A 45,786-nucleotide genomic window follows, 5' to 3' on the forward strand; every position below is an offset into this window, starting at 1 on the left:
AGCCACCGCCCTGCTCGCGCAGCGAAACCCCAGCTCACAGTACGAAACCGGGTTTCCGAGCGGGACACCATCCGGCTCCAGTTCCTCACCCAATCGCTCCTGCTGTCCACACCCTGGCCCGGTGTCAACGGCGAAGGACGAGAGGCGCGAATTGGAGGAGATCAGCCCCCGGACGAACGGGACCCGCGTGCGGTGCCATGCGTCAGCGACATGATCGACCCTTGGCAATGCCGGGGCGAACGTAGCCGCTCTAAGGAACCTTTAAAGCCAGCTGAAACCACACCAGAGGCGGCGATGTTTGGGTCGTCCTCACGGCGCCGGCTCTCGTCCGGCGCGCTCCATGGACGAAAGGCATCACCATGATGAACCGCACACGGCTGGTCGTGGGCACGGCAACGCTCGCCGTGCTGGCCGCGACCGGTCCGGCGGCTGCGTCCGGCTCGACTCCGACACCCGGCCCCGTGAGGTCCGAATCCGCGACGGTCAAGGTGGACGGGAAGTCCAAGGCGGACGATGGCTTGGCCGCGGTCGCCGCGAAGCTTGGGGTGACGACCGACCGGCTCGCCGCCGCGCTGGCCGCCGTCAAAAGGTCGCTGGCCGGCTCGGCCGACGTCACGACGGACACCATCGTCGCGGCGGTGGCGGCCAACCTGGAGCTGCCGGTCCCGCAGGTCCAGGACGCCCTGGCGCCGATGCTCGCCGAGTCGGAAATGGCTAGCGATGACCAGGGCAGACTGGACAAGAAGCGCATGGACGGCCAGCAGAGCTCGCTGGATGAGAAATCCAAGGTGGACGGGAAGTCCAAGGCGGACGATGGCTTGGCCGCGGTCGCCGCGAAGCTTGGGGTGACGACCGACCGGCTCGCCGCCGCGCTGGTCGCCGTCAAAAGGTCGCTGGCCGACTCGGCCGACGTCACGACGGACACCATCGTCGCGGCGGTGGCGGCCAACCTGGAGCTGCCGGTCCCGCAGGTCCAGGACGCCCTGGGATCGCTGATCGGCCAGCCAGGACCGACCAGCGACAACAACGCCAAGAAAGACAGCAAGGATCATGAGGGCGTGGACCGATCGCGGAACTCACCGTTCAGCACCGAGGCCGCTGCGGCGTCTGTGGCCGCCGCGCTCGGCGTCGATCAGGCCAAGGCCAAGGAGGCTCTGGACACTGTGATGGCGTTGGGCGTGATCGATCCGAGCTCCAAAGCCTTCGGCGACATCGCCGCCTCGCTCGGGGTCAGCTCCGACCGGCTCGCCATCGCTCTGCGCATATTGAAGCAGCCGGCGAAGACCAAGGGCTGACACCCGCCGTATCTCACAGCAGACTTCGGGCTCGACGGCGAGGATGGCGAGCATGCGGATACTTGTGGTGGACGACGACCCCGCCGTGCGGCGGTCTCTGGAACATGCGTTGCGCCGGGACGGCTACGACGTGTCCTCCGCCCCTGACGGGACGTCCGCCCTCACCGAGCACGGCGTGTTCCGCCCGGACGCGGTGGTTCTCGACGTCCTCATGCCTGAGCCGAACGGGCTGGAGGTGTGCCGGACACTGCGTTCGGGCGGGCACGACACGCCGATCCTGATGCTCACGGCCCGCGACCTGGTCACCGACCGGGTCGCCGGGCTCGACGCGGGGGCCGACGACTACCTGGCCAAGCCATTCGCCCTGGACGAGCTGCGAGCCCGGCTCAGGGCCCTGCTCCGGCGCAGCGGGGCCAGAACCGAGGTGCTGCGTTTCACCGACGTCGACCTGGACCTGAGCGGCTGCCGGGCCGAGCGCGCCGGTCGGCGCCTGGACCTGACCAAGACGGAGCTGTCCCTGCTGGAGCTGTTCCTGCGCAATCCCCACCGGGTGCTGAGCCGGACCCAGATCTTCGAGTCCGTCTGGGGTTACGACTTCGGCCCGGAGTCGAACGCCTTATGGGTCTACATCAGCTACCTGCGAAGCAAGCTCGAGGCGGACGGCGGCACCAGGCTGATCCAGACGGTGCGCGGCCTGGGATACGTCCTGCGCGAGGAGCCATGAACCTGCGCACCAGGCTGGCCATCGCCGGCGGTTCCGTGGTCGCCGGCGCCCTGGTGCTCGTATCGATGGTCTTGTATCCGGCCGTGGAGGCCAACCTCCGCAGCCAGATGGACAGCACCCTGCTGGTGGCCGCCGACCAGGCCCCTACCGTGGCCGCGGCCATCAAGACCAAGTACACCGAGGCCAAGTACGCCGAGCCCAACGAGGAGCCGGACTTCCCGGCCGTTCCGCTGGGTATCGGCAACACCCAACTGCAGATCGTGCCGGGCCCGGTCCGGATCGGGCCCTCGACGAAGTTCGTCGACCTCACCGTCCGCGACGTCGCCGTCGCGGAAGGCGTCGTCGGCCCCTACTTCCGTGACGCGGCCTACAACGGCATCGCCTACCGCGTCTACACCGCCCAACTGCCCGGATCACGGGGAGCGCTCGTGCGTACGGCCATCCCGCAATCCGATCCCGCACCCACGCTGGGCGGACTCGCCTGGCTGCTCGCCGGCTCGACGGTGGCCGCCGGACTCCTGGCGGCACTGGCCTCACGCTTGGCGGCCCGCCGCGTCCTACGCCCGGTACATCAGCTCACCGAGACCGTCGAACTGATCCGCAGGACCGGCGACCTGGCCATCCCGATCTCCGCCGACAGCCGGGACGAGATCGGCCGGCTCGGCTCGGCGTTCGCCGCGATGACCACTGCCCTGGACGAATCGGTCGGCGCCCAGCGCCGCCTGGTGGCCGACGCCTCGCACGAACTGCGCACACCGCTGACGAGCTTGACGGTGAACCTCGAACTGCTGGCGGAGAACCCGGCCGACGCACAGGCCCCACTGCTCGCCGCCGAAGCGCTCGGCCAGGCCGGCGAACTCAGGACATTGGTCAACGACCTGGTCGACCTGGCCCGTTACGGCGAGGCCGCGTTCCACACCGAGGACGTCCGCCTCGACCTCGTCGCCGAGCGCGTCGCGGCCCGCGCGTCGCGCCGGGCACCACAGATCGAGTTCGAGCTGACGTGCGCCCCCACCCTCGTCCACGGAGATCCCGACGCCCTGGAACGCGCTGTCACAAACCTCGTCGACAACGCCGTGAAATGGTGCCCACCGGACGGCCGGATCCGGATCAGCGTCAAGGGGGGCGCGCTCGACGTCGAGGACACCGGCCCGGGCATCCCCGACAGCGACCTCGCATTCATCTTCGACCGCTTCTACCGATCACCCGCGGCCCGCGCGCACCCTGGCTCAGGTCTGGGCCTGGCCATCGTCCGGCAGGTCGCCGAGGCTCATGGCGGGACGGCCGAAGCCGTGCCAGGCCAAGGCGGCGCGCTCCTGCGGCTGGTACTGCCGACGTGCACCGACCACGCGGGCCCCTAGCTTGGAGGCCCTTGTGCCGCTCGAAACACCAGATGGCCGAGGCCGGGCAGTTCACCCCGGATCCGCCGGTGCCCCCATCGGGGATTCTCCTGGGCCAACCGGACCACCAGGTCCCGCAGTTCGTCCGGGACCGGCGGACGCCCGACCGTATCCGGGTAAGTCCAGCGGTTGGTGACCAGCCGGCGATGCCAGGTCAACAAGGTGCCTGGTGTCACGATTCGGTGGAGCCGGAGCCGCTTGGGCAGCAACCGTGCCAGCGCGGCCGGCAGCGCCCGGTCGGCCCAGTCCGGTCTCGGCCGGGCGACCTGACGGCGCAGCACGGCGACCTCGTGTCGCAGCACCAGGATCTCCAGCTCCTTGGATGCGTCGCTTCGCGTGAGGAGCGTCAGCCAGCCGAACAACCGGACCATCAGCAGATACAGCAGGCATAGAAACACGAGCGCTGAGCATAGGAGTTCATCGTGCCCACCGTTACGCCGGGCGGACACCTGTACCGCCTTACCCGAAGAGAAGCCACTTCCCCATGACCTCGACCGGCCTCAACAGGGTCGGGTTCGTAGCTCACAGCACTCCTCGCGAGGGCCGGCGGCCCCCGGTCGTCACCGGCCAGGTCAGCACCGGGTTCCGCAGGCCGGAAGACCGTGCGGCGATCTCGTGGCGGTCGGGCTCGGCGAGCGTCAGCAGGCCGAACCGCAGGGTCAGGAGGCCGCTTTGGACCTGCGGGAAGTTGGTGTCCCAGTAGTTGTTGGCGATCCAGCTGAGGAGCAGCGGATCACCGGTGCGCTCGATCTCGTCCGGTGGCGGCCCGAAGCCGAAGCCGCCGAACTGGACGAGCGGAGCGTCGGGGGTGAGGAGCGCGACCGTGCGGGTCCGATCCCACATCACCGCGGTGGATTCGGCCGTCACCCAGCCGCGGGACGCCCCCGGCAACTGGTCGCGGTCCAGCGTCACCCACGCGCCCGCCGTGTCGAAGGAGGCGTTCCAGCCCTCGTCCATCGCCAGCGGGAGAGCGAGGTAGATGCCCGTCGGTGACGCGTCGCCGTCGAGGTCGATGTCGATGTCCACGGCGATGACGGGGTCGAGGGCGTCGAAGGTGATCCGCTGGGTGAGGCGCCTGGTCCCCGGTGCGGCGAAGGAGCGTTCCAGGACGACGCGTCCCGGCTGCTCCTGGACCTCGCAGGACAGGACCCGCTCGGCGGGCTCCCTGATCGGCGTCCACGGCTGCCAGCAGGACTCGTCCACCATCTCCCGGTCCAGATCGCGCTGGTAGAAGGCCCTGCGGGAGGCGTCCACAAGCGGATCGGGGCGCTCCCGTACGAACGACATCAGGTCCATGCCCGGGCGGGGGCGCAGCACCTCCTGGCCGGTCCGGCGGTCGGTCAGCGTGAGGATCCGTCCGGAGGACGGGTCATAGGTAAGGACGTGGAAGGGCGACTCGATCCGTCCGAGCGCCGCGACCCGGTCGACGGCCGCCGCGAAGTTGAGCTCCCGCGCCGAGTTCTCCCGCCTGACGAGCTCGTGTGTCGGCCGCACCGGGAACTCCCCCGCGGGCAGATCGCCGGCATCGAGGATGCGCCAGGAGCCGGGAGCCAGATCGATCGCCCCGAGCCGCCGTCGGCGCTCCCCCGGTGCGGGCACCCGCCACGGGCGGTTGCCGTAGGACATCCGGCTGGGACGGTAGGTCCGCTCCGTCGCCGGGGACGGAGCGGCGAACCAGTCCTCCGGCACATCGACGGCCACAGTGCGCGCGTAGGGAGTCGGATTGCAGATCAGCACGCCCGCGATCCCCTTGTCCGCGACCGGGTTCCCGGCCAGCCCCTCCATGGCGTCCATCACGGCGAACGCCGCGAGTTCGTTGCCCGCGAACGCGTCCGCCTCCTTCATCGCCTCGATCGCCTGCGCCTGCGGGTGCCCCGGGTCGCTGTCGAAGTAGCTGAAGGTGTGCTCGTCGAACATGTCGGCGTGCTCGGCCGCGGCGGCGAGCGTCTGCGGGGTGGCGCCCAGGACCTCCCCCGTCGCCAGCAGCGCCTTGGTCCGCTGGTTGACGGCGGTGGCGATCGGCGTGCTGCCGACGCCGAAGCTCCAGTAGTCGGTCCAGTCGCCCCGCTGGACCGGGATCTCCCCGTCGGGAATGCGGCCGATCCGCTCCCTCAGGTCGTCGAAGGTGGCGTACCGGATGCGGGGGCCGCGCTGCTGCTCGTTCCAGCGGCGGATCAGATCCGGCAGATAGGGGTTCGGCGGCGCGTTGTCCCACATGATCGGGGAGCAGGTGGAGGTGAGGTACACGAACGGCAGCCGGTAACCGGTGCACGTCAGCTGCTCGTGGAAGGAGTCCCAGCCCTTGGCCATCTGCTCGACCGAGTCGTCCCAGGCGTTGAGGAGCTGGTCGAACATCGTGTAGTGGCTTCCGTTGAAGACGCGAAGCCGCCGTCCGGACGGGGCCTCCCAGGCGAACAGCCCCGGCCGGGGCTCCACCGGCCGTCCCAGATGCCGGTTGATCGCCATGACGAACAGGTCGACGCCGGCGTCCAGCAATTCGTCGGCGATCGGCCACGGGACACCGTTGACGTCGTGCTGGCAGGCGACCGGGATCTCGCGGCCGAACGCCTCCTCCAGCTCTCGCTTGCCGGCCAGCAGCCGCCGGATGCCGGGCCGGTCGATCGTGGCGCTGACGTGCCAGCGCAGCGCGGACAGCCCGATCCTGCCCTGGTCGGCGAGGCCACGGAACCGGCCGATCCGCTCCGCGGAGGCACCCGCGAGCCAGCGCCGCACCGGCTCGGTCGCCTCGCAGGTCCACTTCGGCCGGTGGTCCTCGGGCAGATCGGCGGTCCGCTCCAGCCACTCGACGGCCTGGTCGATGTACTCGGCCTGGAGCCGCCACTGGACCGGCTGGGAATGGGTGTAGCCGACGTCCAGATGGCTGTGGTGCAGAACGAGGATCTCCTCGATCTCTACAGGCGCGTCGGTCACTTCGTGGCTCCCGTCGTGAGGCCCGCTATGAACTGCTTCTGCAGGGCGAGGTATCCGGCGACCGGGATGACCGCGGCCAGGAACATCACGCCGAACAGCTGGGCGTAGTTGGTGGAGTACTGGCCGAGCGAGACGTACAGGCCGGTGGTGATCGTCTGGCCGTGCAGCGGGCCGAGGATGAACTGCGGATTCATGAAGTCGTTCCAGATCCACAGCGACAGGAAGATCGCCACGGTGGCGGTGGCGGGCCGCAGCAGCGGCATCAAGATCGTCCACCAGATCCGCAGGAGCCCCGCGCCGTCGATGCCCGCCGCCTCGATGATCTCTGAGGGGATGGCCCGGAGGAAACCGGAGTAGACGAAGACCGCGAAGGACAGGTAGCCGCCGCCGACGTTCGCGAGGATCAGGCCCTGATAGGTGTGGTCCAGATGCAGGAACGTGAGGATGCGGATCGTCGGGAGCAGCACGACCGCCGGCGGGATCATGAGTCCGGCGGAGAAGAAGGCGAGGACGGTCCGCCGGAACCGAGCCGGGCGCCTGGTCAGCCAGAAGCTGAGCGCCGCGCCGATCGGGATGATGAGCAGTACCGAGACGACGACCGTGACCGCGGAGTTCGTCAGGCCGATCTGAATGATCTTGTCGGAGCGGCCCAGCGCGTCGGTGATGTTCCGCATGGTCGGCGGCGCGGGAGGCGCGGCCGGGTTGTCCAGAATCTGTGCCTGAGACTTGAAGGCGTTGACGATCGTCAGGTAGATCGGGGAGACGAAGGCCAGGGTCAGCAGGCCGGCGGCCACCAGGTGGCCGCGTCCTCCCCAGGTCCGGCGGCTGCTCCTGCGGCGCGGCGCCCGCGCGGGAGGCACCGGGACGGGACGCGAGGTCTTCGCGCTGGTCACAGATCCTGTGGTCACAGGTCGACCTCCCGGCGGCGCAGCAGGCCGGTCACCGACAGCGCGATGAGGGCCGAGACGAACAGCAGCAGCATCGCCACGGATGAGGCGTAGCCGAACCGGTCACCGGTGAAGGCGAGCTTGATGATGTACAGCGCGGTCGACTGGGTGGAATCGGCCGGGCCACCCGAGGTGAGGGCGGCGATGATGTCGTAGAGCTTGAGCATCGTGATGAGGGAGATCGTGACGCTGATCGTGGTGCCGGGCGCCACCATCGGGAACGTGATCCGCCGGAACCGCTGCCAGGCTCCGGCGCCGTCGACGCGCGCCGCCTGGTAGAGCTCGACCGGGATCGACTGCAGCGCGGCCAGGTGCACGACCGTCGTGAAGCCCGACAGCACCCACGCCGACACCAGGCCCACGGAGAACATCGCCAGGTGCGGGCTGCCCAGCCAGGTGATCGGCTCGTCGACGATCCCGGCGCCGGTCAGCAGCCCGTTGAGGATGCCGTCCTGCGCGAGGAGGTAGCGCCAGACGAAGCCGACGATGACCCCCGACAGGACCTGCGGCAGGAACGCGACCGTCCGCATCATCCGGAAGCTCAGCGAGGTCCTGTTCAGCAGTAGTGCGAACCCGATGCCGATCGCGTTCGCGACGACCGTCACCCCGGCCGTCAGCAGGAGCGTGAAGCCAAGACTCGCCTTGAGGGCGTGGTCATGGACCATTTCGAGGTAGTTGTCGAGGCCGATGAAGTTCGAACGGGCCAGAAGCGGGTTCTCATCGGTCAGGCTCGTCCACGCACTCATGATCACCGGGACGGTGATGAAGAGGACGTAGAGGCCGATCGCGAGCAGGGCGATCGCGGTCAGGAGCGGATCGCCACGGCGGAAGCGGGCGCGGGAGGTCATGGCGTTTCCTTGGCGGAGGTCGGGGTGGGCAGAGCCCGGGCCGCTGCGGGCTGGGCTCCGGAGCCGGACGTCTGGTCGCTACTTGGTCGCCGCGTCCCAGGCGTCGTCCAGCTTCTTCATCTGACCGGCGATGTCGTCGGAGTTGTACAGCGCCTGGCTCGCCGTGTAGAAGGCGTCGTTCAGGCCCGACGGCATGGAGTCGTCGTTGGTGGCCCAGCCGAACGACGAGACCTTGGCGTTCTTGTCCAGGACATAGGCGTAGGAGTCCTTGAAGACCTGGGTGACGTCGACGTGGTAGTCGTCCAGCGTCTTGCCCTTGAGCATCGGGAAGGCGCCATCGCCCTCGATCAGGGCCTTGTAGTTGTCCGGGTCGAGCGACCAGGCCTGCGCGAACGCGGTCGCCTTCTCCGGCGAGGCGGTCTTGGCGCTGATGGCCATCGAGCCGCCGACCGCGAAGGGCACCACGAGCGAACCGTCGTCGGCCGGGGTCAGGAACGCGCCGAAGTCGTCGGCGTGGTCCTTCGGCACCGAGCCGAGGAACCAGCTGCCCATCATGTACATCGCGGTCTTGCCGGAGGTGAAGTTCTTGATCGAGTCGGCGTACTTGACGCCGAGCGCGCCGTCCTCGAAGTAACCGTTCTTGGCGAGGGTCCGGTACTTGGCCACGGCCGTCTTGATGTTCTCGTCGGAGAACTTGACCTTGCCGGCGTAGCGGTCCTGGAGCCAGCCCGGGTTCTTGCCCAGGATGTCGGCGGACAGGATCCCGACCAGTGGCATGGACGCGGCGAACGGGTCGCCGCCGCCGAGCTCGATCGGGGTGATGCCGGCGGCCTTGAGCTTCGCGCACACCGCCACGAACTCCGGCCAGGTCTTCGGCGGGCCGGCGATCTTCGCCTTGGCGAAGAGGGTCTTGTTGAAGAAGACCATCGGGATGATCTGGGAGTTGGTCGGCGGGATGTACACCTGGCTCTTGTAGGCGTTGCCCTGCGGCAGGAGGAAGTTGGCGTCGACCCAGGCCTGGTCGTAGGGCTTGAGGAGGCCGGCCCGCACGAAGGTCGACGGGGTGATCGACTGCAGCAGGTCGGGGAACTGCCCGGACGCCTGGAGCTGCTTGGCGTAGGCGTCACGGTCGGTGCTCGGGGCGGTGAGCTTCTTGATCGTTAGGTCGGGCACCTGCTTCTGCGCGTTGGCGATCGAGGTGTCCCAGAACGTCGAGGTCAGGCTAGGGGTCTCGAACGTCAGGTAGGTGAGGGTGGATCCGCCCTTCGCTCCGTCGGGCGAGGCCGCGGAGCAGCCGGCGAGTAAGGTGAGCCCTGCGGCGAGGCAAGCCGCGAGCAAACGAGGGTGCCGCATGGATGTTTCTCCTGGGGATGTTGTGAACCCGATCGGATGGCATGTCTCGACGCGAGCCAGTCGGCGGGATAACGTTATCCCGAGAATGCGCATGTTGCAGGGACGTGTCAAGACCTGCTCCGATAACTTCCGCTGGATCGGGTCGGGGCCGGAGTCGTTGAGGAGTGTGCGCGGATGAGCCCAGCCAGGGGCGCGGGCCGGCCCAAGCGGCCGACCATGAACGATGTCGCGCGTGAGGCCGGGGTGGCCCTGCGCACCGTGTCGCGCGTGGTCAACAACGATCCGACCGTCGGGCCGGAGTATGGGGCGAAGGTCCGGGCCGCTATCAAGGCGCTGAACTTCCGCCCGGATGAGCGGGCCCGTCAGCTGCGCACGGGCGTGACCGGCACGATCGGCGCCGCGGTCCGGCGCATCGCCGAGATCAACCCCGAGCTGGCCGCGATCGAGCAGAAGGCCCGCGAGTCGGGGCTGACCCTGATGGCGTCCTCCACCGACTTCGACGAGGCCAGGGAGCGCGACATCCTGGTGTCGATGTGCCGGCAGCGGCTCGACGGGATCATCGTCGAGCCGATCGGCGAGAGCCACAGCTACTTGGAGCCCGAGCTGCAGGCGGGGATGCCCCTGGTCTCGATGGACCGCCCGATGAGCGGGATCTCGGTGGACTGCGTGATGTCCGACAACGCGCAGGGCATCGGGATGGCCTTCCACCACCTCCACCAGCACGGACACCGGCGGATCGCCTACATCGGCGACAGCGAGCGCGTCTTCTCCGGACGGGAGCGGGCGGCCGCCTTCCGCGCCGCCCTGGTCGCGCACGGGCTGCCCGTCGCGGGCCTGGTCCACCCGGGCGAGCTCACCGCCGACCGGGTGGCCGCGGCCCTCGACTCCGCGCTGAACAACTCCGAGCCCGCGACGGCGCTGGTCACCGGCAACATGGACACGACGATCGCGGTCCTGCGCGCCCTGGGGCCGCAGATCGCCTCGCGCATCGCGATCGTCGGCTTCGACGAGGTCCCGCTGTCGGATCTGCTTCAACCCCCGCTGACGGTCGTCGCCCAGGACACCATGACGATCGGCCGGACGGCCGTTGACCTGCTGCGATCCCGGATCGCCGATCCGGGCCGCCCGGTGCGGACCGTCGTCGTGCCCGTCTCCCTGAGGACACGCGGCTCCGGGGAGGTCCCGGCGCCTTCGCCGGCGACGGCTCCATAGCGGGCTCTTGACACACGGCCCCGGCCCCCTCACCCTTCCGGATAACGTTATCGGCGGTGCCCTTCCACCGCCGGTTCCTCTCGGCACTCCATCCCTTGCTGCGACTTGAGAGGTCCGGATTCATGAGCATTTCGGGACGGCTCGTACGGGCTGTGAGCGTCGCCACCGTCGTGGCGATCGCCTGCACCATGGTGACGACGGCCCTGGCCCGGCCGGCGATCGCCGACTCGGTCACCGCCGATCAGGCCTGGCGCGTCGCCCAGCGGTACAGCGGCACCTGGACCAGCCCGCCGACCACGCTGAGCGGCGGCGGAGCAGTCGACGCACCGCTCCTGGGCAACGGCGACCTCGGTGTCGCGATCGGCGGGACGATCTCCAACCAGACCCTGTACATCGGCAAGAACGACTTCTTCTCAGGCTCCAGCCACGTGATCAAGCCGCTGGGCCGGATCGTGCTCAGCGCCGCCGGGCTCAGCGGGTCGTCCTACAACGTGGTGCAGGACATCGGCCACGCCGAGGTCCGCGGGACCTACACCCTCGGCGGCCAGACCCTCACCACGACCACCTGGGTGGACGCCAACCGGGGCATGGTCGCCACCTCGTTCGCCCTGACCGGCGGCAGCGCCCAGAACATCGGGATCACACTGCAGAACGGCGCGGGCGGCACCCCTTCGGTGTCGTCCTCCGGCGGCACTCTGGACGCCGACGTCGCCGCGGACACCGGGACGGGCTCCGATCCCCGTGCCCGTATCGCGGCCCGGACCATCGGGCAGAGCCAGTCGATCTCCGGCAACAAGATCACCCTGACACTGCAGCCCGGCGGCACGTCCACCCTGGTCGCGGGGATCGTCTCGAGCATCGACAGCGGCGGCTGGCAGCCGGCCGCCGACACGGTCGTGGGCGGCCTCACCCAGCAGGGTGTCGCCGACCGCAACGCCTCGCACCGGTCCTGGTGGCAGCGCTTCTGGTCCAAGTCCTACGTCGAGATCCCCGACAAGTCGGTCGAGAAGGGCTGGTACGGATCGCTGTACCTGCTCGGCTGCGTGGCACGCGCGGGCAAGTACGCTCCCGGCCTCTGGGGCAACTGGATCACCGGTCCGATGAACTGGAACGGCGACTACCACACGAACTACAACTACCAGGCGCCGTTCTACGCCGGCCTGTCGTCCAACCACATCGAGCAGCTCGCCCCCTATGACCAGCCCGTCCTGGACTGGCTGTCGGCCGGCCAGGCACTCGCCTCGCAGAACGGCTTCAGCGGCGTCCTCTACCCGGTGGGCCTGTCGCCCAAGGGCACCAGCGCCGACATGAACCTGCACAACCAGAAGTCGAACGCCGCCAACCTCGCGAGCGTCATGGTCATGCGGTTCCAGCACACCCGCGACACCTCCTACGCGGCCACCGTGTACCCGTGGCTCAAGCAGGCGGGGCTCTTCTGGCAGAACTACCTGACCTGGGACGCGGCGAACAACCGGTACGTCATCACCAACGACGCCCCGCACGAGGGCCAGAGCTACCCGCAGACCAACAGCGGCATGTCCCTCGGCCTGGTGAACCTGCTCTTCCGCGGGCTGATCGACATGAGCACCGCGCTCGGCCAGGACCCGGGCCCGCGCGCCACCTGGCAGAACATCGTCTCCCACCTCAGCGCCCTGCCGACGATGACGCTGAACGGCCAGACGGTCCTGCGCGAGACCGAGGTCGGCAGCGACTTCATCAACGACGGCAACGACATCGTCGCCCAGCCGATCTACCCGGGGAACCTCGTCGGCCTGGACAGCGACCCGGCCCTGCTGCAGGCGGGCCGCAACACCATCGGCGCGCTGACCAACGCCTGGCACGGCGGCAACGCGCCGGCGACGTTCTACGTGGCCGCGGCCCGGGTCGGCTACAACCCCTCGACGATCCTCGCGGGCCTGCACGAGGAGGCCACCGGGCAGAGCTACCCGAACATGGCCGTCCACCACAACGGCGGCGGCATAGAGAACGTCAACGTGATCACCTCGGGCCTCAACGAGATGCTGATGCAGTCGTTCCAGAACGATGTCAAGGTGTTCCCGGCCTGGCCGACGGGCACGAACGCGAAGTTCGGCGACCTGCTCGCCCACGGCGGCTTCCTGATCTCCAGCAGCCGCGTCTCGGGGAGCGTCCAGTACATCCGGTCCGTCAGCCAGAGCGGCGGCGGCTTCACCTTCACCAACCCCTGGGCCGGGAGTGTCCAGGTGTACCGCAACGGCGCGAACACGGGCACCGTCTCCGGATCGAAGATCACGATCGCGACGTCGGCGGGCGACACCCTGCTCCTCGCCCCCTCCGGGACGTCGCTGTCGACGATCCAGGCACAGCTCACCCAGCCCCTGTCGAGCGGCCCCAGTAGCTCCTTCGGCACCGGTTTCGAGTCCTCGGACCAGGCGCCGACCTGGAGCGACACCGTCGATTCCGCCGGCGGCGGCCTGTCGGGCGTCACCGGGATCTGCTGCGGGCTCACCTCTCCCGAAGCGGGCCTCCGCACCGGCGAGACGGCGCGCGCCGGGAGCGGCTCCCTCATGTACTCCGGATCCGGGCAGGGCGGGAGCGACGTCCACGCCTATCTGAAGGTCTACGATCTCAGCGGCGGCCCGCTCGCGATCGGGACCGACAAGACCCTCAGCTACTGGATCTACCCGCAGAGCAACGCCACCAGCAGCTGGGTGCCCGCGGGCTCCACGAACAGCACCTGCGTCGCCATCGATCTGATCTTCACCGACGGGAGCAGCCTGCGGGACTCGGGCGCCGTCGACCAAACGGGCGACGGCGCCCACCCGGCCCGGCAGTGCGGCCACCTGACGCTCGACAGCTGGAACCACATCACCGTCGACCTGGACGCGCGCAGCGCCGGCAAGCAGATCAGCCGGATCCTGGTCGGCTACGACCATCCCGGCACGTCCGGCGGCTACCGCGGCTACATCGACGACCTGGCCATCAGCTGACCGGCCGGATACCAGGGCGGAGGAACGCACCATGGACGAGGTCACGGTCAGCGCCGGGCTGGAGATGAAGACGCACGGCGACCGGTTCCGCCGCCCCAGACCTGGCTCATGGACACCACGTCGGCCTCTGATTGCTCCGTGGTTGCTCGTACGATTCGATCTGCAGTGGAGCTTTAGCCTCTTCGCTAAGTTTGGGCCCTACACAGCCTGCTCAGACGGGGACAAATACGTACAATGCCGATGGTCAGGAACGCGTGGTTGCTCGGTGGTTGCTCGCGTGTATGCAATACAGCGCGGCACTCATAGGCACAGCCTGACACGACAGCGTGGAGAATACCTGCCGCAACGGCACAGATCGACACTCGGCGGCACTGGGCGGCATTGATCGAACCGACTCATAATCCGTGGGTCGTGGGTTCAAGTCCCACCCGCCCTACTCACCAACACCGCGTTCGACCTGGGGTTTCTCGGTTTCCGCCAGCCTCTGATCTCGTTGTTGATCATGGTTGGTTGCTCGGTGGTTGCTCTTGTGTACGGACCGTGTATCGCGGTAGATCATTTAGACCGCCACCGTCAGCTCAGACCCCAGAGACGACCATCCGAAGATCAAGCCCGAAGACCGGCACAGCGTTGCTGGTCAGTGATGGCCTGATGGCTGGTCAAGTCTTGTCCAAGTGGGCTCGTTTCTCCGACAAGGCCGTTTGTGACCAGCAGATAAATGATCCGCTGCTCTCGTAGGGATCCTCTCGGCCCGCCTCCAGCGCAGGCTGGAGGTCGATCGGCTGCGCTATCTGTGCGACAAACCTTGAGGACAAACAGGCAGGCCCGCCGAAAGGATCGGCGGGCCTGCTGGGTTCGGTGGTTCAGGTGGTGGTGTCTTAGGTGTGGTTCGGCAGGGTGATCAGCCGGGCGGTCTGAGCGCCTGCAGCTGCGGTGTTGACGAGAGCTGCGGTGGATTCTGCGGCGGCGCGGGCCACCTCGGGGTAGACGCTGGTGTAGGTGTCGCGGGTGAAGGTGGAGGAAACGTGGCCGAGTGTCTCCTGCACGACTTTCAAATCGACCCCGGCAGCCAGCATCAGCGAGGCGGCCCCATGGCGGAGGTCGTGCAGCCGTACCGGCGGCAGCCCCACCTGGAAGGCCAGCTGGTAGAAGTGGTCGCTGACCTGCTGCGGATGCAGCGGCCCGCCGATCTCGTCGGTGAAGACGAACCCGCTGTTGGTCCAGGCCTCGCCTGCGGCCAGCCGTTCGGCAGCCTGCCGCTTGCGGTGCCCGCGCAGCGCGCTGACGGTGTCTTCGTCGAGGGCGACGGTGCGGTCGCTGGCTTCAGTCTTCGGTCTGCCCTGCACCGGCTCCCAACCCAACTGGGTGATCTGCCAATGCACCCCAGCCGTCCCGGCGGCCAGGTCGACGTCCTTCCAGCGCAGCCCGACCGCCTCGCCCCGGCGCAGCCCACGTAGAGCGATCAGCCGATAGAGAGCCGACAGCCGGTGGGTGGCCGCCTGGGCGAGGAAGGTGTAGGTGTGCGAGGGCGTCCAGACCATCACCGGCGACGGTCGCGGCACGGACGCGTACACGTTGATCATGCTGGCGCGGCTCAGCCGGGCCCCGCGCCGCTGCTGCTCGACATCGAGCCGATCCTGCAGGTCGCGGTTCCAGTCGGCGACCCGCTCATCGGTCCACACCAACGCCTTGGGGCGGTCAGCGTCGGGAAGTTCGACCACCGCCGCCGGGTTGAAGTCGATCAACCGGTCCTGCTTGATCGCGATGTTCAGCGCGTGCCGGAGGGTGGCGCGGATGCGGTGCATGGTGGCCGGGCCGACCGGCCGCCGGTAGCGGACCGATGCCACGCGGGTCGGGTCGCCGCTGCCGCGTTCGGTGACGATGACGTCGTTGAACTCCTCGATCGCATCGAACATCCCCCGACATCCGACACCCGAAGTCGGTCCAACCGGATATCGCCCAGGTAGGGGGTGAAGTACAGGCGGATGTGCGCCTCATACGAGCGGCGGGTGGTGGCATCGATCTTCCGCTTACGCCGCAGGAACTCCTGCATCCACTCGGCGACCGTGACGGTGGGGTTGAGGTCCTGGCGGGTGCGGACCTTGCGCCGCACCTCCTCCACCGGCGGCAGCGCCTTGGCATCCTTGAGCACGGACAGCATCAGCTCGGCGATCTTCCGCTGGATGTGCGGGTCCTCATCCAGCGCCAGCAGGGCGCGGGCGTGCACCAGTTCGGCCTCCACCTCCTCCAGCGTGTCGAAGCCCCGGCGACGCAGCGGGTTACGCCGCCGCCCGTCCGCGTGCGCAGGCAGCTCGAGCTGGTAGGCCCACCGGCCATGAGTACTGCTCCACCACTCCCCGCCACCCGGGCGGCGCAGCTTCGGACATGCCTTGCCCAATTTCTTGCCGGTCGCCTCATCCCGGCAGGAACACGTCTTGAAGGTGGTTCCGTTCATCGTCGCTGTCGCGCCTTTCCCTTGTTCGCTGACCTCGCGTCGCCGGTTTGCTCGACGTCGCGCTTCCTGCGGCGCTCCCCCATCCCCGCACCCCGCCGAGCCCTGTCGGCACTGGTATGACCGGCGCCGGACGCCACCGGCGGCATCGCGTACCCGGCCCATCACCGCGCACACCGCCGCCCAGCGGCCCGGAATGGGGATTGCCGTGCCCCGGGCCGAAGGGCGGCCCCCAACGGCCCGTACAGGCCCGTCATGGGCCGCAGCGGGGACGTTCGGGCCACCGGCTGGTCCGGGGCGGTCGGTATCGACGCCCACCTTCACCACCCATGTCAAGCGATATCCGCTGGTCACATGCCCCCGGCGAACCTTCCGGCCGAGCCCTGGGCATCCGGTTGCACGCCTCGGCCGGAGAACGCCGGCCTCACGAGAGGGCCCCGCGCTGATCGCATGGCGGTGGCCTCAGCTGGCGTGCACGGCACAGCATGAAGATTCGGCGAAGTGGCTGGACTGTACGGTCACCATCAGACGGCCCGATCTGGCGAGCGAATCATCCCTGTCACTTATTGAAATACCGGCCAGAAAGGCCGAGTTAGGACAGCGCGATAGGTCAATCTTTAGTCAAACCCAGCAGCACCTGCACCGAGCAACCAACAGCGACACACGATTTCGAATCCATGACATTCACGGACAAATCGCCGCCAGCACCTTGTGAATGAACGTGCAGATTAGACGCATTTGCGCTGGCACTTCTGCACCCCGTGCAACAGAACACAGCACGCTCTGACACGTGGAAACAAAGCTCCGGACTTTTAATCCGTAGGTTCCGGGTTCGAGCCCCGGGCGCCCTACCACTCCATACCCGATCTGACCTGCACTTTCTCGATTCTCGACCCTCTTCTGCGAGATGAAGATGGCCGAGTTCATGCTCGTCACATGCTCTTCGGCACGCGTCCGGCACATTGGTGGTGCGATAGCGAGGACGAATTGCGCCTGTTTGCGCCGTCGCGTATCGACCACCTCGGGCTGCATCGTAAAGCCAGACCAGAACGACACCCAACAGAAGGACATGATGGAAGGGTCGCCGGGCGGGACACGCCTGGCTTGACCCCAAACCCGTCCAAGCACTGGTCAAGCCGCCTCCGGCCGAGTTCACATGCCGTCACGGTGGCTGCCGTTCTGCGCTCCTCTGCGGAACAGATCTGCTCGTGACCGCTCGTTTTACTCTTCTGTGAAGCATCGTCTTCGTCCCGCTCGCGGCTGTTCAAGTCAGCGATCCGCTCCCCTCTGGATCCGCAGTCGGGTCCGGGACAAGCGCGCAGCGGAGCCACTTGGTCCAGCGCCCCCATTTCCGAGGTGTCGGCCAAGTGTTGATCAAGCCACGCCAGGAAGGCTCTGACGTGCAAGATCTGGGAGGGCGACGGGGGTCACAGTGACACGATGACGACCTGCTCACCCGAACCGAAGGCGTATGTTCCATCCTCTCGCCCTGACGGCGTCTACCCCTCACCTTCGCGCCGACATCTCCCGCAGTCGGAGCACGGGCCGTGAGCCCACGGCGAGCGCACCAGGACAAAGAAGAACACGACGCCGCAGGCTCAGCCGTTCGCAAGCCTCTTCTCGAGCGTCACCTAAAGGGACCAATCAGTTCCCATTCCGATCCGAGGTATCGCGATGCGCCATCTGTTTGCCATTCCCCTGATCGCGGCGCTGCTCGCCATGTCCGCCATGCCTGCACACGCGCTGGCAGTGCGCTGGACGGACGGTACATCCGTGGGAAGCGCCACAGTCTTTGACGATCTTAAGAGCATCAAGGTCTGCGACTGGAAACGCGGCGACCACTGGATCGTGGCCCTCAACTTCGGTACGCGGGTACTCGGCAGATGGGACGAGGACTACCGACTCGTGCCCCGGCCGGCCAGTGCGTCAGCCGAACGATGCATTTCAGTAAGTGGAACAGCCGAATCCGGCATGCGCGCCTGTGCCTGTCCTACAACGAGTGGACGACGTCACAATGCCGACCTGCGGCATCGTTCCCCGAAGCCGACCGGTAGAGCTCCTCTAGAAGGCTGTTAGAGAGATGGACGCCAACCCTGCTGCGTCATCGGATCAGACGGTGAACAGTCGTCTGAGCGAGCAAGGTAGCGGACCCGGAACGGGACCTCCTATGACTAGATGATCGATTCCAAGGGTTGGTTGTCGTAGCGATCCCTGACTTGCCGGACGGGTGGCGCGGCCCCATAGGCTGAGCACCTGTCCGCACTGCCTGGGGGTGTAATGACCAGTAGGTTCACCGAGTTGGTTGTCGACTGCCACGATCCAGAGCGCCTCGCGGCCTTCTGGTGCGCGGTTCTGGACTTCAAGGTGATCGACCGGAGCGAGGGCAAGGTCGAGATCGGCTCCTGGGAGCCGACCATCGAGGAGGTCCGGGGCCGCCAGATGCCGCCCACTTTGGTGTTCGTCCGGGTGCCCGAGGGCAAGACTGTGAAGAACCGGCTCCACCTCGACGTCAGCCCGATCGACGGCAGTACTGACGATGAGGTGGTCAGGCTGCTCGGCCTCGGCGCCGCCAAGGTGGACGTGGGCCAGGGCCCCGGCCAGAGCTGGGTGGTCATGACCGACCCCGAGGGCAACGAGTTCGATGTCCTGCGCACCCTGGCACCGTCCAGCTAGATGATCGGTCCTAAGGCTTGGTGGTCGTAGGCGGTCGGTGAGCGCAGGACGGGCTGTCCGCTCTGGTCGTTCAGGGTGTGGCTGTGGAATGTCGCTGAAGACGGCAAAGGCTCTGGCTGCTGTGTGGATGGCTGCCTGACCTTGCACTATGCCCTGGCCGAGCACGGCGTCGCCGCGCAGGTGGAAGCGGTGATCATGAAGGTGGAGGGCGACGGTTCGCACACCTTGTACGGCGGCGATGGCCTCGACTACCCCGCCGACGGCGCCTTCAACGGCCCTGCCTGCTCGGGTCGCTTGGGTCAACCGCTTCGCGGTGCCTTGAGAACGCCCTTCACCCATGGTGAACGCTGTGTCCACCTCTATCGGCTGCGTTCGCCCTCGGCGCGGGCGGGGGCGGGGGTGGTGGGGTCGTTGTGGTCGAGGGTGGCGTACCAGGTGGCCAGCAGCTTCAGCGCGTCGTGGGCGGGGGTGGCGGGTTCGGCGCTCAGTGCGGTGAGGGTCAGGCCCGGGTCGGTGGGGATGGGCAGGGCTTCGAAGGCGAGGGTCAGGTCGCCGACGGCGGGATGGTGGAAGCGTTTGATGCCGGTGTGGTGCAGGCGCACGTTGTGGGCCGCCCACAGCGTGCGGAAGGCTTCGCTTCGGGTGGACAGCTCTCCGATCAGGTCACTCAGGTCGCGGTTGTAAGGATCTTGTCCGGCTTCGGTGCGCAGGAGGGCGGCGGCGGTGGCACGCTGGGCGTCCAGTTCGGTCATGTATTCGGCGGCGCCGGGGTTGAGGAACTGGTAGCGGGCGAGGTTGACCGGCCGGACGGGGTCCTGGAAAAGGGGCCAGTACAGGGCTTTGCCGAGTCGGTTGGTGGCCAGGATGTCGAGGCGGCCGTTGCGGATGAAGGCAGGCGCGTCGCTCATCGCGTCGAGAAGCTGTTGCAGGGCAGGCCGGATGGGCTGCGCGCTGCGGCGACGTGCGGGGCGGCGGGTGGTGCCGGCGGTGCGGGCCAGGTCCATGAGGTGGGCGCGCTCGGAGTCGTCCAGTTGGAGGGCACGGGCAAGAGAGTCCAGGACGGCTTCGGATGCGCCGGAGAGGTTGCCGCGTTCCATCCGGGCGTAGTACTCGGCGCTGACCCCGGCGAGCATCGCGACCTCCTCGCGGCGCAGCCCTTTGACCCGCCGATGCCCGGAGGCGGCAAGACCGGCCTGCTGCGGGGTGATCTTCGCGCGGCGGCTGGTGAGGAACTCGCGGACCTCGCTTCGGTTGTCCATGCCTTCGAGGCTACGACGATCCACGACTGTCCCGACGAGCAAGGGGTGTACTGCCAATACACGTAACAAGAGGTCCTTTCATACGCCTCTGAACTGCTGTTTCATTGATCGCAGGCCAACTCTTGGCCGCCCGCCCGCTCCCGTGGCGCCCATGGTGAGCGCAGGGCGGAATGAAAGCAGCTGCCCGTGCCCCGCCGCTGCGGGACGTGCCGGGTATCCATGCGGAAAGGGAGCCGTCGATGCCGGAGAACAAGCAGACCGGGGGTCCGCGTGAGCAGTTCGGGGATATCGCCCCGGCGCTGGCCGGATACAGCGAGGACGTGCTGTTCGGGCAGGTGTGGGAGAACCGGGACCTGTCTGGACGGGACCGGAGCCTGGTCACGGTGGCGAGCCTGATCACCAGCGGCAGCACCGAGCAACTCGCCTTCCACCTCGGCAAGGCCCGTGAGAACGGGGTGAGCGACAGGGAACTGATCGAGACGATCACGCACCTGGCGTTCTACGCCGGATGGCCCAAGGCCATGTCCGCTCTCACGGTCGCCCGCAGCGTCCTGACCGGTTCCTGAATTTTCCGCTCCCTCTCCCCCTGACCTGTGCGCGGCCGCGACAAGATGTATGCAAGGAGCACGATCATGGAGATTGTCCAGCCTCCGGCGACGGCGAAGCTGCCGGCGGAGATGTTCACCGGGGATGCGTGGGCGGATGTGATCTACCGCGGCGAGGGCCTCTCCCGCGCGCGGGCCAACATGGTGCGCTTCGCGCCGGGCGCCCGCACCGCCTGGCACTCCCACGGCCTGGGCCAGACCCTCTACATCGTGGAGGGTCTGGCCCTGATCCAGTCCCGTGGCGGCGACATCGTCGAGGCCCACCCCGGGGACGTGATCTTCACCCCGGCCGGTGAGGAGCACTGGCACGGCGCGGCCCCGGACCGGTTCATGGCGCACATCGCGCTGTGGGAGGGCGACGAGGTCGACTGGCTGGAGCACGTCACGGATGACCAGTACACCGGCTCCCGCCGCCCCGCCCGCACCTTTTGACCTCTGCGGGCGCCCGGGAACCCTCCGGCGCCCCGCCCCTGTCTCGCGATGAGGGAAAGAATCATGCGCGCAACTGTGCTTTACGCCCCCCGCGACGTCCGGGTCGAAGACCGGCCCAAGCCCACCCTTCAGCAACCCACCGACGTGGTGATCCGCACCGTCGCCACCTGTGTGTGCGGCTCCGATCTGTGGGACTACCGCGGCATCAACAAGGTCACCGAGCCCACACCCGGCGGCCACGAGTACGTCGGCATCGTCGAAGAGGCCGGCAACGAGGTGACCGGCATCAAGCCCGGCCAGCTGGTGGTCGGCTCGTTCTTCGCCTCCGACAACACCTGCCCCAACTGCGAAAACGGCTACCAGACCAGCTGCCTGCACCGCGAGTTCGTCGGCGGCGCCCAGGCCGACTACGTCCGCGTCCCGCTCGCCGACGGCACCCTCGTCCACGTCCCCGGCGACGTCGCCGAGGAGCACCTCCCGAGCCTGCTGGCCTGCTCCGACGTGATGGGCACCGGCTGGTACGCGGCCGTCGCCGCCCAGGTGAAGCCGGGCGACACCGTCGTGGCGGTCGGGGACGGCGCAGTCGGGCTGTGTGCGGTCATCGCCGCCAAGGAACTGGGGGCCGAGCGGATCATCGCTATGTCTCGGCACGAGCCGCGGCAGAAACTGGCCCGCGAGTTCGGCGCCACCGACATCCTCGCCGCACGCGGCGAGGAAGGCGTGGCCCAGGTCAAGGAGCTGACCGGCGGCGTCGGCGCCGACGCCGTCCTGGAGTGCGTGGGCACGCCTGAGTCCATGCAGCAGGCCCTGCGCTCCACCCGGCCCGGCGGCAACGTCGGCTTCGTCGGTGTCCCCCACGGCGTGCAGATCGACGGCGAGGAGCTGTTCTTCTCCCACGTCGCCCTGCGCGGCGGCCCCGCCCCCGTCCGCGCCTTCCTGCCCGATCTCATCAACCGCGTCCTGGACGGCCGGATCAACCCGGGCAAGGTCTTCGACCTGGAGCTGCCCCTGGACCAGGCAGCCGAGGGCTACCAGGCCATGGACGAGCGCCGCGCCATCAAGACCCTGCTGCGCCCCTGACACACCGCGCAGCACCACACCTGCTCAGCACCCGGGCGGCACGCGCGTCGGCCCGGAGATTGGAACCCACTCATGAACCCGCAGTACAACTTCGAAGGCCAGGTCGCCCTGGTCACCGGCGCGGCCTCCGGCATGGGCCTGGCCGCCGCCCGCGCCTTCGCCCAGGCCGGTGCCGCCGTCGTGCTGGCCGACCTCAACAAGGACGCCGTTCAGAACGCCGCCAGGGACCTCACCGACGCCGGCCACCAGGCCATCGGTGTGGTGTGCGACGTCACCGACGAGGACCAGGCCGCCGCCATGGTCGGCAGCGCGGTGGACACCTACGGCCGCCTGGACATAGCGTTCAACAACGCCGGGATCCAGGCCCCGCCCTCGGACGCCGCCGACGAGAGCGCCGAGGAGTTCGACCGCGTCAACGCCGTCAACCTGCGCGGCGTCTGGGCTGCCCAGAAGCACGAGCTGCGCCAGATGCGCACCCAGGGCTCCGGAGCCATCGTCAACTGCTCCTCCCTGGGCGGGCTGGTCGGCCTGCCCGAGCGCGCCGCCTACCACGCCTCCAAACACGGCGTGATCGGCCTGACCAAGAGCGCCGCGGTCGAGTACGCCCCCAAGGGCATCCGCATCAACGCCATCTGCCCCGGCGTGATCGACACCCCAATGGTCGCCGACATGCTCGAAGGCCAGGCCGACGCCATGGCCGAGATCCTCAAGCAGCAGCCCATCGGACGGCTCGGCCAGGCCGAAGAGGTCGCCGAAGCCGTCCTGTGGCTGTGCAGCCCGGGTGCCGGCTTCATCGTCGGTGTCGCCCTGCCCGTCGACGGCGGTTTCACCGCGCACTGACCGGGCCGCCGCTTCTCAAGGCCCGCCACCATCGAACACCTTCACCACCCACCGACCACCGGGAGCTCCACGTGCACAAGCGCACCCTCGGCACCAGCGGCCTGCAGGTTTCCGCCCTCGGCCTCGGCTGCATGACCATGACCGGCGGCTACGGCGGCCGCCCCGAGCGGCAGCAGATGATCTCGCTGCTGCACGCCGCCGTCGATCGCGGTGTCACCTTCTTCGACACAGCCGAGGTCTACGGCCCGCACGCGAACGAGGAACTCCTCGGGCAGGCGCTGGCCCCTTTCCGCGACCGGGTCGTCATCGCGACGAAGTTCGCCCAGGACATCGACCCCCTCGAGCGCAAGCCCCGCGGCCGGATGCTGACCCCCGATGAGTTGCCCCGCGCCGTCGAGGGCTCCCTGCGGCGGCTCGGCGTCGAGACGATCGACCTGTACTACCAGCACCGCGTCAATCCGGAGGCGCCGATCGAGGAGTTCGCCGGAGCCGTCAAGAAGCTCATCGAGGCCGGCAAGGTCAAGCACTACGGCATGTCCGAGGCCGCCGCCGCAACCATCCGCCGCGCCCACGCCGTGCAGCCGGTCACCGCGATCCAGAGCGAATACTCCCTGTGGTGGCGCCGGCCCGAAGACGAAGTGTTGAGCGTGTGCGAAGAGCTCGGCATCGGCTTCGTCCCCTACAGCCCGCTCGGCAAGGGCTTCCTGACCGGCACGATCGACGCCTCCACTCGATTCGAGCAGGGCGACGACCTGCGCGCCCAGATTCCTCGCTTCGGCACCGAAGCCCTGCGGCACAACACCGCCATGGTCGACCTGGTGAGGTCCCTCGCCGCGGACAAGGGCCTCACCCCGGGGCAGGTGGCCCTCGCCTGGCTGCTGGCCCGCAAGCCCTGGATCGTCCCGATCCCGGGGACCACAAAACTTCACCGGCTGCAGGAGAACCTCGCCGCCGCCGACGTCACCCTGACCGCAGACGAATTGGCCCACCTGACTCGGGCATCCGCCGACATCGACATCAAGGGCGGACGCTATCCCGATTCCCTGGAGGCTCAGACCAACCTGTGACCGCGCCAGACCCTGGGCCCGCGAACGAGACCACCGCCGTCCTCCGGCTGGGGGCAAGCCGCACGGCCCCGCCGCCGCCCTGTCGACCGCCGTGCTCGGCTTCTTCGTCTTCCTCACAGCCCAGATCCACACGTGATTCGTAAGGAGCCTCGCCATGAAGCACACCCGTCTCGGCACGACTGGTTTGAAGGTGAGCCGGCTCGCCCTGGGGTGCATGAGCTACGGCGATCCGACCGTCCCCGGTGCCCACCCCTGGGCGCTGACCGAGGACAAGGCCGCGCCGTTCTTCCGGCAGGCCGTCGAGCTGGGCATCACCTTCTGGGACACCGCCAACGTCTACCAAGCCGGCACCAGCGAGGAGATCGTCGGCCGCGCCATCGCCGAGTACTCCCGGCGTGAGGACATCGTGCTCGCCACCAAGGTCCGCGGCAAGATGCACGACGGCCCCGGCGGTGAGGGCCTGTCGCGCAAGGCGATCCTCGAACAGGTGGATGCGTCGCTGGCACGGCTGGGCACGGACTACATCGACCTGTACCAGATCCACCGCTTCGACGACGACACCCCGGTCGAGGAGACGATGGAGGCGCTGCACGACGTCGTCAAGGCCGGAAAGGTGCGCTACCTCGGCGCCTCGTCCATGTACGCCTGGCAGTTCGCCAAGCTCCAGCACGCCGCCGACCTCGGCGGATGGACCCGCTTCGTATCCATGCAGAACCAGTACAACCTCCTGCGCCGCCAGGACGAGCGGGAACTGATGGCCATGTGCGGCGACATGGGGGTGGGACTGGTGCCCTACTCACCGAACGGCAAGGGCCGCCTCGCTCGCCCCGTCGGCGAGCAGAGCACTCGTTCCCGTACCGACCACGTCGTGCAGTCCTTCGACAGCCCGTACGACCAGCCGGTCATCAACACGGTGCAGCAGGTTGCCGAAGCCCGTGGCCTCAGCATGGCGCAGGTCGCTCTCGCCTGGGTTCTGCACAACCCGCTGGTCTGCGCCCCCATCGTCGGAGCCACCCAACCCCACCACCTCCAGCAGGCGGCCGAGGCCCTCGACCTCCACCTGGCGGACGAGGAAGTGGTCAAGCTGCAAGAGCCGTACACCAACGCTGGACCGTCCTGGTTCTAACTCCGGTCAACGAGCTCTGTCGGATGACCAGATCAGCGCGACTCCCGACGCGATGTGCAGCGTCTGGCCCGGTCTTAGTGGTCGGCTTCGGAAGTCCTCGGGGGGTTGACGTGAGAGTCGATCGTGTGGGCGGGTTGGCTTCAATGGTCAGCCTTGCTCAGGTACGGGTCGCACATGAAGTCGAGGGAGTCTTCTGGGCTGCCGGTAAACCCAACCTGGTCTTCGTAGCCGCCTTTGCGCGCCGAGTAGATGGCCACACCCCAGCGGTCGGCTGAACCGTCATAGCGCAGGCGCATCGACGGCAGGACATCACCGTCGGTCAACTTCACGCTGATGTAGCCATACGACGCGCGAAAGCGCACGTAAACCGTGGCCAGTTGAGGCCAGCTCTTTCTGGCGTGCTCGCGGAGCCGCTGGCGCAGGGAAGTCTTGGCGGAGGCGGGGATGACGGACATGGCCGCCATCTTGCCGGTCCGGCGTGTCACATGGCCACCACCAGCGCAGATCAGGGCAGTGTCAGCAGATCCCCATTGAAGATCAACGATCGAGAGTTCGCCGGTGCCCGTCTCCCAAGTTCGCCAGATCGCCCTGACCACCGCCGAACGACGACGGCTGGAGATCCTTGCCTACTCCCAAACCGCCCCTCACCGACTGGTGATCCGTGCCCGGATGGTGCTGGACACCGCACACGGCCACTCCAACAACGCGATCGCCCGGCGGCAGCAGGTGAGCGTAGACACCGTCCGCTTATGGCGGGGCGGTTCAGTCGAGCCGCTCGAAAATCTGCTGTGACCAGCAGAAACTCAAACATCGATCACGCCGGACAGGAAACTCCGACTAGGGAATGCGGGCTTGTCTCGGCTCACGACGGGCACTGTTCGGCGAGTTCGGCGAGTTCGGCGATCGAGCACGTCAGGCGGGCGCGGTCGCCAGTGAGGGCGTCGAACAGGGCGATCCACGCCGCGCGTCGTCCGGTTTCGAACACCGGCCGGGTGGTGTGCTGGCCGGTGGCGTCAGCCAATGTGATGTGCGCCGGGTGTGCTGGGCCTTCGTCGGTGAGATCAACATGCCAGTGCTGGTCTGTACCGAGTAGGTCCAAGGTGTGGCGGGGCGGGCCGCTGGGAGAGACCACCGCGGTGACGGTGATCGCCATGCGGCCCTCGCTCGCGGTGAGCGCGTAGTGGTCCTGGTGCGCCGATGCGGCGGTCAGTGAGGGGACCTCATCGAGAATTGCGCGGATCATCGCGAGTTGCGCCAGGCGTGCTTCCGGCAGGGTGGCCGGTTCGGTGGTGGTGACGAGACTGCGTAGTAGTGCCGCCTTCTGGACTGCCTGCCGGAGGCGGGGCAGGGCGGCCGTCCAGGTTCGGTCGGCGGCGAAGGGGAGGTCCACGGCGATGAGCGCGCCCGCCCGGTCCGCGACCGACGCGAGTTTGCGCAGGTCGTCTGGATTGGCGGGACCGAGGTGGGTCAGCATGACCGCGGGGGTTCCGGCGGTGACCGCCGTTTCTGCCCGGTGTACCCATCCGGGAACGCGTCCGGAGATCACCTGTATCGGCGCAAGGGCCGGGCCGACCCGGAAGCGTGCCGGCAGGCTCGCCAGAACCGAGCGATGCGCGTCAGCCGCTGCCGGATCTTCCGCGGGGAGTGCGACAGCGAAGAGGGAAGGGGTCACACGTCCTCCAGCATGGGGGTTCGCGGGGCGGCGGTGGCCTTGTCGGCCAGGTCGAGGGCGAACAACATGTCCTCTGCCGCGGTCTGGACCGGAATGACCGGCGCCGCCTTGCCAAGGGCGACATCGGAAAGGTGGGCCCATTCGGCCTGGTAGCCGTTGTGGGGAAAGTGCCAGGTGCGTCGCTCGCCGCGCCGCGTGAGCGTGGCGGTGGCTGAGGCCGCGAGCACGTAGGAGGGCGGATACGTGATGTGGAGCTCGGCTTCGGCTCCCCAGACGCGGAAGCTCCAGTCGGGCCGCCATGCGCCCGGCATCAGCGCGACCAGCTCGGCCGTCCGGTCGTCGTGGGTGAGCAAGATCTGATAGCCGAACGGCTCCAGGCGGCGTGCGAAGGTGACCTCGCCTACCTCGGGCATGAACCGGCGGAGCTGCGGAATGACGTGAGTGCCCAGGCCGAGCACGCCTCCACGCAGACGCTGGGCCGGCGTGGTGTGGGGTGGAGGCGGGGGTGGCGGGGTGGCGGGGTCGGTGGCCAGGGCGATGAACTCGTCGTTGGACGGGAGGTAGATGGTCGAGTGGATGAGCCGGGCGTCGCCCGGCAGGTCGCCCCAGTGAGCTTGGACGGCCAGGTAGGCCGGGTCGTAGGCATGCATGGCGCCGACCAGGACGGGCACGCCATGGCTGCGGGAGATCTCAGCGATGCGCTCAACCTCCGGTGCGGTCGTCGCAAGGGGTTTCTCGCACAGGATGGCCCGTTTGCCAGCCTCCACGGCCGCCTCGACCTGCTGGGCGTGCAGGTGGTGGGGGCTACAGATCGCGATCACGTCCACGGCCGGGTCGTCCAGCAGCCGGCGCAGGTCGGCACTGGAACGAGCGCCCGCGCGTGCTGCCACGGTGGCGGCGAGGTGCTCGTCCACGTCCATGACGTGCTCGACGGTGAACCGGTCGGAGAGTGTGGCCAGGGTGGGCAAATGGATCGCCTGTGTGACGGGGCCGGCTCCGACGATGCCGACCCCGAGGCGGCCCTTCACGCCGCCCCCAGGTGGGTGGCGGCCCAGGCCGCCGACACGACCGCGCTGCGTTCCGGGGTGGGCTGGTCGGCGATGTCCACCTCGATGACGTACCAGCCGTCGAAGTGGCTGAGCGTCTTGAGCACGGCGGCGAGGTCGACGTCGCCGCGGCCCGGCTCTGTCCACAGGTGGGCGGCGGTGGCGCTGTGGTAATCCGTTCGTTGTTCTCGTACAGCGTGCCTGAGGTCCTTCAGGTGGACGGCGCCGATCCGGTGCAGGTGGCGCTCGAGGTAGGCGACGGGGTCGGCGCCCGCCCAGGCCAGATGGCCGGTGTCCGGGCCGAGCAGCAGCACGTCCTGGCTCACCCCGGCCAGGACGGCGTCGGATTCCTGGGCGGTCTCAATCCAGGTGCCGACGTGCGGGTGCAGGCATGGGCGCACGCCTTCGGCGCTCATGGCTTCGCAGGTGACGGTCAGCCCGTCGATGATCCGCTGCAGCCGGTCCTGGTCGAATGCCACACCCATGCCCGGTGACGTGAGACGCGGCGTGGCGGTGCCGAACTGCTCGGCGATGAAGATCCGGTCCAGGCCGAGGCGGGCATGCTGCCCGGCCGTTCGCTTCGCCTTCTCCAGGCTCGCCGCATCGGTCTGGGCGAAGGAGGCCTGGAAGTAGCCCGGGGCGGGCGCCAGGCCCGAGTCGTTCAGCAGCAGCCGGTAGTCATCGACCGTCATGGTCTCTGGCACATCCGCGTGCACGGCGCTGAAGCCGGCGTCGCGGATCTTCTGGTAGATCTCCGGCAGCGGTGGCGCCGCCGCCGGATCGTAGTGGCCGTCGGGGGTGAAGTACCAGGTCAGGGGGTTGAAGGCGATCAGTGGTCGAGGCATGGACGTGGTGATTCCCCTCATGCGTCGCAGGTCGGCTTGTAGAGGTAGTCCTGTCCCTCGGCCAAGTCCACGTTGTCCTTGGTGAGGATCTTGGGTGGGATGAGGATCTGCGGCTGGGCCGCCTGACGAACTGCGCCCGGGGCGGGGGCGGACTTCAGGTAGTCCACCATGACCTCGACCGCCTTCTGGCCCTGCACCGCGGGCGCCTGAGCCAGTAGCGCCGTGATCGTCCCGCCCTTGAGCGCGGACACGACGTCCGGAGTGGCGTCGTAGGAGTAGATCTTGACCTTGCCCTGCTTGCCGGCCTGCTGCACTGCGGCCGCCGCGCCGCCGCCTTCCGGGCCGGTGACGGCGTAGACGGCGGTCAGGTCAGGGTGGGCGATCATCCACGAGGAGACGATGCTGGCGGCTTTGTTGCGGTCGAAGTCGGTGTACTCGGTGTCCAGCACCTTCACCTTGGGCGCGACCTTGGCCAGTTCCGTCACGACGGGCTTCCATCGGTTGTCCAGAGCAACGGTGCCCGGCCGTCCGCCGAGTACCGCGAACGTCCCCGAGTGGCCGACCTGCTTGGCGATCATTTTGGCGAATGCGTGCACGTCAGGGTCACTCTGCACGAGTTGGTACTCGGTCGGGGGCGTGATGGGGCTGTTCACCACCACGACCGGCAGGCCCTGGCCCATCAACTGTCCGACCTTGGCCGAGAACTGGCCCGCCTGGAGCGGGGCCAGGATGAGGCCGCTGGGCTTGGTCAGCAGCGCGGCGTCCAGGTTGGTCTGCTGGTCCTGGCTGCTGGGCGTCTGGGAGGCCTTCCAGGTCAGCGTGACGCCAAGTTCCTTGGCCTTCCTGGTCGCCCCGCACATCAGCGTGGTCCAGTAGGGGTCGACCGCGTTTCCGGCGACACCGACGAGGGAGATCTTCTCGTTCTTGGGGCTCGTGCCGGTGTCTCCGACTGTGCCGCACGCGGTGAGAGCGAGTAGGCCGGCAGCGACGAGGTATCTCGTGGGATGCATGGTTCTGTCTCCTTCCAAGCGGGGCTATCGCGCTTCGCGGCGCTTGTAGCGGATGCGGTCGATCGCGACCGCCGCGACCAGGACGACGCCGATGGCGATGAGTTGAAAGAAGGGCTTCACTCCGAGGATGACAAGGCCTCCCTGGAGTACGACGGCCAGGATGGTGCCCCACATGGCGCCGGGGATGCTCACCCGGCCGCCCTCCAGCAGGGTGCCGCCGATGACGACGGCAGTGACGGCGGTGAGCGCGTCGGTCGAATGGCCGGACACGGTGGTGGAGCCGAAGCGGCTGATATCGACGAATCCAGCGAGTCCGGCCAACGTCCCGGCCAGCACGGCCAGGGAGACCAGGTGTGGGCGCACCCGTAGACCGGCTCGCTCGGCGGCGGCGCGGGAGGACCCGATGGCCAGCGTGCGCATGCCGTACTTGAGATAGCGCAGCACCGTCCAGAGGGCGAGGCCGATCAGGATGGCCACCAGAGCGGGTACGGGTATGTGAGCGAGCGTGAACAGACCGAAGCCGGTCTGCAGCGCGGGCGGGAGGCCGCCGAGATCGCCACCGTTCGTGATGAGCAGCCCGAGGCCGGTACCCACGCCCATGGTGCCCAGCGTGGCGATCAGCGAGTTGACGTCGAGATAGGCGATGATCAACCCGTTGATGAGGCCGAACAGTGTGCCGGTGAGCACGCAGGCGAGCAGCCCGAGCAGGATCGCGGTCCCGGCGTCGTGGAACTGGCCGGAGGCGTCTGGTGCTGTGCCGGCCACGAGCTGGATCACCCGCGCGCCCACAATCGAGGACAGCACCAGGTTCGCGCCGAGCGACAGGTCGAAGACCCCCGCACCGAGCAGCATGGCCAGCCCCAGGGCAAGCAGTAGCGCCTCGGTTCCGCCGAGCAGAAGCGCCTGGGCATTCTGCAGGCTCCAGAACACCTGGTCGTCCGAGAGCAGCCCGAAGATCAGGATCAGCAGCAGGTCAAGGAGGAACACCCAGGCACCGCCGGTGGCCACCCAGCGAAGCACGGGGTGCCGTGCTGCGACCGCACGGGTCTCCTCCAGCTCCTTGTGGTCGGGTGCGGCGGCGGCGGTCCTCATGCGGCCTCTTCTTTGTGGTAGCCGACCATGGCGGCCACGGCGTCCGGCACGGTGAGACTCGCCGCGTCGGCCTCCAGCGCGGTGCGCCCGCGCCAAAGGATCGTCACCCGGTCGGCGGCCTTCAGCACACGCGGCAGGTCGTGCGACACCACCAGCACGCCAAGGCCGCGACCTGCGATGGTGCGCATCAGCTCGCAGACGATCTCGCTCTGCCGGGCACCGAGCGCGGCGGTCGGCTCGTCCATCAGGACCGCGGTGTGCGCCCACATCACGGCCCTGGCCACGGCGACGGCCTGCCGCTGGCCACCGGACAGGTCGCGTACGGGGATGGTAAGGGAGGGCAACATGATGCCCAGTTCACGCAGTGCTGCATCGGCCCGCTCGCCCATGCGGCGGCGGGCCAGCGTGCCGAGCCGTCCGCGTATACCGCGGTGGACGACTTCGTGCCCGAGGAACATGTTGTCGATGATCGACAGATCAGGCGCGAGGGCGAGGTCTTGGTGAACGGTCTCGACACCCCTGTGCTGGGTGTCCCGTACGCTCGACGGCTTGACGGTCTCATCGCCGATCACCAGCTCGCCCTGGTCTGGCTGGACGATGCCGAGCAACGTCTTGAGGAAGGTGGACTTGCCCGCTCCATTGTCACCGAACAGGGCGACTACTTCGCCGGCGCGCACGGTAACCGAGGCGTCGGTGAGCGCCTGCACATGGCCGAATCTCTTGGCGATGTGGCTGCCCGCGATCGCGATGTCAGTGTGGGTGGGGGGTGCCGGGCCGTCAGTCATGTGTTCCCTCCGCTGCAACACGGACGTTTCAGGGTTATGTCGGCTAGATGACCGATGTGACTGGGACCATAGGTTCGCAAGGAACATAAGTCAATGCCCAAGGAACCTTGCTGCGCTCCTCATGGTAAGGATGGTCGCTGGAAAGTGTTAACTTATAGGCGCTAAGAACCGAAGTAGAGGAGTCCCGGATGCCCCCGTCCGAGCAGCTAGACACCCTGGTCACGGTCCTCGACCTGGTCCGATCAGGGATCTCCACTCGGCCAGAGGTGATCCGGCGTTCCGGTCTGGGCAGGAAAGTCGTCACTCAACGGCTTGTTCAGCTCGGCCACGCCGGGCTGGTGACAGAGGGTGACCTAGCCCCCACCACCGGCGGCCGGGCGCCGCGGGAGCTGCAGTTCCACTCGGACGCAGGACACGTCCTGGTCGCGGAACTCGGAGCAACCAGCATCAGCGTCGGCGTCGCCGACCTCGCCGGCAGGCTACTGGACCAGCATGAGGAGGGAGCAGAGGTCCCCACACGGCCGGACGAGACGCTCAGCCGGGTGGCGAAGCTGTTCGACGAGCTGATGGCCAGAAGACCGGCGGGCGGCTCGCCCCTTTGGGGCATCGGCATCGGCGTGCTCGGCCCCGTCGACTGGGCCACCGGGCGGCCGATCTCGCTGCCCACGATGACCGGGTGGGGCGACTACCCCATCCGGGAACGGTTCGCCGAGCAGTACAACGTGCCGGTGTGGGTCGACAACGAGGTCAACCTCATGGCCCTGGGCGAGTTGCGCAACGGACTCGGCCAGGGAGAGCGCGACCTCCTCTTCGTCAAGGTCGGCAGCGGGATCGGGGCGGGCCTCATCTCGGGCGGGTTGCTCCACCGCGGCGCCTCCGGATCCGCGGGCGAGGCCGGGCACATCATCGTGGCGGAGGATTCGCAGGTCCGTTGCTGGTGCGGAAACAGCGGATGCGTGGCGGCACTGGCCAGCGGCTCAGCCTTGGCCCGCGAGGGAGAGGCTGCGGCAGCCGACGGAAGCAGCCCTTATCTGGCCACCATCCGCATGGGCGAGCACCCGCGCCCGATCGACGCGGAAGATGTCGTGGCCGCCGCCGCCCAAGCCGACTCCGCCGCTGCCGAGCTCATCACCCGCTCCGGACAGTACGTCGGCAAGATGCTGGCCGGCCTGGTCAACGCCTACAACCCGGCGCTCATCCTCATCGGCGGCAGCGTTGCCGCAGGAGCAGGCGACCTCATACTCGCCGCCATACGCCAGGTCGTTTACCAGCGCGCGCTTCCTCTCGCTACGCGCAACCTCCGCATCGCGCTCTCCCCGCTCAGCGATCGCGCCGGCCTCGTGGGCGCGGCCTTCATGGTGGTGGACCAACTCCTGTCCCGAAAGCACCTAGGCCGGTGGATCGACAACGGCACCCCCTCCGGACGTGTCGACATCATCCACGCGTCTCCATGACCCCAGTCCGGCTCGGAGTCAGGCAGCCATTGCTGCCTGTACGTCGGCCCGGAGCCGTGGCCGCCCTTTCGGCGGTGCCGCCGTCTCTTCCTGCCCATGCGCATCACGGTCGGATGTGTGGGACCGGGCGAGGCAGGAAGGCTCGCGCACGAACGCGGTAAGAACCTCGATCACGGTCGGATGATCGCGCGCCGAGTCACGGGCCATCCGCTCCAGCGCGTAGATGCCACCCAGCCGGACGGCCGGCTCCGCCGAGCTGCTCGATCGCCTTGGTGCAGCGGTCGGCAACCAGGCCCTGCTCACTGAGAGCGAGAGTGCGCTGGCCCACTTCGTAGGTGCGCCGGGCGGTGCCGGCGTTCCGGCAGCCGCCACGAACGTCAGATCCAGCCTTCGCACCCGAACGACCGTGCACGAAGCCGACATCGCCCGAAACACAACCGCACCTTGCGCCTCCACCCGCTGAGCCTTCCGCCACGTGAAGGCCCAGGGCCGGATCGTACTCGCTCGCTCGAAGACACGACCAGGAAACGATCACCGGCGCGACGCGGCGGCCGACTCGATCCGGACCGCGAGACGGCTGCCCGCGTCAGAGAGCCTGTCCAGGCCCGCCTCGACGACGCCGAGACGGACCAGGCCCGGATCGGGCACCGACTGGCCGAGGTCGTCGTAGTAGACAGCGATCACCCCGCTCACGGGCCAGAAATAGATGCCACCCGCGGAGGGATCATGAACCGTCGTACCGCCCTCGGCGGTGAGCAGGCGCGGCAACCGGCCCGCCTTCGCCTGCCCCCACGCGTCCGTCATCTGCACGGTCAAGGGCAGCATCGCGGCGAACTGCCGCGACGCCGGCGTGTCGGTCAACGTCGCGGCGATGACATGGTCGCCGAACCGCAGCACCACCGGCATCCCCGATACGGTGCTCGCCGGGCCCGGCGATGACACCGGAGATGACACCGGCAGCGCGAGCCCGGTGTCATGCGGGTCTGCTGAGAGTGAGCACCCAGTCAGGAGGCCGGCCAGCGAGGCGGTCAGCAGGCAGGCGGCCAGGCGGCGGGTCCAAGCGGTGTTGGATGCGATCACAACCTCGGTCATGGCATCCAGCACATCCGGGCCGGCCGGGGTGCGGAAGTCACTCCTGATGGGTGTACTACCAGTGCATCCCACGTGCCCAGAGCTTGGCGTACCGTCGTGGCGTGGACAACCGGTCCGAAGTGCGCGCATTCCTCACCTCACGGCGCGCCAAGATCACCCCTGGGCAGGCCGGCCTGCCCGTCGCCGGGCAGCGCCGCGTCCCCGGACTGCGGCGCAGCGAGGTCGCCGCCCTGGCCGAGATGAGCGTGGAGTACTACGCCAAGCTCGAACGCGGCCACCTGGCCGGAGCCTCGGTCGCCGTCCTCGACGCGATCGCCCGCGCCCTGCACCTGGATGACGCCGAACGCGCCCACCTGCTGCGCCTCGCACACGAGGCCGACGGCAGCAACGCCATCCTGCGCCGGCGCCGCCCCAAGCAGCCGACCGCACGGCCCAGCCTGCAATGGATGCTCGACACCATCACCACCGCCCCGGCGATCATCGGCAACAACCGGTCGGACCTGCTGGCCGCCAACCACCTGGGCCGGGCCATGTACTGCGACCTCTACGTCGATCCGACCGAGCCGCCGAACTTCGCCCGCTTCACCTTCCTCGACAGTGCGGCCCATCGCTTCTTCCCCGACTGGGATCTGGCCGCCGACATGTGCGTGGCGAACCTGCGCACCGCCGCGGGCAAAGACCCGCATGACAAGGGCCTGCACGACCTGGTCGGGGAGCTGTCCACCCGCAGCGATGACTTCCGGCGCCGGTGGGGAGCACACAACGTCCGCACCCACGGCACCGGCGTCAAGCATTTCCACCACCACATCGTCGGCGACCTCACCCTCGCCTACGAGAGCATGGACCTGCGCGCCGAGCCCGACCTGTCCATGACGATCTATACCGCCGAACCCGGCTCCCCGTCTGAAGATGCGCTCCGCCTGCTCACCTCCTGGGCCGCCACTCACGAGCACACCGACCGGTTCCAGGACACAGGCCACCCGCCCGTCGAGCACACCTGACACAGCCCGCTGCGACCACCTCCACCCTCCGCCAATCCCTGGACACCCAGCTCGACGCGCTCAAAGCCGCCGACGTCACCCGGATCGTCTCCGAGAAGATCTCCACCCGCGCCACCACGCGCCCCGAACTCGACAAGGCCGTCGCCCTGGCCCGGGAACTGCGGTCGGCAGGCATCGCCGTCAGCCTCGTGGTCCCCGAGCACAAGCGACTCGGCCGCGGACTCGACCTGGCCGCCCTGGCCGAACAGCCGGACCGGTTGTGTGCTCTCCGAGCTGCTGGAGCGTCCGGGTCAGAGCAGCGCCTCGGCGGTGATGGGCAGCTGGCGGATCCGGCGGCCGGTGGCGTTGAAGACCGCGTTGGCAATGGCGGGGGCCACACCGATGAGGACCACTTCGCCCAGTCCTTTGACGCCGAGCGGGTCGGCCTCGCGGTCCTCGCCGTCCAGGTAGATGGTCTTGATGTCGGGCACGTCGGCGTTAACGGGGACGAGGTAGTCGGCCAGGTTGGCGTTGACGATGCGGCCGTCGCGGTGGTCGGTGACGGTGTGTTCCAGCAGGGCCGTGCCGATGCCGCCCACGATGCCGCCGATCGCCTGGCTGTGCGCGAGTTTGGGGCTGATGATGCGGCCGGCGTCGTACACGCCAAGCATGCGCCGCACCCGTACCAGGCCCAGTGCCGCGTCCACGGCGACTTCGGCGAAGGTGGCGTTGTAGGCGTAGAAGGAGTGCCGCTCGGGCCCGGACGGCCGGGAGTAGGAGCCGAGCGCTTCGAGGTGGGTGCGGTTGTTGCGGGCCAGGAGCTGCTGGTACGTCTCGCCGCGGGCGGGCTTGTCCTTGACGTGCATCCGGCCGTCGCGGACGACGATGTCTTGTGCGGCCGCCCCGTACAGCGGTGAATGGCGGTCCTCGACGGCCAGCTTGATCGCCTGCTGTCGTACCTGGTTACACGCGTCCAGGACGGCGGAGCCGACGCTGGCCATGGTCATCGAGCCGCCGTGCGGCGGGGTCGGCGGGAACAGCGAGTCGCCCAGCCGGAAGGTCACCGTGCGCATGCTCAGCCCGAGGGCGTCGGCAGCGACCTGGGTCTGGGAGGTGTAGGTGCCCGGCCCCATGTCACTGGCCGCCGCCTGGATCAGGGCGGTGCCGTCGGCGTTCAGACGGGCCCGGGCCTGGGCCGGGTTGCGCTGGGTTTCGTACACGCCGGCGGCCATGCCCATGCCGATCAGCCAGTCGCCGTCGCGTTTTGAGCGCGGCTCGGCGTCGCGGCGGTCCCAGCCGAACTCGCGGGCGCCGACGGTGTAGCACTCGCGCAGCCGGCGGGTGGAGAACGGCAGCCCGGTGGACTCATCCTGGTCAGGTTCGTTGCGCCGGCGCAGCTCGATCGGGTCGATGCCGAGCTTGTGGGCCAGTTCGTCCAGGGCCGACTCGATGACGAAGGACGCCGTCGCGAAGCCCGGGCCGCGCATCCACAGCGGCGTGTTCACATCCAGCGGCACCGTCCGGTAGGCCTGCGCCACGTTGGGCATGCTGTAGAGCATCTGCCCCGCGGGCATGATGGTCTCGGTGAACTTCTCATACGAGGAGGTCTCGGCGTCCATCTCGTGCGCCATGGCCATCAGGCGTCCCCGGCGGTCGCTGCCCAGCCGCAGACGGTAGTCGTAGGAGGGCCGGAAGCCGGTGCCGAAGTACATCTGCCTGCGGCTCAGGACGAGTTTGACCGGACGAGCCAGCACGCGGGCGGCCAGCGCGGCGACGACCACGTGCGGCCAGCACCGCAACCCGGACCCGAAGGCGCCGCCGACGAACGGGGAGATCACCCGTACGGCCTGCGCCGGGATGCCGAACACGGCGGCGAGCTCGGTCTGCGTGCCGACGACCCACTGGGTTTTGTCCCAGACGGTGAGCCGATGGCCGCTCCAGCGGGCGATGACGGCGTGCGGCTCCATCGGGTTGTGATGGTTGCGCGCCGTGCGGTAGGTCAGGTCCATCCGAACGGCGGCGGCACGCAGGGCGGCCTCGGCGTCGCCGCGCGCATAGCGCGTCGGCTCGTCTGCTTCGGCCTCGTGCAGATCGGTCGAGGGCTGCTCGGCGTCGTAGCGGACCTCGATCAGGCCCGCGCCGTGCTGCGCGGCTTGCAGGGTGGTGGCCACCACGACGGCGACCGGCTGACCGTGGAAGAGCACCCGGTCGTCCTGGAAGACACGCAGCCGCCGCCCGGGCGGATTGTTCGATGCGGAGTTGTCGCGGTACGGCAGCTTCGGCGCGTCGCGGTGACTGATCACCCGCAGCACTCCCGGGTGGGCCAGGGCGGCGCGGGTGTCGATCGAGGTGATACGTCCACGGCCGATGCCGCTGTCGACGATGACCGCGTGCACGACGCCGTTGACGTCGTGCTCGGCGGCATACAGCGCCTGCCCGGTGACCTTCAGCCGCCCGTCCACCCGGGACAGCGGCGCACCCACGGCTGCCCGCGGCTGGGGGCTCACTTCATACCTCCTACGATGCGCAGCTGACGTTCGACGGTGCGCTTGAGCAGTTCGATCTTGAATCGGTTGTGCTGCAGCGGCCGGGCTCCGTCGGCCGCCCACGCGGCCGCCTCGGCCCACAGCGCCTCGGACGGCCGCTCGCCGACGAGCCGGCGCTCGACGGCGGGCAGCTTCCACGGCACGGTGCCCACCCCGCCGGCGGCGACCTTCGCCTCGCGGATCACCCCGCTCCGCACGTGCAGGGCGACGGCCGCCGACGTCAGCGCGAACTCATACGACTGCCGGTCGCGCACCTTCAGATATCCGGATGTGAGCGGGCGCGGATGGGCCGGGATCTCAACGGCGGTGATCAACTCACCGGGCCGCAGGGCCTGTTCCCGCTGCGGCGTGCTGCCCGGCCGCAGCAGGAAGTCGGCAAAGACGACGCGACGTTCCCCGTCGGCGCCCGACAGGAGCACCGTGGCCTCCAGCGCCGCGAAGGCCACAGCGACATCGGAGGGGTGCGTGGCCACGCACTGATCGGAGGTGCCGAGGATGGCGTGGCTGCGGTTGAAACCGTCCAGCGCCGCGCATCCGGAGCCGGGCTCGCGCTTGTTGCAGGCCGCCGTCACATCCCGGAAGTAGGTGCACCGGGTGCGCTGCATGATATTGCCGCCGATGGTGGCCATATTGCGCAACTGGGCAGAGGCGCTCAGCTCCAGCGCCTGCGACACAACCGGGAAGGTGGCGCGCACCTTGGGGTGGGCGGCGGCCTCGGCCATCGATACCAGCGCGCCGATGCGCAGCCCCCCGCCCGCGGTGGCGGTGACCTCGCGCAGCGGGAGGGCGGCGATGTCGACCAGTTCGGCGGGACGCTCGACGTTCTCGCGCATCAGGTCCACCAAGGTCGTGCCACCGGCGATGTAGCGACCGCCTCGCCGGCCGCCGGTGAGCGCGCCATCGATATCGGCGGCCTTGGTGTAGGAGAAGGGATGCATCCGAACCTCACTTCCCGCCGGCGGCCTGCTCGACCGCTTTGACGATCTTGGTGTAGCAGCCGCAGCGGCAGATGTTGCCGCTCATCCACTCCCGGATCTCCTCCGGTGAGCCGGTGTGGCCTTCCCGGATGCAGCCGAGGCTGGACATGATCTGCCCGGGGGTGCAGTAGCCGCACTGGAAGGCGTCCTGGTCGATGAAGGCCTGCTGCAATGGGTGCAGGTCGTCGTCCTCGCCCGGGGCGAGCCCCTCGATGGTGGTGACCTCGGCGCCCTCCAGCCGCACCGCCAGCGTCAGGCACGCGTTGACCCGGCGGCCGTCGACCAGGACGGTGCAGGCGCCGCAGGCTCCGGCGTCGCAGCCCTTCTTCGTGCCCGTCAGCCCGAACTGTTCACGCAGCAGGTCCAGCAGCGAGGTCCGGTTGTCGATCATCGCGGCGTGCCGTTCGCCGTTGACGGTCAGTGACAGGCGACCCCTGAGCGGCTCTTCGGCAGCGGCGGCCGCCTCCCGCGGGGCGGCGAGAGACGGTCCGGCGATCACGCCGTCCGCGACGACGGCACCCCCGACAGCGGTACTGACCGCGATGAAGGAGCGCCGATTGAGCAGCGAGGAGGGCTCGACGGCCGAGATGGGAGCTGGAACAGGGGACTCAGAGGACATATGCACTCCTTCGCATCACGGACAGATCAGCGCCGCATAGCGGCACGACAGGTGGCGGAATGCCGCGGCAAGACTGGGACCAGCGCACATGTCGCCGCGGCGGCCAGTCGCGGGACGTCGCATCACCAACGACGCACGCCGCAGGAACAGTCGTTCCTCCCGCGGAGCGGGCGACAGTTGCGAGCTGGGTGCGGGGCCCGGACGAGGCCGGACCCCGCCTCTGTCACGCCTCTCGAGATCAGGGCTTGATGAGGACCTTGAGGCTCCTGCGGTCGGCCATGTCCTGATACCCGGCCGGGACGCCGTCCAGGTCGGTCGTGACGTCGAACACCTTCCCCGGCTCGATGGTGCCGTCCAGGATGTCGGGCATCAGTTCCTCGATGTAGGCCCGGACCGGCGCGGGCCCGCCGGCCAGGCGGAGGTTGTGGCGGAACAGGCTGCCCATGCCGATCGGCGCCTCCTCATACTGCGGGACGCCGACGCGGCTGATGGCGCCGCCCGGACGGACGATGCCCAGGGCCTGCTCGTAGGCGGACATGGTGCCGACGGCTTCGAGCACGACGTGCGTACCGTGCCCGCCGGTGAGGTCGCGGGCCTGGGCGATGCCTTCTTCGCCGCGGGCGGAGACGACGTCGGTGGCGCCGAAGGCCCGGCCGAGGTCGGTGCGCGTCTGGTGGCGGCCCATGAGGATGATCTGCTCGGCGCCCAGGCGCTTGGCCGACAGCACCGCCAGCAGGCCGACGGCGCCGTCACCGATCACGGTGACGCGGGTGCGCTCGTTGACGCCGCCGGCCACGGCGGCGTGGTAGCCGGTGCCGAGCACGTCCGAGAGCGTCAGCAGGGACGGGATGAGGGCCGAGTCCGCCGCGACGGGCAGCTTGACGAGGGTGCCGTCGGCGAGCGGGACGCGGACCGCTTCGGCCTGGCCGCCCTCGTCCGGTTCGCCGTCCCAGAAGTTGGCCTGGGGGTGGGTGCAGGAGGTGTGCAGGCCCTCGCGGCAGAACTGGCAGGTGTTGTCGGAGATGGCGAACGGGGCGACGACCAGGTCGCCCCGGTGGACGGTGGTCACCTCCGGGCCGGTGTCCTCGACGATGCCGATGAACTCGTGGCCCATCCGGGCGGGCCCGTCTTCCGGCTTCATCGAGCTGTAGGGCCACAGGTCGCTGCCGCAGATGCAGGAGGCGGTGACGCGGACGAGCGCGTCGGTGGGCAGCTTGATGACCGAGTCCGGAACCTCCTCGACCCGGACGTCGCCGGCGCCGTACATCAGGGTTGCACGCATCAAGATTCTCCGTATCAGGTGGTTGATTTCCGATGGTGGTGTGTCTCAGGTGGTGGCGGCGGGGCAGCAGCCCCGGGCCGTGACACGAGCTGGTTCGAGCGTCATGGCTCCTTGCCCCTCCCCGGCTGACCTGGCCATACACCCGGTGGCGGGGACCTAGCGGGCGGGTGCGGCGGCGCGCCGGCGCTGGATGACGGCGATCATGATCGTCGGGATCAAGGTCAGCGCGGCGATGGCGGTGCCGACCACGGCCGGGCCGACGGCCTCCAGGGAGGAGTCGAGCGCGCGCCCGGCGATCCAGGACCCGGCCGCAGTGCCGAGATTGAACGCCGAGACGGTCAGGGCGGAGGCCAAAGTAGGCGCCTGACCGGCGAAGCGGACCGACAGGGAGATCAGCACCGGGTTGGCGCCGAGTCCGAAGAACCCCAGCAACGCGACCAGAACGACCGTGGCCCAGGCATCACCCGACAGCAGGCAGATCGCCAGCAGCAGGACCGTCGCCCCCGCGGCCGCCGCGATCGTCACGGTGTGCGGGCGGGCGTCCCCGAGCCGGCCACCCACCAGTGAGCCCGCCAGGGCCCCGATGCCGAAGCCGACGAGCACCAGCGGCACGAGCCCGGCCGCGATACCGGCCCGGCCGGTCAGCAGCGGCGCGATGTAGGAGTAGGCCGCCAGCACCCCGCCGGTCGTGGTCGCGCAGGCCGCCAGCACCAGCCACAGCCGCCCCGAACGCAGGGCCGTCACCTCCGACCGCACCGACACCGTCCCGTGGTCCGGGCCGTCGTGCGGGACGGTGCGGGCGATCAGAGCGGCGGCCGCCACCGCCAGGACCGCCAGCGCCCAGAACGGGCCCCGCCAGCCCACCAGTTGCCCGGCGAACGCGCCGAGCGGCACCCCGACGACGTTGGCGAGCATGCCTCCGGCGCCCACCAGGCCCAGGGCACGAGAGCTCGCGGCAGGACCCGCGGCGCGGCTGGCGGCCACGTTGGCCACCGCCCAGAACGCCCCGGTCGCCAGCGCCGTCACAAATCGTGCCGCCAGCAGCAGCGCGAAGCTGGAGCCGACCGCGACGATCAGGTGCCCGGCCGCGAACACGCCCAGGGCCAGCATCAGCGTCAACCGTGTGGGCAGCCGCAGCGTCAGCATCGCCATCAACGGCGCACCGATGATCATCCCCACCGCGAACACCGTGATCAACAGTCCCGCCTGGGGCACGCTCACCCGCAGGTCGCCGGCGATCTCCGGCAGCAGGCCCGCGACCACGAACTCGGTCGTGAGCATCAAGAAGGTGCCCACCGCCAGCACATAGACCACCAGCGGCAGCCGCGCGGGCCGCGCGGGTGACTGCCCGCGCTCGGCGAGCGTGTCTGCCTCGCCCGGCCCGGCGGACCGCTCGACGACTTCTCCTCGCGTCCTCAAATCCATCTCCGCATCGGGTCGCGTTCAACGTGCTGATCCCAGGAAACCCGCCTGGCCGCGCGCGAGGCAGAGCGCGTTTATCGGGGGGACAAGCTCAACCCCCCTTACCCCCGCCACCTGCCAGAACCCTGCGGCTACCGTGGAGGGCATGGAGCAGCGACCCGACAACCGCGACCAGATCCGGGATTTCCTCGCCACCAGGTGCGCGAAGCTCACTCCGGAGCAGGTCGGGCTGCCCACCAGCGGCCGGCGCCGGGTGCCCGGGCTGCGCCGCGAGGAGGTCGCGGTGCTGGCCGGCGTGAGCACCGAGTGGTACACGCGGCTGGAGAAGGGCCACATCAGCGGCGTGTCCGAAGAGGTGCTCGACGCGGTCGCCCAGGCCCTGCAACTGGACCAGGACGAACGCACCTACCTGTTCGACCTGGCCCGCGCGTCCCGGCCCGTCCGCCGCGCACCGTCGCGCCGCAAGGACGTCCAGGTCCCGCCTCGTGTCCAATGGCTGCTGGACTCCATGACGATGTCCTCGGCGTTCGTGCGCAACGGCCGCCAGGACATCGTCGCCGGCAACCCGCTGGCCCGCGCCCTGCACGCCCCGGTCTTCGACAGCCCCACCACCGCGCAGCACGGCCGCGCCAACATCGCCCGCTACATCTTCCTCGACCCGAGCTCCCGGCAGTTCTTCGTCGACTGGGACGCCGCCGCCGCCACCGCCGCGCTGCTGCGCGCCGAAGCCGGACGCGAGCCGCACGACCGCGCCCTGCGCGAACTCATCGGCGAACTGTCCACCCTCAGCACCGAGTTCCGCAGCCAGTGGGCCGCCCACGACGTCCGCATCCGCCACGACGGCACCAAGCGGCTATGGCACCCCCAGGTCGGCGACCTGGAGCTGACCTACCAGTCGCTCGACCTGCCCATGTCCAACCGGACGGTGTACGACCTCACCATCTACACCGCCGAACCGGGCACCACCTCCGAAGACCGGCTCAAACTCCTCGCCAGCCTCGCAGCCACCCAGCCCCAGACACCACACCCCACCAACCAGCCACGCTGAAGCGCGCCGACCCTTCAACCGGTACCCGGCGGGGATCACGGGCGGGCTTCGTCGAGGTTGTCACCGTTCGACTGGACCTGCAAGGCGGCAGTCATCGGGCCGGGCAGAACAGCCGTCTGCCCGGCCCGGCATCATGCGGCGCTGCCGCTGCTCCCCCCGATGCAGCGACTGGCCTGGCCGTTGCCCCCTAGGTCCCCCGACCTGAGGGGTAACTATCCGAATGGGAGTAATGCGGCCCTCTACCGAAGGTTGATTTTGTGAATAGTCACATCACGCGCTGCACTCCTTGACGCGGGTGCGACCGCAGCGCCGACGCCACCGTGAACCGAGAGCGAAGCGCGGTGGCCGGTCAGCCAGAGACTGGCGGGCATCGCCGCCGACACCGCCAAACCGATCGAAGCGGTCATGACACGTTGCGACCTCCCACGGAAGAAGACATCCCCCATGGCGTCATCCGGCCAGACGCCGGCGAAGGAGATCCTTGGCCTGCTCGGCTCCCCTGCGGCTTTCGCCCTGAGCACGGAGGAAGAACTCGGCCAGTTCCCCCGACCCCGGCGCGGTCGGCGTCGGCGATATCATTTTTCAGCCGCAGCGCGTTGCTCAAGCACTGCTCGACGAACCAGATCAGGTTGTAGTCCTTGTCTGAGTTCCAGTGACGCCGCCGGTCTCCTGTCGCGTTGTATTCATCTGCTTGGGCCCGCGGGCGCGATCGACCTCCAGCCCGAAGGCCAGTGCGGGACGACGGCTGGCGGAGATGCGATCGGCGAATCCGCGCAGAGCGGCCAGCCATGCGGCAACCGGCTCTGCCACCGATGTTCCGCCAACAAATTACGGGTAACCCGCCAGGCTGACGCTAGTCGTGAGCTGCGCGCGCCGCAGAGTGGTAGCGACCAGGTGTCTGGCCGACGAGCTCGGTGAAGGCTTCGATGAAACTGCTCGGGTTGGCCCAGCCCAGGCGTATCGCCGTGTCGGTGACCGAGGCGCCTTCGCAAGTTCGAGCAGTACCCGCTGAATGCGCAGCAGCGTGCGCCACTGGTGAAGCTCATCGACAGTTCGCTGCTGAACAGACGGCTGAGGGTTCGTTCGCTCGAGCCCGTTCTGTGCCCCAGCTCCGCCAGTGTCGCCGGGCTGGCCGGGGCGGCGTGCAGCAGGTCACTAACGGCCTTGAGGCGAGTGTCGCTCGGCTCCGGGAGGCGCAGTGGTTCCTGCGGGGCGCGAGCGAGCTCCGCGATGACGACCTCGAGCAGCAGACGGGCGCGGGGGCTGTCGGCCGGGTCGTGGTCGCCGATCATCGCCAGGTACGCCTCGCGCATCAGCGCACTGGCCACGAACACTGAGGGCTCCGTTGGCAGTTGCTCGACCAGCGCCGCCGAAACCCGGAGCAGTCGGGACATCGGTCTCGCCGTACGAGCGACTGCTGTGTACATAGAAAGGTGGCACCCAGGTAATGCGGTTCGCCGGCGCCACCCATGTGCCGGCCTTCGGGTCTGACCGGATTACTACCTGGAGCCGACCCCATCCCCATCCTTGACCGCAGCATCGAACAGTGCGGCGGCCGCCGCGCGGGCGGTCGTCGCGGCTGAGGGATCGCGGTCCATGCGTGCCGAGACTCCTGCGCCGTCGTACAGCAGGTGAAGCTGCCTCGCGAGGCCGTCGCTGTCGGCGACGCCGGCTTCTCGCGCCAGGTCCGTGAACAGCGTTCTCACCCACAGCCGGTATCGGTCCGCGGCGCCCTCGACGACGCTGCCGTGTGCTGCCTCTGCGCTGGCCGTCATGTGGGCGCAGCCGTTGAAGTCGGGTTCGGTGAACAGCTGGCCTTGCGCGTCGAAAACCCCCAGCAGACGCTCACGTGGCGTCCGGAACCGGGTCAGGGAGCGCTCAACCAGCTCACGGGTGTCGGCGTGACGGGCGTCCAGGTAGGCCTGCACCAGCTCGTCTTTGCTGCCGAACACGTTGTAGAGCGACGCCTTGGCAACGCCGGCCTGCTTCACGATGCGGTCGATGCCGACGGTCTGCACGCCTTCGCGGTAGAACAGGTCGTCGGCGGCGGCCAGCAGACGTTCGCGCACGGATGGATTCGAGGCGTTGACCTTGCCGGGCATGGGGGTTCCTTCTTTCAGACTGGCGGTACAGTCTACTGCTCCTGTCGGCGGCTTATACGACTTCTACCGGGTATAACAAGGCTAGACAGACCGGTCTTCCAGGTCAACGCGTGAAGGCGGTCACCGCGTTCCGGTGACCGCCTCCGCTGTGCGGGCCTGGCGTGGTGCTCCTAGCTGTGGGGGAACAGCTTCATGTGGGTCACGAACCGCTCCGGATACGGGAAGTGGGCTATGTGGTTGGCGTGGTGTGGTGGGTGTGGTCGTTGATCGTGGTGCTGCTCTCCGCGAGGCAGTGCTCCTGTGTGCCGCGGTCTAGTTGGTCGTCATGCCGCCGTCGACGTTGAGGATGTGGCCGGTGATGAAGGAGGCCTCATCCGATGCGATGAACACGATCGCGTCGGCCAGCTCCTCTGACAGGCCGAGGCGGCCCAGCGGGACCTGCGTCACGAGGGCCGCCTTGTTCTCCGACGTGCCGGTGAAACGAGTCAGCATGCCGGTATCTGTGGGGCCGGGAGCTACACCGTTCACCCGGATTCCCGACTTGGCGACCTCCAGCGCCACCGACTTGGTGATGCCTTCGACGGCGTGCTTGCTGCCGACG

The 45,786-nt window shown here is 68.7% G+C and carries 41 protein-coding genes and 1 pseudogene; 18 read left to right on the plus strand and 24 right to left on the minus strand.

The genetic code is table 11. The annotated features are described in order from the left end of the window. The first annotated feature begins 359 nt into the window (after positions 1 to 359). From ACFPZ3_RS09270 to ACFPZ3_RS09280, 3 genes are read left to right on the plus strand one after another with little or no spacing between them, the layout of a single operon-like run. The gene (locus tag ACFPZ3_RS09270; protein ID WP_379513568.1) at positions 360 to 1,295 is read left to right on the plus strand and encodes a hypothetical protein; all 936 of its coding nucleotides are present in this window, start codon (positions 360 to 362) and stop codon (positions 1,293 to 1,295) included. Between the two features lie 43 nt (positions 1,296 to 1,338). After that, positions 1,339 to 2,019, plus strand: coding sequence for a response regulator transcription factor (locus ACFPZ3_RS09275; protein ID WP_465263548.1), 681 nt, complete (start codon positions 1,339 to 1,341; stop codon positions 2,017 to 2,019). Then, positions 2,016 to 3,380 (plus strand): sensor histidine kinase, encoded by a 1,365-nt coding sequence (locus tag ACFPZ3_RS09280; protein WP_379513570.1) that lies wholly within the window; start codon positions 2,016 to 2,018, stop codon positions 3,378 to 3,380. The genes ACFPZ3_RS09275 and ACFPZ3_RS09280 overlap by 4 nt, the downstream gene beginning before the upstream one ends. On the opposite strand, the gene ACFPZ3_RS09285 is transcribed toward ACFPZ3_RS09280, so the two are convergent. The 5 genes from ACFPZ3_RS09285 to ACFPZ3_RS09305 all read right to left on the minus strand — a co-directional run bounded on the left by ACFPZ3_RS09285 (position 3,377) and on the right by ACFPZ3_RS09305 (position 9,498). After that, positions 3,377 to 3,868: a hypothetical protein gene (locus ACFPZ3_RS09285; RefSeq protein WP_379513571.1), complete on the minus strand. Its 492-nt coding sequence runs from the start codon at positions 3,866 to 3,868 to the stop codon at positions 3,377 to 3,379. The genes ACFPZ3_RS09280 and ACFPZ3_RS09285 overlap by 4 nt on opposite strands. A 73-nt stretch (positions 3,869 to 3,941) precedes the next feature. Then, the gene (locus ACFPZ3_RS09290) at positions 3,942 to 6,350 is read right to left on the minus strand and encodes a glycoside hydrolase family 38 N-terminal domain-containing protein (protein WP_379513572.1); all 2,409 of its coding nucleotides are present in this window, start codon (positions 6,348 to 6,350) and stop codon (positions 3,942 to 3,944) included. Continuing rightward, positions 6,347 to 7,258 carry a carbohydrate ABC transporter permease gene (locus ACFPZ3_RS09295; protein ID WP_379513573.1) on the minus strand — a complete coding sequence of 304 codons (912 nt, stop codon included), beginning with the start codon at positions 7,256 to 7,258 and terminating at the stop codon, positions 6,347 to 6,349. The genes ACFPZ3_RS09290 and ACFPZ3_RS09295 overlap by 4 nt, the downstream gene beginning before the upstream one ends. After that, complete coding sequence (locus ACFPZ3_RS09300; protein WP_379513574.1) at positions 7,255 to 8,145, minus strand: carbohydrate ABC transporter permease; 891 nt, start codon at positions 8,143 to 8,145, stop codon at positions 7,255 to 7,257. Before ACFPZ3_RS09300 ends, ACFPZ3_RS09295 begins: the two co-directional genes overlap by 4 nt. 78 nt (positions 8,146 to 8,223) lie before the next feature. Further along, a complete protein-coding gene (locus tag ACFPZ3_RS09305) occupies positions 8,224 to 9,498 on the minus strand; it encodes an ABC transporter substrate-binding protein (protein ID WP_379513575.1) in 1,275 nt (424 codons plus the stop codon). A gap of 174 nt (positions 9,499 to 9,672) precedes the next feature. On the opposite strand from ACFPZ3_RS09305, the gene ACFPZ3_RS09310 reads away from it, so the two are divergent. Together ACFPZ3_RS09310 and ACFPZ3_RS09315 are read left to right on the plus strand one after the other, a co-directional pair. Continuing rightward, complete coding sequence (locus ACFPZ3_RS09310; RefSeq protein ID WP_379513576.1) at positions 9,673 to 10,710, plus strand: LacI family DNA-binding transcriptional regulator; 1,038 nt, start codon at positions 9,673 to 9,675, stop codon at positions 10,708 to 10,710. A 122-nt stretch (positions 10,711 to 10,832) separates the two neighbouring features. Then, positions 10,833 to 13,679, plus strand: coding sequence for a glycosyl hydrolase family 95 catalytic domain-containing protein (locus ACFPZ3_RS09315; protein ID WP_379513577.1), 2,847 nt, complete (start codon positions 10,833 to 10,835; stop codon positions 13,677 to 13,679). 878 nt (positions 13,680 to 14,557) lie between these two features. On the opposite strand, the gene ACFPZ3_RS09320 is transcribed toward ACFPZ3_RS09315, so the two are convergent. After that, on the minus strand, positions 14,558 to 15,526 hold the full coding sequence (locus ACFPZ3_RS09320; protein WP_379513578.1) for a tyrosine-type recombinase/integrase: 969 nt from the start codon (positions 15,524 to 15,526) through the stop codon (positions 14,558 to 14,560). After that, complete coding sequence (locus tag ACFPZ3_RS09325) at positions 15,448 to 16,134, minus strand: tyrosine-type recombinase/integrase (RefSeq protein WP_379513579.1); 687 nt, start codon at positions 16,132 to 16,134, stop codon at positions 15,448 to 15,450. The genes ACFPZ3_RS09320 and ACFPZ3_RS09325 overlap by 79 nt, the downstream gene beginning before the upstream one ends. 2,274 nt (positions 16,135 to 18,408) lie before the next feature. On the opposite strand from ACFPZ3_RS09325, the gene ACFPZ3_RS09330 reads away from it, so the two are divergent. After that, complete coding sequence (locus ACFPZ3_RS09330) at positions 18,409 to 18,804, plus strand: VOC family protein (protein WP_379513580.1); 396 nt, start codon at positions 18,409 to 18,411, stop codon at positions 18,802 to 18,804. Between the two features lie 359 nt (positions 18,805 to 19,163). Here ACFPZ3_RS09330 and ACFPZ3_RS09335 read toward each other — a convergent pair whose 3' ends face one another. After that, entirely contained in the window at positions 19,164 to 20,063 is a 900-nt protein-coding gene (locus tag ACFPZ3_RS09335; RefSeq protein WP_379513581.1) for a helix-turn-helix transcriptional regulator, read from the minus strand. A gap of 239 nt (positions 20,064 to 20,302) precedes the next feature. On the opposite strand from ACFPZ3_RS09335, the gene ACFPZ3_RS09340 reads away from it, so the two are divergent. The 6 genes from ACFPZ3_RS09340 (at position 20,303) to ACFPZ3_RS09365 (ending at position 25,213) form a co-directional block, all read left to right on the plus strand. Further along, on the plus strand, positions 20,303 to 20,629 hold the full coding sequence (locus tag ACFPZ3_RS09340; protein WP_379513582.1) for a carboxymuconolactone decarboxylase family protein: 327 nt from the start codon (positions 20,303 to 20,305) through the stop codon (positions 20,627 to 20,629). A 66-nt stretch (positions 20,630 to 20,695) separates the two neighbouring features. After that, positions 20,696 to 21,100, plus strand: a complete 405-nt coding sequence (locus ACFPZ3_RS09345) for a (R)-mandelonitrile lyase (protein WP_379513583.1) — start codon at positions 20,696 to 20,698, stop codon at positions 21,098 to 21,100. A 63-nt stretch (positions 21,101 to 21,163) separates the two neighbouring features. Then, positions 21,164 to 22,180, plus strand: a complete 1,017-nt coding sequence (locus ACFPZ3_RS09350; protein ID WP_379513584.1) for a zinc-dependent alcohol dehydrogenase family protein — start codon at positions 21,164 to 21,166, stop codon at positions 22,178 to 22,180. A gap of 72 nt (positions 22,181 to 22,252) precedes the next feature. Then, positions 22,253 to 23,020 carry a glucose 1-dehydrogenase gene (locus ACFPZ3_RS09355; RefSeq protein WP_379513585.1) on the plus strand — a complete coding sequence of 256 codons (768 nt, stop codon included), beginning with the start codon at positions 22,253 to 22,255 and terminating at the stop codon, positions 23,018 to 23,020. A 71-nt stretch (positions 23,021 to 23,091) separates the two neighbouring features. Further along, the gene (locus tag ACFPZ3_RS09360; RefSeq protein ID WP_379513586.1) at positions 23,092 to 24,087 is read left to right on the plus strand and encodes an aldo/keto reductase; all 996 of its coding nucleotides are present in this window, start codon (positions 23,092 to 23,094) and stop codon (positions 24,085 to 24,087) included. A 154-nt stretch (positions 24,088 to 24,241) separates the two neighbouring features. Next, positions 24,242 to 25,213 (plus strand): aldo/keto reductase, encoded by a 972-nt coding sequence (locus ACFPZ3_RS09365; protein ID WP_379513587.1) that lies wholly within the window; start codon positions 24,242 to 24,244, stop codon positions 25,211 to 25,213. A gap of 140 nt (positions 25,214 to 25,353) precedes the next feature. On the opposite strand, the gene ACFPZ3_RS09370 is transcribed toward ACFPZ3_RS09365, so the two are convergent. Next, a complete protein-coding gene (locus ACFPZ3_RS09370) occupies positions 25,354 to 25,668 on the minus strand; it encodes a hypothetical protein (RefSeq protein WP_379513588.1) in 315 nt (104 codons plus the stop codon). 103 nt (positions 25,669 to 25,771) lie between these two features. Between ACFPZ3_RS09370 and ACFPZ3_RS09375 the strand changes: the two genes are divergently transcribed. Next, a complete protein-coding gene (locus ACFPZ3_RS09375; protein ID WP_379513589.1) occupies positions 25,772 to 26,005 on the plus strand; it encodes a helix-turn-helix domain-containing protein in 234 nt (77 codons plus the stop codon). Positions 26,006 to 26,075: 70 nt separating this feature from the next. On the opposite strand, the gene ACFPZ3_RS09380 is transcribed toward ACFPZ3_RS09375, so the two are convergent. From ACFPZ3_RS09380 to ACFPZ3_RS09405, 6 genes are all read right to left on the minus strand, one after another. Beyond that, positions 26,076 to 26,687 carry a hypothetical protein gene (locus ACFPZ3_RS09380; protein ID WP_379513590.1) on the minus strand — a complete coding sequence of 204 codons (612 nt, stop codon included), beginning with the start codon at positions 26,685 to 26,687 and terminating at the stop codon, positions 26,076 to 26,078. Between the two features lie 194 nt (positions 26,688 to 26,881). Next, positions 26,882 to 27,913, minus strand: coding sequence for a Gfo/Idh/MocA family protein (locus ACFPZ3_RS09385; RefSeq protein WP_379513591.1), 1,032 nt, complete (start codon positions 27,911 to 27,913; stop codon positions 26,882 to 26,884). After that, on the minus strand, positions 27,910 to 28,776 hold the full coding sequence (locus ACFPZ3_RS09390) for a sugar phosphate isomerase/epimerase family protein (RefSeq protein WP_379513592.1): 867 nt from the start codon (positions 28,774 to 28,776) through the stop codon (positions 27,910 to 27,912). Before ACFPZ3_RS09390 ends, ACFPZ3_RS09385 begins: the two co-directional genes overlap by 4 nt. 17 nt (positions 28,777 to 28,793) lie before the next feature. Then, positions 28,794 to 29,786 (minus strand): sugar ABC transporter substrate-binding protein, encoded by a 993-nt coding sequence (locus ACFPZ3_RS09395; protein WP_379513593.1) that lies wholly within the window; start codon positions 29,784 to 29,786, stop codon positions 28,794 to 28,796. A gap of 24 nt (positions 29,787 to 29,810) precedes the next feature. After that, a complete protein-coding gene (locus tag ACFPZ3_RS09400; RefSeq protein ID WP_379513594.1) occupies positions 29,811 to 30,878 on the minus strand; it encodes an ABC transporter permease in 1,068 nt (355 codons plus the stop codon). After that, positions 30,875 to 31,663: an ATP-binding cassette domain-containing protein gene (locus ACFPZ3_RS09405; protein WP_379513595.1), complete on the minus strand. Its 789-nt coding sequence runs from the start codon at positions 31,661 to 31,663 to the stop codon at positions 30,875 to 30,877. Before ACFPZ3_RS09405 ends, ACFPZ3_RS09400 begins: the two co-directional genes overlap by 4 nt. A 188-nt stretch (positions 31,664 to 31,851) precedes the next feature. On the opposite strand from ACFPZ3_RS09405, the gene ACFPZ3_RS09410 reads away from it, so the two are divergent. Further along, on the plus strand, positions 31,852 to 33,117 hold the full coding sequence (locus ACFPZ3_RS09410) for an ROK family protein (RefSeq protein WP_379513596.1): 1,266 nt from the start codon (positions 31,852 to 31,854) through the stop codon (positions 33,115 to 33,117). A 531-nt stretch (positions 33,118 to 33,648) separates the two neighbouring features. Here the strand turns inward: ACFPZ3_RS09410 and ACFPZ3_RS09415 are convergent. Beyond that, positions 33,649 to 34,023, minus strand: a complete 375-nt coding sequence (locus ACFPZ3_RS09415) for a cyclophilin-like fold protein (protein WP_379513597.1) — start codon at positions 34,021 to 34,023, stop codon at positions 33,649 to 33,651. A gap of 287 nt (positions 34,024 to 34,310) precedes the next feature. On the opposite strand from ACFPZ3_RS09415, the gene ACFPZ3_RS09420 reads away from it, so the two are divergent. Next, entirely contained in the window at positions 34,311 to 35,210 is a 900-nt protein-coding gene (locus ACFPZ3_RS09420) for a helix-turn-helix domain-containing protein (RefSeq protein ID WP_379513598.1), read from the plus strand. Next, positions 35,207 to 35,437 (plus strand): annotated as a pseudogene (locus ACFPZ3_RS09425) (recombinase family protein); the annotation flags it as partial. The gene ACFPZ3_RS09420 and the pseudogene ACFPZ3_RS09425, both read left to right, overlap by 4 nt. A 63-nt stretch (positions 35,438 to 35,500) precedes the next feature. Here the strand turns inward: ACFPZ3_RS09425 and ACFPZ3_RS09430 are convergent. The 5 genes from ACFPZ3_RS09430 to ACFPZ3_RS09450 form a co-directional block, all read right to left on the minus strand. After that, the gene (locus ACFPZ3_RS09430) at positions 35,501 to 37,696 is read right to left on the minus strand and encodes a xanthine dehydrogenase family protein molybdopterin-binding subunit (protein WP_379513599.1); all 2,196 of its coding nucleotides are present in this window, start codon (positions 37,694 to 37,696) and stop codon (positions 35,501 to 35,503) included. Further along, positions 37,693 to 38,673, minus strand: coding sequence for an FAD binding domain-containing protein (locus tag ACFPZ3_RS09435; protein WP_379513600.1), 981 nt, complete (start codon positions 38,671 to 38,673; stop codon positions 37,693 to 37,695). The genes ACFPZ3_RS09430 and ACFPZ3_RS09435 overlap by 4 nt, the downstream gene beginning before the upstream one ends. Before the next feature lie 7 nt (positions 38,674 to 38,680). Beyond that, positions 38,681 to 39,331, minus strand: a complete 651-nt coding sequence (locus ACFPZ3_RS09440) for a (2Fe-2S)-binding protein (protein WP_379513601.1) — start codon at positions 39,329 to 39,331, stop codon at positions 38,681 to 38,683. A 238-nt stretch (positions 39,332 to 39,569) separates the two neighbouring features. Beyond that, positions 39,570 to 40,613, minus strand: coding sequence for a zinc-dependent alcohol dehydrogenase family protein (locus tag ACFPZ3_RS09445; protein ID WP_379513602.1), 1,044 nt, complete (start codon positions 40,611 to 40,613; stop codon positions 39,570 to 39,572). A gap of 156 nt (positions 40,614 to 40,769) precedes the next feature. After that, positions 40,770 to 42,032: an MFS transporter gene (locus tag ACFPZ3_RS09450; protein ID WP_379513603.1), complete on the minus strand. Its 1,263-nt coding sequence runs from the start codon at positions 42,030 to 42,032 to the stop codon at positions 40,770 to 40,772. 148 nt (positions 42,033 to 42,180) lie between these two features. On the opposite strand from ACFPZ3_RS09450, the gene ACFPZ3_RS09455 reads away from it, so the two are divergent. Further along, the gene (locus ACFPZ3_RS09455; protein ID WP_379513604.1) at positions 42,181 to 43,083 is read left to right on the plus strand and encodes a helix-turn-helix transcriptional regulator; all 903 of its coding nucleotides are present in this window, start codon (positions 42,181 to 42,183) and stop codon (positions 43,081 to 43,083) included. A gap of 853 nt (positions 43,084 to 43,936) precedes the next feature. Here ACFPZ3_RS09455 and ACFPZ3_RS09460 read toward each other — a convergent pair. Further along, entirely contained in the window at positions 43,937 to 44,116 is a 180-nt protein-coding gene (locus ACFPZ3_RS09460; protein ID WP_379513605.1) for a helix-turn-helix transcriptional regulator, read from the minus strand. Positions 44,117 to 44,225: 109 nt separating this feature from the next. Here ACFPZ3_RS09460 and ACFPZ3_RS09465 point away from each other — a divergent pair, with 109 nt between their 5' ends. Beyond that, entirely contained in the window at positions 44,226 to 44,420 is a 195-nt protein-coding gene (locus ACFPZ3_RS09465) for a hypothetical protein (protein WP_379513606.1), read from the plus strand. Between the two features lie 162 nt (positions 44,421 to 44,582). Here ACFPZ3_RS09465 and ACFPZ3_RS09470 read toward each other — a convergent pair whose 3' ends face one another. Together ACFPZ3_RS09470 and ACFPZ3_RS09475 are read right to left on the minus strand one after the other, a co-directional pair. Then, the gene (locus ACFPZ3_RS09470; protein ID WP_379513607.1) at positions 44,583 to 45,185 is read right to left on the minus strand and encodes a TetR/AcrR family transcriptional regulator; all 603 of its coding nucleotides are present in this window, start codon (positions 45,183 to 45,185) and stop codon (positions 44,583 to 44,585) included. Between the two features lie 312 nt (positions 45,186 to 45,497). Further along, on the minus strand, positions 45,498 to 45,786 hold a 289-nt coding region (locus ACFPZ3_RS09475), incomplete at its 5' end, for an SDR family NAD(P)-dependent oxidoreductase (protein ID WP_379513608.1).

Source organism: Nonomuraea insulae (assembly GCF_042656245.1).

Coding starts and splice junctions, on each gene's coding strand:
- ACFPZ3_RS09270 (WP_379513568.1), top strand. CDS start 360: ATGATGAACCGCACACGGCTGGTCGTGGGCACGGCAACGCTCGCCGTG.
- ACFPZ3_RS09275 (WP_465263548.1), top strand. CDS start 1,339: ATGGCGAGCATGCGGATACTTGTGGTGGACGACGACCCCGCCGTGCGG.
- ACFPZ3_RS09280 (WP_379513570.1), top strand. CDS start 2,016: ATGAACCTGCGCACCAGGCTGGCCATCGCCGGCGGTTCCGTGGTCGCC.
- ACFPZ3_RS09300 (WP_379513574.1), bottom strand. CDS start 8,145: ATGACCTCCCGCGCCCGCTTCCGCCGTGGCGATCCGCTCCTGACCGCG.
- ACFPZ3_RS09305 (WP_379513575.1), bottom strand. CDS start 9,498: ATGCGGCACCCTCGTTTGCTCGCGGCTTGCCTCGCCGCAGGGCTCACC.
- ACFPZ3_RS09310 (WP_379513576.1), top strand. CDS start 9,673: ATGAGCCCAGCCAGGGGCGCGGGCCGGCCCAAGCGGCCGACCATGAAC.
- ACFPZ3_RS09315 (WP_379513577.1), top strand. CDS start 10,833: ATGAGCATTTCGGGACGGCTCGTACGGGCTGTGAGCGTCGCCACCGTC.
- ACFPZ3_RS09325 (WP_379513579.1), bottom strand. CDS start 16,134: ATGAACGGAACCACCTTCAAGACGTGTTCCTGCCGGGATGAGGCGACC.
- ACFPZ3_RS09330 (WP_379513580.1), top strand. CDS start 18,409: ATGACCAGTAGGTTCACCGAGTTGGTTGTCGACTGCCACGATCCAGAG.
- ACFPZ3_RS09335 (WP_379513581.1), bottom strand. CDS start 20,063: ATGGACAACCGAAGCGAGGTCCGCGAGTTCCTCACCAGCCGCCGCGCG.
- ACFPZ3_RS09340 (WP_379513582.1), top strand. CDS start 20,303: ATGCCGGAGAACAAGCAGACCGGGGGTCCGCGTGAGCAGTTCGGGGAT.
- ACFPZ3_RS09345 (WP_379513583.1), top strand. CDS start 20,696: ATGGAGATTGTCCAGCCTCCGGCGACGGCGAAGCTGCCGGCGGAGATG.
- ACFPZ3_RS09350 (WP_379513584.1), top strand. CDS start 21,164: ATGCGCGCAACTGTGCTTTACGCCCCCCGCGACGTCCGGGTCGAAGAC.
- ACFPZ3_RS09355 (WP_379513585.1), top strand. CDS start 22,253: ATGAACCCGCAGTACAACTTCGAAGGCCAGGTCGCCCTGGTCACCGGC.
- ACFPZ3_RS09365 (WP_379513587.1), top strand. CDS start 24,242: ATGAAGCACACCCGTCTCGGCACGACTGGTTTGAAGGTGAGCCGGCTC.
- ACFPZ3_RS09370 (WP_379513588.1), bottom strand. CDS start 25,668: ATGTCCGTCATCCCCGCCTCCGCCAAGACTTCCCTGCGCCAGCGGCTC.
- ACFPZ3_RS09380 (WP_379513590.1), bottom strand. CDS start 26,687: ATGCTGACCCACCTCGGTCCCGCCAATCCAGACGACCTGCGCAAACTC.
- ACFPZ3_RS09390 (WP_379513592.1), bottom strand. CDS start 28,776: ATGCCTCGACCACTGATCGCCTTCAACCCCCTGACCTGGTACTTCACC.
- ACFPZ3_RS09395 (WP_379513593.1), bottom strand. CDS start 29,786: ATGCATCCCACGAGATACCTCGTCGCTGCCGGCCTACTCGCTCTCACC.
- ACFPZ3_RS09400 (WP_379513594.1), bottom strand. CDS start 30,878: ATGAGGACCGCCGCCGCCGCACCCGACCACAAGGAGCTGGAGGAGACC.
- ACFPZ3_RS09405 (WP_379513595.1), bottom strand. CDS start 31,663: ATGACTGACGGCCCGGCACCCCCCACCCACACTGACATCGCGATCGCG.
- ACFPZ3_RS09410 (WP_379513596.1), top strand. CDS start 31,852: ATGCCCCCGTCCGAGCAGCTAGACACCCTGGTCACGGTCCTCGACCTG.
- ACFPZ3_RS09415 (WP_379513597.1), bottom strand. CDS start 34,023: ATGCCGGTGGTGCTGCGGTTCGGCGACCATGTCATCGCCGCGACGTTG.
- ACFPZ3_RS09435 (WP_379513600.1), bottom strand. CDS start 38,673: ATGCATCCCTTCTCCTACACCAAGGCCGCCGATATCGATGGCGCGCTC.
- ACFPZ3_RS09440 (WP_379513601.1), bottom strand. CDS start 39,331: ATGTCCTCTGAGTCCCCTGTTCCAGCTCCCATCTCGGCCGTCGAGCCC.
- ACFPZ3_RS09445 (WP_379513602.1), bottom strand. CDS start 40,613: ATGCGTGCAACCCTGATGTACGGCGCCGGCGACGTCCGGGTCGAGGAG.
- ACFPZ3_RS09455 (WP_379513604.1), top strand. CDS start 42,181: ATGGAGCAGCGACCCGACAACCGCGACCAGATCCGGGATTTCCTCGCC.
- ACFPZ3_RS09470 (WP_379513607.1), bottom strand. CDS start 45,185: ATGCCCGGCAAGGTCAACGCCTCGAATCCATCCGTGCGCGAACGTCTG.